Source organism: Rhizobiales bacterium NRL2 (assembly GCA_001664005.1).
Lineage (GTDB): Bacteria > Pseudomonadota > Alphaproteobacteria > Minwuiales > Minwuiaceae > Minwuia.
Map to the genome: position 1 here is coordinate 2,286,413 of CP016093.1, position 55,888 is coordinate 2,342,300.

The 55,888-nt window shown below is 67.0% G+C and carries 57 protein-coding genes, 1 tRNA gene and 1 pseudogene (2 of these 59 cut by a window edge); 26 read left to right on the forward strand and 33 right to left on the reverse strand.

Annotated features, from left to right (window positions below; all coding sequences use genetic code 11):
* Together TEF_10655 and TEF_10660 are read left to right on the forward strand one after the other, a co-directional pair.
* Positions 1-71: the 3' end of a hypothetical protein gene (locus TEF_10655; protein ID ANK81203.1), read on the forward strand. 580 nt of this gene lie to the left of the window's left edge; the window shows 71 of its 651 coding nt (coding positions 581-651); the start codon falls outside the window, past its left edge; the stop codon is at positions 69-71.
* Positions 72-78: 7 nt separating this feature from the next.
* Positions 79-1,623 carry an amidophosphoribosyltransferase gene (locus tag TEF_10660; GenBank protein ID ANK81204.1) on the forward strand — a complete coding sequence of 515 codons (1,545 nt, stop codon included), beginning with the start codon at positions 79-81 and terminating at the stop codon, positions 1,621-1,623.
* On the opposite strand, the gene TEF_10665 is transcribed toward TEF_10660, so the two are convergent.
* The 7 genes from TEF_10665 to TEF_10695 form a co-directional block, all read right to left on the reverse strand.
* Positions 1,617-2,453 (reverse strand): hypothetical protein, encoded by an 837-nt coding sequence (locus tag TEF_10665; protein ANK81205.1) that lies wholly within the window; start codon positions 2,451-2,453, stop codon positions 1,617-1,619. The genes TEF_10660 and TEF_10665 overlap by 7 nt on opposite strands.
* Before the next feature lie 88 nt (positions 2,454-2,541).
* A complete protein-coding gene (locus TEF_10670; GenBank protein ID ANK81206.1) occupies positions 2,542-4,053 on the reverse strand; it encodes a replicative DNA helicase in 1,512 nt (503 codons plus the stop codon).
* A gap of 108 nt (positions 4,054-4,161) precedes the next feature.
* A complete protein-coding gene (locus TEF_10675) occupies positions 4,162-4,680 on the reverse strand; it encodes a hypothetical protein (protein ID ANK81207.1) in 519 nt (172 codons plus the stop codon).
* 99 nt (positions 4,681-4,779) lie between these two features.
* Positions 4,780-5,535: an oxidoreductase gene (locus TEF_10680; GenBank protein ANK83418.1), complete on the reverse strand. Its 756-nt coding sequence runs from the start codon at positions 5,533-5,535 to the stop codon at positions 4,780-4,782.
* 73 nt (positions 5,536-5,608) lie between these two features.
* Positions 5,609-6,058: a hypothetical protein gene (locus TEF_10685; protein ID ANK81208.1), complete on the reverse strand. Its 450-nt coding sequence runs from the start codon at positions 6,056-6,058 to the stop codon at positions 5,609-5,611.
* A 292-nt stretch (positions 6,059-6,350) separates the two neighbouring features.
* The gene (locus TEF_10690; GenBank protein ANK81209.1) at positions 6,351-7,241 is read right to left on the reverse strand and encodes a LysR family transcriptional regulator; all 891 of its coding nucleotides are present in this window, start codon (positions 7,239-7,241) and stop codon (positions 6,351-6,353) included.
* Between the two features lie 73 nt (positions 7,242-7,314).
* Positions 7,315-8,277, reverse strand: a complete 963-nt coding sequence (locus tag TEF_10695; protein ANK81210.1) for a thioredoxin-disulfide reductase — start codon at positions 8,275-8,277, stop codon at positions 7,315-7,317.
* A 106-nt stretch (positions 8,278-8,383) separates the two neighbouring features.
* Here TEF_10695 and TEF_10700 point away from each other — a divergent pair, with 106 nt between their 5' ends.
* The gene (locus TEF_10700) at positions 8,384-9,796 is read left to right on the forward strand and encodes an amino acid decarboxylase (protein ANK81211.1); all 1,413 of its coding nucleotides are present in this window, start codon (positions 8,384-8,386) and stop codon (positions 9,794-9,796) included.
* A 7-nt stretch (positions 9,797-9,803) separates the two neighbouring features.
* Here the strand turns inward: TEF_10700 and TEF_10705 are convergent, their stop codons facing one another.
* From TEF_10705 to TEF_10720, 4 genes are all read right to left on the reverse strand, one after another.
* Complete coding sequence (locus TEF_10705) at positions 9,804-11,603, reverse strand: elongation factor 4 (protein ID ANK81212.1); 1,800 nt, start codon at positions 11,601-11,603, stop codon at positions 9,804-9,806.
* A 60-nt stretch (positions 11,604-11,663) separates the two neighbouring features.
* Entirely contained in the window at positions 11,664-13,400 is a 1,737-nt protein-coding gene (locus TEF_10710) for an amidohydrolase (protein ID ANK81213.1), read from the reverse strand.
* A 106-nt stretch (positions 13,401-13,506) separates the two neighbouring features.
* On the reverse strand, positions 13,507-14,130 hold the full coding sequence (locus TEF_10715) for a hypothetical protein (GenBank protein ID ANK83419.1): 624 nt from the start codon (positions 14,128-14,130) through the stop codon (positions 13,507-13,509).
* A gap of 66 nt (positions 14,131-14,196) precedes the next feature.
* A complete protein-coding gene (locus TEF_10720) occupies positions 14,197-15,255 on the reverse strand; it encodes a phospholipase (protein ID ANK83420.1) in 1,059 nt (352 codons plus the stop codon).
* A gap of 141 nt (positions 15,256-15,396) precedes the next feature.
* Between TEF_10720 and TEF_10725 the strand changes: the two genes are divergently transcribed.
* From TEF_10725 to TEF_10745, 5 genes are all read left to right on the forward strand, one after another.
* Positions 15,397-16,902 carry a hypothetical protein gene (locus TEF_10725; protein ANK83421.1) on the forward strand — a complete coding sequence of 502 codons (1,506 nt, stop codon included), beginning with the start codon at positions 15,397-15,399 and terminating at the stop codon, positions 16,900-16,902.
* 150 nt (positions 16,903-17,052) lie between these two features.
* On the forward strand, positions 17,053-17,445 hold the full coding sequence (locus tag TEF_10730; GenBank protein ID ANK81214.1) for a preprotein translocase subunit YajC: 393 nt from the start codon (positions 17,053-17,055) through the stop codon (positions 17,443-17,445).
* 24 nt (positions 17,446-17,469) lie between these two features.
* On the forward strand, positions 17,470-19,095 hold the full coding sequence (locus tag TEF_10735) for a protein-export membrane protein SecD (GenBank protein ANK81215.1): 1,626 nt from the start codon (positions 17,470-17,472) through the stop codon (positions 19,093-19,095).
* A 12-nt stretch (positions 19,096-19,107) separates the two neighbouring features.
* Positions 19,108-20,052 carry a protein-export membrane protein SecF gene (locus tag TEF_10740; GenBank protein ANK81216.1) on the forward strand — a complete coding sequence of 315 codons (945 nt, stop codon included), beginning with the start codon at positions 19,108-19,110 and terminating at the stop codon, positions 20,050-20,052.
* Positions 20,052-20,429 carry a hypothetical protein gene (locus TEF_10745; GenBank protein ID ANK81217.1) on the forward strand — a complete coding sequence of 126 codons (378 nt, stop codon included), beginning with the start codon at positions 20,052-20,054 and terminating at the stop codon, positions 20,427-20,429. The genes TEF_10740 and TEF_10745 overlap by 1 nt, the downstream gene beginning before the upstream one ends.
* 25 nt (positions 20,430-20,454) lie before the next feature.
* Here the strand turns inward: TEF_10745 and TEF_10750 are convergent, their stop codons facing one another.
* Complete coding sequence (locus TEF_10750; GenBank protein ID ANK81218.1) at positions 20,455-20,895, reverse strand: hypothetical protein; 441 nt, start codon at positions 20,893-20,895, stop codon at positions 20,455-20,457.
* A 115-nt stretch (positions 20,896-21,010) separates the two neighbouring features.
* Between TEF_10750 and TEF_10755 the strand changes: the two genes are divergently transcribed.
* The 8 genes and pseudogenes from TEF_10755 (at position 21,011) to TEF_10790 (ending at position 25,302) form a co-directional block, all read left to right on the forward strand.
* Positions 21,011-21,565, forward strand: a complete 555-nt coding sequence (locus TEF_10755) for a hypothetical protein (protein ANK81219.1) — start codon at positions 21,011-21,013, stop codon at positions 21,563-21,565.
* Positions 21,558-22,112 carry a hypothetical protein gene (locus tag TEF_10760; protein ID ANK81220.1) on the forward strand — a complete coding sequence of 185 codons (555 nt, stop codon included), beginning with the start codon at positions 21,558-21,560 and terminating at the stop codon, positions 22,110-22,112. The genes TEF_10755 and TEF_10760 overlap by 8 nt, the downstream gene beginning before the upstream one ends.
* A 24-nt stretch (positions 22,113-22,136) precedes the next feature.
* Entirely contained in the window at positions 22,137-22,322 is a 186-nt protein-coding gene (locus TEF_10765) for a 50S ribosomal protein L32 (GenBank protein ANK81221.1), read from the forward strand.
* 59 nt (positions 22,323-22,381) lie between these two features.
* A complete protein-coding gene (locus TEF_10770) occupies positions 22,382-23,398 on the forward strand; it encodes a phosphate acyltransferase (protein ANK81222.1) in 1,017 nt (338 codons plus the stop codon).
* Positions 23,395-24,366, forward strand: a complete 972-nt coding sequence (locus TEF_10775) for a 3-oxoacyl-ACP synthase (GenBank protein ANK81223.1) — start codon at positions 23,395-23,397, stop codon at positions 24,364-24,366. The genes TEF_10770 and TEF_10775 overlap by 4 nt, the downstream gene beginning before the upstream one ends.
* 112 nt (positions 24,367-24,478) lie before the next feature.
* Positions 24,479-24,796: an integration host factor subunit alpha gene (locus TEF_10780; GenBank protein ID ANK81224.1), complete on the forward strand. Its 318-nt coding sequence runs from the start codon at positions 24,479-24,481 to the stop codon at positions 24,794-24,796.
* A 20-nt stretch (positions 24,797-24,816) separates the two neighbouring features.
* A pseudogene (locus TEF_10785) lies at positions 24,817-25,059 on the forward strand (MerR family transcriptional regulator).
* Between the two features lie 166 nt (positions 25,060-25,225).
* Positions 25,226-25,302: transfer RNA gene (locus TEF_10790), tRNA-Pro, on the forward strand.
* A 22-nt stretch (positions 25,303-25,324) separates the two neighbouring features.
* Here TEF_10790 and TEF_10795 read toward each other — a convergent pair.
* The 9 genes from TEF_10795 to TEF_10835 all read right to left on the reverse strand — a co-directional run bounded on the left by TEF_10795 (position 25,325) and on the right by TEF_10835 (position 33,579).
* Positions 25,325-26,314 (reverse strand): hypothetical protein, encoded by a 990-nt coding sequence (locus TEF_10795; protein ID ANK81225.1) that lies wholly within the window; start codon positions 26,312-26,314, stop codon positions 25,325-25,327.
* Between the two features lie 72 nt (positions 26,315-26,386).
* Positions 26,387-27,235 carry a hypothetical protein gene (locus TEF_10800; GenBank protein ID ANK81226.1) on the reverse strand — a complete coding sequence of 283 codons (849 nt, stop codon included), beginning with the start codon at positions 27,233-27,235 and terminating at the stop codon, positions 26,387-26,389.
* 36 nt (positions 27,236-27,271) lie between these two features.
* Entirely contained in the window at positions 27,272-29,194 is a 1,923-nt protein-coding gene (locus TEF_10805; GenBank protein ANK81227.1) for a hypothetical protein, read from the reverse strand.
* A gap of 50 nt (positions 29,195-29,244) precedes the next feature.
* Entirely contained in the window at positions 29,245-30,138 is an 894-nt protein-coding gene (locus TEF_10810; GenBank protein ANK81228.1) for a bifunctional methylenetetrahydrofolate dehydrogenase/methenyltetrahydrofolate cyclohydrolase, read from the reverse strand.
* Positions 30,135-30,422 carry a hypothetical protein gene (locus TEF_10815; GenBank protein ID ANK81229.1) on the reverse strand — a complete coding sequence of 96 codons (288 nt, stop codon included), beginning with the start codon at positions 30,420-30,422 and terminating at the stop codon, positions 30,135-30,137. Before TEF_10815 ends, TEF_10810 begins: the two co-directional genes overlap by 4 nt.
* Before the next feature lie 8 nt (positions 30,423-30,430).
* Positions 30,431-30,730 carry a hypothetical protein gene (locus TEF_10820; GenBank protein ANK81230.1) on the reverse strand — a complete coding sequence of 100 codons (300 nt, stop codon included), beginning with the start codon at positions 30,728-30,730 and terminating at the stop codon, positions 30,431-30,433.
* 67 nt (positions 30,731-30,797) lie between these two features.
* On the reverse strand, positions 30,798-31,211 hold the full coding sequence (locus tag TEF_10825) for a hypothetical protein (GenBank protein ANK81231.1): 414 nt from the start codon (positions 31,209-31,211) through the stop codon (positions 30,798-30,800).
* Positions 31,208-32,356, reverse strand: a complete 1,149-nt coding sequence (locus tag TEF_10830) for a hypothetical protein (GenBank protein ANK81232.1) — start codon at positions 32,354-32,356, stop codon at positions 31,208-31,210. Before TEF_10830 ends, TEF_10825 begins: the two co-directional genes overlap by 4 nt.
* Positions 32,353-33,579 carry a hypothetical protein gene (locus TEF_10835; protein ID ANK81233.1) on the reverse strand — a complete coding sequence of 409 codons (1,227 nt, stop codon included), beginning with the start codon at positions 33,577-33,579 and terminating at the stop codon, positions 32,353-32,355. Before TEF_10835 ends, TEF_10830 begins: the two co-directional genes overlap by 4 nt.
* A 68-nt stretch (positions 33,580-33,647) precedes the next feature.
* Between TEF_10835 and TEF_10840 the strand changes: the two genes are divergently transcribed.
* Entirely contained in the window at positions 33,648-34,892 is a 1,245-nt protein-coding gene (locus tag TEF_10840) for a thiolase (protein ANK81234.1), read from the forward strand.
* 131 nt (positions 34,893-35,023) lie between these two features.
* Here the strand turns inward: TEF_10840 and TEF_10845 are convergent, their stop codons facing one another.
* From TEF_10845 to TEF_10875, 7 genes are all read right to left on the reverse strand, one after another.
* A complete protein-coding gene (locus TEF_10845; protein ID ANK81235.1) occupies positions 35,024-36,517 on the reverse strand; it encodes a glycerol kinase in 1,494 nt (497 codons plus the stop codon).
* Between the two features lie 11 nt (positions 36,518-36,528).
* Complete coding sequence (locus TEF_10850) at positions 36,529-37,701, reverse strand: isovaleryl-CoA dehydrogenase (GenBank protein ID ANK81236.1); 1,173 nt, start codon at positions 37,699-37,701, stop codon at positions 36,529-36,531.
* 70 nt (positions 37,702-37,771) lie between these two features.
* Positions 37,772-38,710, reverse strand: coding sequence for a hypothetical protein (locus TEF_10855; protein ID ANK81237.1), 939 nt, complete (start codon positions 38,708-38,710; stop codon positions 37,772-37,774).
* Positions 38,704-39,642, reverse strand: coding sequence for a 2-phospho-L-lactate transferase (locus TEF_10860; GenBank protein ANK81238.1), 939 nt, complete (start codon positions 39,640-39,642; stop codon positions 38,704-38,706). Before TEF_10860 ends, TEF_10855 begins: the two co-directional genes overlap by 7 nt.
* Positions 39,639-40,391 carry a coenzyme F420-0:L-glutamate ligase gene (locus tag TEF_10865; protein ANK81239.1) on the reverse strand — a complete coding sequence of 251 codons (753 nt, stop codon included), beginning with the start codon at positions 40,389-40,391 and terminating at the stop codon, positions 39,639-39,641. Before TEF_10865 ends, TEF_10860 begins: the two co-directional genes overlap by 4 nt.
* Positions 40,392-40,397: 6 nt before the next feature.
* Positions 40,398-41,072 carry an NADPH-dependent F420 reductase gene (locus TEF_10870; GenBank protein ID ANK81240.1) on the reverse strand — a complete coding sequence of 225 codons (675 nt, stop codon included), beginning with the start codon at positions 41,070-41,072 and terminating at the stop codon, positions 40,398-40,400.
* 2 nt (positions 41,073-41,074) lie between these two features.
* Entirely contained in the window at positions 41,075-42,130 is a 1,056-nt protein-coding gene (locus TEF_10875; GenBank protein ANK83422.1) for a TIGR03032 family protein, read from the reverse strand.
* A 571-nt stretch (positions 42,131-42,701) separates the two neighbouring features.
* Between TEF_10875 and TEF_10880 the strand changes: the two genes are divergently transcribed.
* Positions 42,702-43,418 carry a hypothetical protein gene (locus tag TEF_10880; protein ANK81241.1) on the forward strand — a complete coding sequence of 239 codons (717 nt, stop codon included), beginning with the start codon at positions 42,702-42,704 and terminating at the stop codon, positions 43,416-43,418.
* Positions 43,419-43,433: 15 nt separating this feature from the next.
* On the opposite strand, the gene TEF_10885 is transcribed toward TEF_10880, so the two are convergent.
* Positions 43,434-44,171, reverse strand: a complete 738-nt coding sequence (locus TEF_10885) for a molybdate ABC transporter substrate-binding protein (GenBank protein ANK81242.1) — start codon at positions 44,169-44,171, stop codon at positions 43,434-43,436.
* A gap of 30 nt (positions 44,172-44,201) precedes the next feature.
* Positions 44,202-45,374, reverse strand: coding sequence for a cystathionine beta-lyase (locus TEF_10890; GenBank protein ID ANK81243.1), 1,173 nt, complete (start codon positions 45,372-45,374; stop codon positions 44,202-44,204).
* Positions 45,375-45,596: 222 nt separating this feature from the next.
* Between TEF_10890 and TEF_10895 the strand changes: the two genes are divergently transcribed.
* The 5 genes from TEF_10895 (at position 45,597) to TEF_10915 (ending at position 50,620) form a co-directional block, all read left to right on the forward strand.
* Positions 45,597-46,613 (forward strand): amino acid ABC transporter substrate-binding protein, encoded by a 1,017-nt coding sequence (locus TEF_10895; protein ANK81244.1) that lies wholly within the window; start codon positions 45,597-45,599, stop codon positions 46,611-46,613.
* A gap of 101 nt (positions 46,614-46,714) precedes the next feature.
* Positions 46,715-47,929, forward strand: a complete 1,215-nt coding sequence (locus TEF_10900; GenBank protein ID ANK81245.1) for an amino acid ABC transporter permease — start codon at positions 46,715-46,717, stop codon at positions 47,927-47,929.
* A 1-nt stretch (position 47,930) separates the two neighbouring features.
* Positions 47,931-49,244, forward strand: a complete 1,314-nt coding sequence (locus TEF_10905) for an amino acid ABC transporter permease (protein ID ANK81246.1) — start codon at positions 47,931-47,933, stop codon at positions 49,242-49,244.
* Positions 49,245-49,256: 12 nt separating this feature from the next.
* Positions 49,257-50,048 (forward strand): ABC transporter ATP-binding protein, encoded by a 792-nt coding sequence (locus TEF_10910; protein ID ANK81247.1) that lies wholly within the window; start codon positions 49,257-49,259, stop codon positions 50,046-50,048.
* The gene (locus tag TEF_10915; GenBank protein ANK81248.1) at positions 50,048-50,620 is read left to right on the forward strand and encodes a hypothetical protein; all 573 of its coding nucleotides are present in this window, start codon (positions 50,048-50,050) and stop codon (positions 50,618-50,620) included. Before TEF_10910 ends, TEF_10915 begins: the two co-directional genes overlap by 1 nt.
* 4 nt (positions 50,621-50,624) lie before the next feature.
* Here the strand turns inward: TEF_10915 and TEF_10920 are convergent, their stop codons facing one another.
* Together TEF_10920 and TEF_10925 are read right to left on the reverse strand one after the other, a co-directional pair.
* Positions 50,625-51,050 (reverse strand): hypothetical protein, encoded by a 426-nt coding sequence (locus TEF_10920; GenBank protein ANK81249.1) that lies wholly within the window; start codon positions 51,048-51,050, stop codon positions 50,625-50,627.
* A 114-nt stretch (positions 51,051-51,164) separates the two neighbouring features.
* The gene (locus TEF_10925; GenBank protein ID ANK81250.1) at positions 51,165-51,473 is read right to left on the reverse strand and encodes a hypothetical protein; all 309 of its coding nucleotides are present in this window, start codon (positions 51,471-51,473) and stop codon (positions 51,165-51,167) included.
* Between the two features lie 160 nt (positions 51,474-51,633).
* On the opposite strand from TEF_10925, the gene TEF_10930 reads away from it, so the two are divergent.
* A complete protein-coding gene (locus TEF_10930) occupies positions 51,634-52,959 on the forward strand; it encodes a phosphoribosylamine--glycine ligase (GenBank protein ID ANK81251.1) in 1,326 nt (441 codons plus the stop codon).
* Entirely contained in the window at positions 52,956-54,032 is a 1,077-nt protein-coding gene (locus TEF_10935) for an aminoglycoside phosphotransferase (protein ANK81252.1), read from the forward strand. The genes TEF_10930 and TEF_10935 overlap by 4 nt, the downstream gene beginning before the upstream one ends.
* A 10-nt stretch (positions 54,033-54,042) precedes the next feature.
* On the opposite strand, the gene TEF_10940 is transcribed toward TEF_10935, so the two are convergent.
* Entirely contained in the window at positions 54,043-54,513 is a 471-nt protein-coding gene (locus tag TEF_10940; protein ANK81253.1) for a hypothetical protein, read from the reverse strand.
* Between the two features lie 116 nt (positions 54,514-54,629).
* Here TEF_10940 and TEF_10945 point away from each other — a divergent pair, with 116 nt between their 5' ends.
* Positions 54,630-55,888, forward strand: the 5' portion of a protein-coding gene (locus tag TEF_10945; protein ANK81254.1) for a proline--tRNA ligase. Its footprint extends 58 nt past the window's final position; the window shows 1,259 of its 1,317 coding nt (coding positions 1-1,259); its start codon is at positions 54,630-54,632; the stop codon falls past the right edge of the window.

A 55,888-nucleotide genomic window follows, 5' to 3' on the forward strand; every position in this document is an offset into this window, starting at 1 on the left:
GCAAGGGCTACAGCGAAGAAGACAGCCGCCAGCTCGAGCGGATGATCGACGGTAACACCAACGACCGGTGACCCCTGAATGAATGACATGCTGACGACGCGTCCCTTCGATGCCGACGACGATCATTTCCACGAGGAATGCGCCGTCTTCGGCATCTGGGGCGCGGGATCCGACGAGGACAACCCCAGCCGCGCCGCCGCCATCACCGCGACCGGACTGCACGCGCTGCAGCATCGCGGCCAGGAGGCCTGCGGTATCGTCGCCTTCGACAAGAGCCAGTTCCTGGTCCACCGGGCCGTCGGGCTGGTCGGCGACGTCTTCGGCAAGGGCAAGGCCGATCGCGGCGGCGCCGGCCCATTGACCCGGCTGGTCGGCTCGTCGGCCATCGGCCATACGCGCTACGCCACGTCCGGCAAGGGCGCGGGGCCGGCGTCGATCCGCAATATCCAGCCGCTCTGGACCGATCTGGACGAGACCGGCGGCTTCGCGCTCGCCCACAACGGGAATCTGACCAACGCGATGGCCCTGAAGGCGGAACTGCGCGCCGAGGGACGCCGGTTCCAGTCGACCAGCGACACCGAGGTGATCCTGGACCTGATGGCCCGCAGCCGGGAGCGCCGGCTCGCCAACCGCCTGATCGACGCCCTGAGCCGCGTCGTGGGCGCCTACTCGATCGTCGGCCTTTCGGCCAAGAAGCTGATCGGCGTACGCGACCCCTCGGGCGTGCGTCCGCTGGTGCTCGGCCGGCTCGACAACGCCTGGATCATCTGCTCGGAGACCTGCGCGCTGGATATCGTCGGCGCCACTTTCGTGCGCGATATCGAGCCCGGTGAGATGATCGTCATCGACGAGGACGGCATGCAGACGCGCCGCATCGGCGCCGCGCCGCGCCGCTTCTGCATTTTCGAATACATCTATTTTTCCCGTCCTGATTCCTTCGTCGAAGGCCGCAATGTCTACAGCATCCGCCAGGCCATCGGCCGGGAGCTGGCGAAGGAGGAGACGCACAGCGCCGACATGGTCATCCCGGTGCCCGATTCAGGCACGCCGGCCGCAGTGGGCTACGCCAAGGAAAGCGGTATCCCGTTCGAACTGGCGGTGACGCGCAGCCAGCTCGCCGGCCGCAGCTTCATCGAGCCGGATCAGGAAAGCCGCGAGCAGGTCGTGCGCCGCAAGCTGAACGTCAACCGCGACATGGTCAGGGGCAAGAGCGTGGTGCTGGTCGACGATTCCATCGTCCGCGGCACCACGTCGAAGATCCTGGTGAAGATGTTCCGCGATGCCGGGGTGCGCGAGGTTCACATGCGCATCGCCAGTCCGCCGACGCGCAGCCCCTGCTATTACGGTGTCGACACGCCCTCCAAGGGTGAACTGATCTTCAATCAGTACGCCAATCTGGAGCAGATGGAGCGTCATCTGGGCGTCGACAGCCTGCGCTATCTCTCGGTTCCGGGCATGTACCGGGCGGTCGGTGAGACCGACATCCCCGAGGATGAGACCGAATGCGGCGCGAAGGCCGGCTATTGCGACGCCTGTTTCACGGGGAAATATCCGATCCGGCTGGTCGACAATTCCGAAGGCAGCGTCACCCAGAAGGATCTGTTCCGCGAACTCGGCTACTGACCCGGGGGCCGCGCTTCCGCCAGTTCGGATTCGATGAAGGTGGCGATCATGTGCCGTGTCGCCGCTTCCTGGCAGTCGCGCAGATGCGTCAGGTGTCCGGGGCCATTGCAGTCATAGCCCACGAGCTGCACTGAATCGGGCCAGGTCTCGGTCAGGAAGCGGAGCTCCTGCGGCCGGTTGAACTGGTCGCCCTCATAGGCGAAGACCAGCGCGTCCATCCTCTCCGCCGTCTTCATGTGCGCGATCTGCCTTGGCCGCGCCTCCTGCCGCCAGCGCGGGTAGACGTTGATCTCGTCGCGGGGGCCGGCAAAGGACGGGGCGAAGGCGATTGCACCGTTGAAGCTGTCGCCATGCTCGATGGCGGCCATGAGCGAGGACCAGCCGCCGGCCGAGTGGCCGGCCACGAAGATGCGCTCCGCTGTGACGCCCAGGGCGTTCAGCTGCGCAATCGCTTCGGCGATCTCGTCGACGCGCTGATAGATGTAATTGCCCGTCGGCCGGTCGCGGTCTTCGAGCGTTTCCGAACAGAGCCGGTAGACATGGAGGCGCTGCATCCTGAGTCCGCGGAGACTGGGCGGCACGCTGTTGTGGAAGGCGTCGCAGTCCTCACGGCGCTGGGGCCGCTCCGTGCCGTGGTTGTAGATCACGACGATTGCGCTTCCGGGCCGGTCGATGGCATCGGGGCTGTCGACGATCCGGGCCTCGGGCGGCAGCGTCGATGCCGCCTGCGGGACGCTGTTGATCGAGGGCGGGCCGGTGTTGTCGCGCGCGCCGCCTTCCTCGCCGCAGGCGGCAGCCAGAAACAGCGTCAGCAGGGAGAGGGCCGCCATCGTCGGTCTCATCTGTCTGCGGCCCTTTGCGGTCGGTGACGCTCCCGTCGTTAACTGTCGATCCGAACCCGCCCGTTCAACCCTTGGCTCAGTGAATCTCGCTCGGGTCGTGATGGGTGTCCAGATTGCGGAAGATGGTGAACTCGGGTTCGAAGAAGACCTCCATCGTGCCCGTGGGGCCGTGGCGCTGCTTGCCGATGATGACTTCCGCGCGGTTGTAGATCTGCGCCATCTTCTGCTGCCACTGCTCCATCTCGGCGAAGTTTTCCTCGTCGGGCTTGTCCTTCTGGGCGTAGTAGGCCTCGCGGTAGACGAACATGACGACATCCGCGTCCTGTTCGATGGAGCCGGATTCGCGCAGGTCCGAGAGCTGCGGCCGCTTGTCCTCGCGCTGCTCCACCTGGCGCGAGAGCTGGGACAGGGCGAGGACAGGCACGTTCAGTTCCTTGGCGACCGCCTTCAGTCCCTGGGTAATCTCGGTCAGTTCCTGGACCCGGTTCTCGACGCGCTTCTGCCCGGACGGCCGCATGAGCTGAATGTAGTCGATAATGATCAGGCCGAGGCCGTGCTGGCGCTTCAGCCGTCTGGCGCGGGAGCGGAGCTGGGCGATGGAGAGCGCCGGCGTATCGTCGATGAACAGCGGCAGGTCCATCAGTTCCTGCGTCGCGGGCACCACTGTGTTGAGATAGGCGTTCTTGTCGATGCGCCCGGTGCGGAGGTCGCTGGAACTGATCCGGGTCTGTTCGGAGACGATACGGGTGGCGAGCTGTTCGCGGCTCATTTCCAGGCTGAAGACGCCGACCACGGCGCCTTCGGCGTCCACGATATCGCCGGCGTCGTTGTAGATCGGCCGGTAGGCGCGCGTGGCGTTCAGCGCAATGGTCATGGCCAGCGCAGACTTGCCCATGCCCGGTCGGCCGGCGAGAATCAGCAGGTCCGTGCGATGCAGGCCGCCCAGGCGCTGGTCCATCTCGCGCAGTCCCGTGGTCACGCCGACGAGTTGGCCTTCGCGTTTGTAGGCCGCCTCGATGCGGTCGAGACTCTCGGCCACGGCGATCTTGAAGGATCGGAAGTCGTTCTTGACCTCGCCGGCCTCGGCCAGGGTGTAGAGGCGCGATTCCGCGTCTTCGATCTGCTGGCTCGCCGCGTCGGTGAGGTCCGCCGTGCGCCCGCGCTCGGCCATTTCCTCGCTGAGCAGGATGATTTCCCGGCGGAGGAAGAGATCGTAGAGGATGCGGGCGTATTCCTCGGCCCGGATGACGTTGACCGCGCGCGCCGTCAGGTCGACGAGGTAGCCGGGGCCGCCCAGTTCCCTGATCGCCGCATCCTGTTCGAAGCGGGTCTTCAGCGTGACCGGATTGGCCAGTTCGCCGCGCTCGATCAGGGTCAGGATGGATTCGTAGATGCGGCCGTGCAACGGCTGGAAGAAGTGCTCAGGCTTCAGGAAGTCGAGCACCCGCGCCGCCGCGTCGTTGTTGTAGAGCAGGGCGCCGAGAAGCTGCTGCTCGGCCTCGAGATTGTGAGGCAGAACCTTCGGTGCGGCGTCGCCGCCTTCGTGGTCCGGCGCATCGCCGGGGAACGCTGTGATGTTGTCGGACATGGTCCCGATCCTATCACGGCGCGCCACGCGGATCAGGATCGAACGATCCCCGCCCGGAAATCAGGCGGGGATCGTTTTGTCCACAGTGTGGATCGATTCGTGGATCAATCAGTCGCCGCCGGTGGCGGTCGCGTCTTCGTAGGGCGCGTCGCCATCCTCGTAGGCGGTATCGTCGAACAGGGCTTGGAATTCGTCCACAGCCGCGCCCATGGATTCCTTGAAATCCGACCAGGCGTTGGCGCTCCAGCCGTCGTTGTGTTCGACCTTGGCCTCATCGAGGCGGTCGGCGATGTCCGCGCGGATGGAGCGCATCTCGGCGACACGCTGTTCCTTCATGGGCTCGTCGGATTCCGACCAGAGATCGATCCGGCGGTCCATCGCCCTCAGCAGATCCTCGCCTGCGCTGACGGCCGGCTCCAGCTTCTCGCCGGTATAGGCTTCGAATTCCTTCCAGGCGCTCAGCACGTCCGAGCGGGCATCCGCGAGGCCGTCTTCCGTCTTCGTCATGTCGCTCTGTTCGGCCGTCGCCTGATCGGCGGCCTTGTCATCGCCGGCCTGGACGGCCAGGGGCATCGCCAGCATGGCGGCGATACAGGTCGTGGTGAGGAGATTGCGATTCCTGTTCATCTTGTTTCCCCTTCGTCTTGTTGATCGCTTGCGGGGGAAGATGGGGAAGGGTGTCGGGCGACACCACCCCCCGTGCGTCCAAACGTACCGGTGGCGGGGTCAGCGGATGCGCTGGGCCCGGTAGATGCGGTTGTCGGTGGGGCTGACCACCAGTTCGTTGATGCAGACATGGGGCGGGAGCGCAGCCAGCCAGGCGATGACTTCGCCCATGTCGGCCATCTGCACCATCTTTTCCAGTTCCTCCGGCGGCGGCGGCACGGGGCGAGCATCCATGATGGGCGTATAGACCTCGCCCGGACAGAGTGCCGTGGCGCGGATGCCGTTGCCGCCTTCCTCCATGTTGATCAGCTCGTTCATGGCGCTGACCGCGTGCTTGGCGGCGTTGTAGGCGGCCCCGGCCAGATAGGCGGGCCAGCGGCCGGCCCAGGAGGAGACGTTCACGATCAGGCCGCCGCCCCGGGCGCGCATCATCGGCAGCACGGGATGAATGCACTGGAAGACGCCGTTGACGTCGACGTCGATGACCTGCCGCCAGTCGGCGACGCTGAGGCTGTCCAGATGACGGTCCTTCACGTTGAGACCGGCGTTGGCGACCAGCACATCGATGCCCCCGAAGCGCTGCCGGGTGCGGTCGGCAACAGCGGCGCAGGCGTCCGCGTCGGCCACGTCGAGAGGTTCGACGACGCAGGTGCCGCCGGCGTCCGCGATGATCGCGGCGGTTTCGTTCAGTGGCTCAGTGCGGCGTCCGCTGGCGACGACGGCGAATCCGTCACGCGCGAGCGCGACGGCCGCAGCCTGACCAATTCCGCTGCCCGCGCCCGTGATCCATGCAGTCCGTGCATCTGCTGTCGCCATGTCCGCCTCCTGTCGTTCCACCATCCACCCGGGGAACGAGAATAGGCCGTGCGCGGAGGAGCGGCCAGCGCAGCTACAGGTCCAGTCGAAGGCGGGGCAGTGTGCGGCCCGGAATCGAGGCCGAGGGGGACTCGCTGACCAGTCTTGCGCCCATGCGTTCATAGAACGGCCGGGCGTTGGGATCGGAATCGATGTAGAGGCAGTGGGCGCCGGCACGCCGCGCCTCGACGGCGATGGCGCGGAAAAGCACACCGCCCAGACCGGTGCCGATGCGTTCGGGTGTGACGAACATGTTCCACAGCCCCAGGGCGTCCGTGTCCGGTTCCAGCCCCGCCATGGCGACCAGCCGGCCGCCGTCCTCGACCACCAGCATCGTCCGTTCGGCGATCTGACCGGGGGTCACCGTCAGTTCGTCGCGGCAGGCATCCATGAAGGTGGCATCATAGCCCCAGTGGACCTTGGAGCGCAGGGCGAGCTCCGTCAGTGCGGCGGAGTCTGCGGCTACGGCACGGCGAATCTGCACCGTTCTGTCCCCGAAAAGAAAAAAGGCGGGTCCAACGAATGGACCCGCCGAGTCTAACAGGGAGGCTTCACGTCTCAAGAGACGTCGGACAATCCGACAGGGAGGCGCCGGATCGCCCGTCGATGCTGCGATGCAACATCCATGCGCGAGATGTAGGTCGTCGGTGTGGTGAAATAAAGTGGTACAGTCGAAATTCAGCTATGCAAATGTCGCAGAGCTATAACGTACTGAAAAAGCACAACTTCCGTTTACGTAAACTGGTTTGTTGAAAAATGTTGCGGTTCTGCCACGCTCAGAACTGGGTGTCCGAGACCTGCTGGATGAGGAAATCCCGGAACACCGCGATTCGCTTCGAGTTCCGGAGTTCCTCCGGATAGACGAAGTAGGTGTCGAAGCTCGGGCCCGCGATGTCGTCGAGCACGCGTACCGCCTTGCTGTGGCCCTGGACGATGTAGTCGGGCAGGGCGGCGATGCCGAGGCCGCTTTCGACGGCCAGCAGCAGGCCGTAGACATTGTTGACCGTCAGCACCGGCCGGCGCGGCCGGTTGGGGTTGGCGCCCAGTTCCATCACCCAGTTGCTGGTCGGCACCGGAGTGACCGTTTCCGCGCCGTAGATGATCAGGGCATGCTTGTCGAGGTCTTCCGGCGTCTTCGGTGTGCCGCGCCGCTTGATGTAGTCGGGCGAGGCGTAAAGGTGGAAGTTCATCGAGTTCATCTTGCGCTGGATCAGGTCCGGCTGGGTCGGCGGCCGGAGCTTGATGGCGATATCGGCCTCGCGCATCGTCAGGTCGACTTCCCCGTCGGTCAGCACGAGATGGACCGAGATGTCTGGGTAGGCCTCGATGAACGCGCGGATGCGCGGCGTCAGCCAGGTCGAGCCAAGGCCGACGGTGGTCGAGACCGTCAGGTCGCCGCGCGGCTTCTCCTTGGCGTCCGTCAGCATGGCCTCGGCCATGGCCAGCTTGGAGAATACTTCGCGGGCGGTCTTGTAGAGCAGTTCGCCCTGTTCGGTGAGGATGAGGCCGCGGGCGTGTCGGCGGAACAGCGTCGTCCGAAGGCTCTCCTCCAGGGCGCTTACCTGCCGGCTGACCGCCGACTGGCTGAGGTTCAATAGTTCACCCGCATGGGTGAAGCTTCCGGCGTCCGCGACCGTGTGAAAAATGCGCAACTTGTCCCAATCCATGGGGCCGAAAATATCCAGTGCGCACGAGTCGACAAGCAAAAACGACGGGCAGGCCCGCCGTCGGGCGCGAATTCTACTCCGCGGCCTGGGGCAATTCGGCGGCGGCGGCGAACTTTTCGGCCTCCAGCGCCGCCATGCAGCCGGTGCCCGCGGCCGTGACGGCCTGGCGGTAGATCTTGTCCTGGACGTCGCCCGAGGCGAAGACGCCGGGCACGTTGGTGGCCGTCGAATCGGGCGCGGTGAGGAGGTAGCCTTCGTGGTCCATGTCGACCTGGCCACTGAACAGCTCGGTGTTCGGGTTGTGCCCGATAGCGACGAAGACGCCGTGCACCGGAATCTCCCGGGTCTCGCCGCTGGTCGCGTGACGGATGCGCACCCCGGTGACGCCCAGCGGATCCTCGTCGCCGAGAACCTCGTCCAGCACGTGATCCCAGACCACCTCGATCTTTTCATGCTTGAGCACACGCTGCTGCAGGATGTGCTCGGCACGCAGCGAATCCCGGCGATGGATGAGCCAGACCTTCGAGGCGAAGTGGGTCAGGAACAGCGCTTCCTCGGCCGCGGTGTTGCCGCCGCCGATGACGCAGACTTCCTTGCCGCGGTAGAAGAAGCCGTCGCAGGTGGCGCAGGCCGAGACTCCGAAGCCCTGGAACTTCTGCTCGCTGGGCAGGCCGAGCCACTTGGCCGAGGCGCCGGTGGAGATGATCACGGTCTCGCCGACATAGGTGTTGCCGCCATCGCCCTTCGCCACGAAGGGCCGCTTCGAAAGATCGATTTCCGCGACGATGTCGTGGACGATGCGGGTGCCGACATTGGCCGCCTGCTTTTCCATCTGCTCCATGAGCCACGGGCCCTGGATGACGTCGGCGAATCCCGGGTAGTTCTCGACGTCGGTGGTGATGGTGAGCTGACCGCCCGGCTGGATGCCGTGCACCATGACCGGCTGGAGGCCCGCGCGCGCGGCGTAGATCGCCGCCGTGCACCCGGCCGGACCCGACCCGATGATCAGAACCTTGGTCTCAATCGTTTCGGCCATGGGAGTCTCCGCTGGTCAGGGTCGGGCGCAGGATGAAGGGATCACCTATTTCGTCAAGGGCGGGGCCGTGTCAAGTTCGCCGCCGTCACACGCCGGAGAGAGCCCCATGGACATCGACGAGTTCCGCAGTCACGCCCATCAGATGGTCGACTGGATGGCCGACTACATGGCGCGCGTCGAGGATTTTCCGGTGCGGGCGCAGACGAAGCCGGGAGAGGTCGCGGCGAAACTGGCGGCGAGCGCCCCGGTCGCGGGAGAATCGATGAACGCGATCATGGGCGACTTCGTCCGCGACGTGCTGCCGGGCATGACCCACTGGCAGCATCCTTCCTTCTTCGCCTATTTTCCCGCCAATTCCAGCCCGCCCTCGGTGCTGGCGGAGATGCTGACGGCGACGCTCGGCGCCCAGTGCATGATGTGGCAGACCTCGCCGGCGGCCGCCGAGATGGAGGGCCGGGTGCTGGACTGGCTGCGGCAGATGATCGGCCTGGATGCGGGTTTCGCCGGCGTGATCCAGGATTCCGCCTCGGGCGCGACCCTCTGCGCCCTGTTGACGGCGCGGGAGCGGGCGACGGATGACGCGGCCAACGAGACGGGCCTCGCCGGCGGCCCGGAACTTGTCGTCTACTGCTCCGACCATACCCACACCTCGATCGAGAAGGGGGCGAAGATCGCCGGCTACGGGCGGCGGAACGTGCGCAAGGTCGCGACCGGCGACGATTTCGGCATCGTGCCCGGCGAACTGGCGCGGGCGATCGACGACGACATTGCCGCGGGACGCAAGCCCGCCTGCGTCGTCGCCTCGCTCGGCGCGACCGGCGTCGGCGCCATCGACGACCTGAAGGCGGTGGGGGAGATCTGCGCGGCCCGCGGCGTCTTCCTGCACGTCGACGCCGCCTGGGCGGGCGCGGCGCTGATCCTGCCCGAATGCCGCTGGATGCTGGAGGGGCAGGGCCATGTCGACAGCCTGGTCTTCAACCCGCACAAGTGGCTGCTGACCAATTTCGACTGCGCCGCCCATTTCGTGCGCGACCCGGAGGCGCTGGTCCGCACCTTCGCCATCGACGCCACGTACTACCAGGGACCCGAAACCGGACAGGTGGCCGACTACCGCGACTGGGGCGTGCCGCTGGGACGCCGTTTCCGCGCGCTGAAGCTCTGGTTCGTGCTCCGGAGCTATGGCGTGGAGGGGCTTCAGGCCTTCCTGCGCCGCCATATCGCGCTGGCCGAGGACCTGGAGCGGCGCATCGCCGCCGAGCCGGACTTCGAGCTGGTCGCGCCGCGGGTGCTCTCGCTGATCAATTTCCGCTACCGCCCGGAAGGCGCCGACGACGCCCGCTGCGACGAACTGAACGAGCGGCTGCTGTTGGCGCTGAACGACTCGGGCGAGGCCTATTTCACGCCCAACCGGGTGCACGGGCGCTCCGCCATCCGCATCTCCATCGGACAGGCCCGCACCGAGGCCCGCCATGTCGACGCGGCCTGGGATCTGATCGGACGGACGGCGCGGACGCTCTGAGGCCGGGCTACTCGTCGCCCATGCGCAGCGCGGCCATGAAGGCCTCCTGCGGGATATCGACCTTGCCGTAGGTGCGCATGCGCCGCTTGCCGGCCTTCTGCTTCTCCAGCAGCTTCTTCTTGCGGGTGACGTCGCCGCCATAGCACTTGGCGGTGACGTCCTTGCGCATCGCCGAGATGGTCTCTCGCGCGATCACCGAGCCGCCGATGGCCGCCTGGATCGGGATCTTGAACATCTGCCGCGGGATCAGGTCCTTCAACCGCTCACAGAGCATCCGACCGCGCTCGTAGGCCCGGTCCCTGTGGACGATGAGCGCCAGCGCGTCGACCGGCTCCGCGTTCACCAGGATCGACATCTTGACCAGGTCGCCCCGGCGGTAGCCGATCAATTCATAGTCGAAGCTGGCATAGCCGCGGCTGACCGACTTCAGCCGGTCGTAGAAGTCGAAGACGATCTCCGACAGCGGCAGTTCGTATTCGATCATCGCCCGGGCGCCGGCATAGGTCAGGTTGGTCTGGACGCCGCGTTTCTCCTCGCAGAGCTTCAGCACCGCGCCCAGATGCTCGTCGGGGCAGAGGATCGTCGCCTTGATCCACGGCTCCTCGATGTAGTCGACCTTGACCGGATCGGGCATGTCGGCGGGGTTGTGCAGTTCCACCAGCGTGCCGTCGGTCATGTGTAGCTTGAAGATCACCGAGGGCGCGGTGGTGATCAGGTCCAGGTCGAATTCGCGCTCCAGTCGCTCCTGCACGATCTCCATGTGCAGCAGGCCCAGGAACCCGCAGCGGAAGCCGAAGCCCAGCGCCGCCGAGCTCTCGGGTTCGAAGTGGAAGCTGGAATCGTTGAGGCGGAGCTTGGCCAGGCTGTCGCGCAGGTCCTGGTAATCCGAGGTATCGACCGGGAACAGGCCGCAGAACACCACCGGGATGGAGGGCTTGAAGCCGGGCAGGGGCTTCGCCGTCGGCTTGCCGTCATCGGTGATGGTGTCGCCGACATCGGTCTCGGCCACCGTCTTGATGGAGGCGGTGAAGAAGCCGATCTCGCCCGGGCCCAGTTCGTCCAGCACGGTCATCTTCGGGGTAAAGATGCCGACGCGGTCGATCTGGTGCGTGGCGCCGGTCGACATCAGCTTGATCTTCATGCCCTTCTTCAGCTTGCCGTCGTAAAGCCTTGTGAGCACGACGACGCCCAGATATGGGTCATACCAGCTGTCGACCAGCAGGGCCTTCAGCGGCGCCGTCGAATCGCCGGTCGGCGCCGGGATGCGCCGGATCAGCGCCTCGATCACGTCGGGTACGCCCTGACCGGTCTTGGCGGAGATCTCGATGGCGTCGGAGGCGTCGATGCCGATGACGTCCTCGATCTGCTCCTTGACCCGTTCCGGCTCGGCCGCCGGCAGGTCGACCTTGTTCAGCACGGGTACGATCTCGAGGTCGTTCTCGATGGCGAGATAGACATTGGCCAGCGTCTGGGCCTCGACGCCCTGGCTGGCGTCGACCACCAGCAGCGCGCCCTCGCAGGCCGACAGGCTGCGGCTGACCTCGTAGGAGAAGTCGACATGGCCGGGCGTGTCGATCAGGTTCAACTGATAGATCTCGCCGTCCGCGGCCTTGTGCAGCAGCCGGACGGTCTGCGCCTTGATGGTGATGCCGCGCTCGCGCTCCAGGTCCATGGAGTCGAGCACTTGCTGCTGCATCTCCCGGCTTTCGAGGCCGCCGGTCATCTCGATCAGGCGATCGGCGAGCGTCGACTTGCCATGATCGATGTGAGCGATGATGGCGAAATTTCGGATATGCGTGCGGTCCATGCGGCGGCTATGTAAGGCCTATGCGAAGGTCCGTCTACGTCGATTTGGGCCCCGGGCGGGTCAGGACGGTCCCGACCCCCGTGGCCCCTGCGGTCCCCGCAGCAGCGCGCCCGGCAACGCACCGGTCGGCTCGCCGTCGGCCAGTATGGGCTGACCCGACTTGATCGTCATGCGGTAGCCGCTGGCCCGCTGGATCAGCCGCCGGGCGCCGGTCGGCAGATCCCATGCCATGCGCGGCGCGTCGATGCCCAGGCTGTCGAAATCGATCAGGTTGATGTCGGCCAGATAGCCCGGCGCCAGCACGCCGCGGTCGTTGAGACCGTGCAGCGACGCCGTGCCCTGCGTCTGCTTGTGGACCAGCCATTCCAGCGGCAGCAACCCGCCCTTCTTCCGGTCGCGGCCCCAGTAGGCCATGTTGAAGGTCGGCAGGCTGACATCGCAGATGACGCCGCAATGGGCGCCGCCGTCGGAGCCGCTGAAATGCGTGTAGGGCGCTTCCAGCATCTCGCGGACCGCCTCGAAGCCGTAGTCCGAATAGTTCAGCAGCGGGAAATAGATGAGGCCGCGCCCGCCGAACTCCAGCAGCGCGTCATAGGCGATGTCCTCGGGACGGCGGCCTTCGGCCTTCGCGCGCTCGGCGAAGCATTCCGAGCGGTCGGGCTCGTAGTTCGGCGGATCGCCGAGACGGAACATCTTGTGCCAGCCGCGCAGGAAGAAGTCCGACATCTCGCCGCCCCTGCCGCCGGATTCCTCGGTGATGATCGCCTCGCGCACCGCCGGATCCTTCATCCGCGCGATCTTCTCCTCGTGCGGCAGGTCGCGCAGCGCGCGGTAGCTCGGCTTGCCCTGGAAGGGATGCAGCGAGCCGTCGAGGCAGAGCAGCAGGCCCGCCGTGCGGCCCGAGACCTGGGCGTAGATCCGTCCGCCCTTCGCGTTGGCCTCGGCGATGCCCTGCAGCAGCTGGCGGTACTTGCGCGGCGCTTCGTCGTTCTGGAACAGCAGCAGGCTGACCGGGACGCCATAGCGCGTCGACAGTTCGCGGATCCATTCCAGGTCGCCGCCGCCTTCCTTCAGGGTCAAATCGGTGGCCATTTCCAGCACGCCGTGGCCGGCTCGGCGCATGCCGTCCGCGATGCCGAACATCTCCGGCGCGCCGGCCCAGGTGCCGGGGACGTACTCGCCCGCCTTGGTCTTGTGGAAGATCGTCCGCGAAGTGGAGAAGCCTAGCGCGCCGGCTTCCAGTCCCTCCTGGACGATCGCGGCCATACGGGCGATGTCGTCCTCGTTCGCGGTCTCCTCCTCGATGCAGCGTTCGCCCATGACATAGGCGCGCACCGCGCAGTGCGGCACCTGCGCGCCGACGTCGATGGCGCGCCGCTTGCCGTCGAGCGCATCGAGATAGCCGGGGAAGTCCTCCCAGCCCCACTCGATCCCGTCGGCCAGGGCCGCGCCGGGAATGTCCTCGACCGATTCCATGAGCTCGATCAGCCAGTTCTCCTCGCCGGAGTGGACCGGTGCGAAGCCGACGCCGCAATTGCCCATCACCACAGTGGTGCAGCCATGCCAGGAGGAGGGCGTCAGGTAGGGATCCCAGAGGGCCTGACCGTCATAATGGGTGTGGATGTCGACCCAGCCGGGCGCGACCATCAATCCGTCGGCGTCGATCTCCCGCCGCGCCGGACCGTCGACCTTGCCCACGGCGACGATGCGGTCGCCGTCGATGGCGATATCGCCGCTGAACGCGTCCTTGCCGGTGCCGTCATGAATGCGGCCGCCCCGTATCACCAGATCATGCATGGCCCCTGTCCCCCCGCTGTGGCGCGCTGTGCGCGTCTCCCCGCGCGCAAGGAGGGCAGTATCTCAGGCCCGTGGCGCGGCGTACAGACGGGGCGGCGGGGAGGGGCTATGCAGCCTTGCGGGCCGCGATCACCCAGCCGTCGACGCCGGCGCCGGGCATGTGGTCGCCCTTCTCCTCCCTGACGACCTCGAGTTTCCCCTGGGCTTCCAGGCTCTCCAGCTTGGCCGATACGTTGCCTTCGTCGTGGTACTTCTCGTTGATGCCGATGATCAGCGGCCCGCCGGGCTTCAGCACGCGGATCATCTCCTCCAGCGCATCCGGGTCCACATGGGCGAAGCTGAAGGCGCCGACGGCGGTGACGGCGTCATAGCTCTCGTCGACGGCGTCGATCGGCGGCTCGTTCAGATCGGTCTCGAACAGGGCATCATAGGCCTTCGAGAGCTTCGCTTTCTCCAGCATTTCGGGGGAATAGTCGCAGCCCTCGACATGGGCGTAGCCGTGGGCCCTGAGCGCGCGCCCGGAAAGCCCGGTGCCGCAGGCGACGTCCAGGATGCGCGCCTCGCCGTCGGGCAGCATCTCGCGCAGTACCTCGGCGCAGCGCCCGGGCTGGGCGTACTGCTTTTCCTCAAGTTCCTGATCGTAGACTTCGGCCCAGTCCTCGTAGAGGGCGCGGGTCTCGCGCTTGTTCTGCACCTCGTAGGCGCGGTCGAAATATCGTTTGGCGGCCATGATACGCTTGGCTCCGTTCTTGTTGCTTCCGCAGACCTCCAATATCGGGTGTGCGGGCGTTCGGGCTCAACCCCCTGCGGCAGTAGCGTTCATCCAGTCCAGAACCTCGCCGTTCAGATCCGGGGCGTAGGTGTGGCTCAGGTCGGCGATCTCCCGATAGGTGACGGTCGCGCCGGCGCTCAGCAGCCACTCATGCGCCATGCGCGCCATGTCGGCCGGGAACATCCAGTCCAGCGCGCCGTGGATCAGGTGAACGGGCAGGCCGTGGACGCGCCCGGCGTCCGCGAACGCGCCCAGCATCGGATGGAAGGCGGCGGAGAACGGGGCGAGGTGCGTGAAGGGCGATCGCGCCCGGAGCCCCGAGACATAGGTGAAGGTGCCGCCGTCGCTCATGCCGGTCAGCAGCATCCGCCCCGCATCGATCCGCCACTTGTCCCGCGCCAGCGCCACGATGCGGTCGAGATGCGGCGAATCGATGTCGTCGCCCTGCAGCGCCCAGGTGCCGCCCAGAGAGGTGGGCGCGATCAGGATGGCGCCACGGCTGCGGGCGTCGCTGAGCCAGCTCCACAGGAAGCCGCGTCCCCGTCCTCTGCCGCCGTGCAGCGCCACCACCAAGGGCCACTCGCGGCCGGGATCGTAGTATTCGGGGACGTAGACCCAGAAGGTCTGCCGGCTGTCGAGATCCGGTCCGAAGGCGAGGATGCCGGTTCCTTCGGGCGCTGCGCCCGCAAGCGATTGCACCAGGGTCTCATCGTCCCGGACCGCGGGATCCAGAAAGAAGCGGCTGACGGGTGGCAGGAAGCCCGCGATCGGATAGAGCGCCTCCAGGGCCTTCGGCAGATGCCGCAGCGCCCCGTAGGCGAGACGGATGCCTTCGGGTGCGGCAGCGGCGTCGCGCAGGCCGGAGAGGGCGGCCGCGGCGTGGCCGGCCGCAAGATCGAGTTGCGCGCCGAGCGGTGACAGGCGCTCGGGCCAATCGGGTGTGTCGGTCCGGGCCGCGCGCAGGGCTTCCTCGGCTTCCGCCGCCTCCACGGCCAGCCCGGCGATCGCCGCCGGGTGCAGCCGCCGCGCCACGGACTGCAGCGCGGTCAGAGCATCCAGAAGGGGCGTCAGCAGCCGCTCGATCCGGGCGGTCTCCGCCTGGTCGAGGTCGATGCGGGTCTGTTCGGGCGCGCCATCGTCGGACATCAGGTCTCACCCCCACTTGCCGAAACCGCATAGTTTGCGGGATTGTCGCGCTGCGGCGTCCAGATTGACAGGAACAACATGGCCGATCAGTCCCTTCGCGAATTCATGACGCGCCTGGAGCAGGCGGGCGAACTGGTCCGCGTGAAGGAGCCGGTTTCGACCGAACTGGAGATGACCGAGATCCAGACCCGGTTGCTGGCCGAAGGCGGGCCGGCGGTGCTGTTCGAGCACCCGGTCAATCCCGACGGCACGCGCGCCGAGATGCCGGTCCTGGTCAACCTGTTCGGCACGGTCGAACGCGTGGCGAATGGCATGGGCCGCAAGCCGTCGGAACTCCGCGAGGTCGGCGAGATGCTCGCCTTCCTGCGCCAGCCGGAGCCGCCGGGCGGGTTCCGCGACGCCATCGACAAGCTCCCACTGCTGAAGACCGTGCTCGCCATGCGGCCCAGAACGAAGGGCTACGGCCCGGTCCATGACGTCATCCTGACCGGGGAGCAGATCGACCTGAACCGTCTGCCGGTGCAGACCTGCTGGCCGGGCGAGCCGGCGCCGCTGATCACCTGGCCGCTGGTGGTCACGAAAGGCCCGTCGGAGGCGAAGGAGGACGACTTCAACCTCGGCATCTACCGCATGCAGGTGATCGGCCGCGACCGCACCATCATGCGCTGGCTGAAACACCGGGGCGGGGCCCAGCACCATCGGCGCTGGAAGGGGGCACGGCCGGAGCCGTTACCCGCCGCGGCCGTGATCGGGGCCGATCCGGGCACCATCCTGGCGGCGGTGACGCCGGTGCCGGACACGCTCTCCGAATACCAGTTCGCCGGCCTGCTGCGCGGCCGGAAGGTGGAACTGGTCGACTGCCAGACCGTGCCGCTGAAGGTGCCGGCGGAAGCCGAGATCGTTCTGGAAGGCCATGTCAGCCTGGACGAGACGGCCGAGGAGGGACCCTATGGCGACCACACGGGCTACTACAACGCCGTCGAGCGCTTCCCCGTCTTCCACGTTTCCGCGATCACGATGCGGAAGGATCCGATCTACCTCTCCACCTTCACCGGCCGTCCGCCCGACGAGCCGAGCGTGCTGGGCGAGGCGCTGAACGAGGTCTTCGTGCCGCTGTTCCGCCAGCAGTTTCCGGAGATCGTCGACTTCTGGCTGCCGCCCGAGGGCTGCTCCTACCGCATCGCGGTGGTGTCGATGAAGAAGGCCTATCCGGGCCACGCCAAGCGGGTGATGCTGGGCGTCTGGTCCTATCTCCGCCAGTTCATGTACACGAAGTGGGTCATCGTGGTGGACGACGACATCGACGCGCGCGACTGGAAGGACGTGATGTGGGCGATCTCCACCCGCATGGACCCGGCCCGCGACGTCACCATGATCGAGAACACGCCGATCGACTATCTCGACTTCGCCAGCCCCGAGGATGGACTGGGTTCCAAGATCGGTCTGGACGCCACCAACAAGTGGCCGCCCGAGACGAAGCGCGACTGGGGCACGAAGATCCGCATGTCCGACGACGTCATCGAAACGGTGAGCGAGAAGTGGCCGCGCCTCGGTCTGCCGGGCTCGGGAAAGCCGATCTGGTAGCAGCCGGAGAGCGGCTTGCCGGCCCGTTCGGGGCGCCATTGCGGGTTCGGTTGAAATCGGTGCGAGGCCGTATATATTCCCGGCACCTTTGCGGAGGCCGCGCTGGGCGGAGGCCTCCTGACACCTCTCCTGCTTGATGGAGCCTATCTCATGTGGATTTCCCCGGCATATGCGCAGGCCGCCGGCGGCGATGGCGGCGGTCTGATGACCTTCCTGCCGCTGATCCTGATCTTCGTGGTGTTCTACTTCCTGCTGATCCGTCCGCAGCAGAAGAAGGCCAAGGAGCACCGCCAGATGGTGCAGAACGTGCGCCGCGGCGACACCGTGGTCACCGGCGGCGGCATCGTCGGCAAGGTGACCAAGGTCAAGGACGACCAGACCATTCAGCTCGAGATTGCCGAGGGCGTCCGCATCGACGTGGTCAAGGGCACCCTGGCCGACGTGCGCTCCAAGACGGCGCCGGCGAACGATCCCGCGCCCGCCAACAAGGACGGCGGCGAAGGCGGCGGCGGCCTGATGGGCAAGCTCGGCCTCAAGAAATAACCCGGTCCGGGGACCTCAGCCGGCATGCTGCATTTCGAGAAGTGGAAGATCGCGGTCATCGCGCTGGTCTGCCTGCTGGGGCTCGTCTTCACGATTCCCAACTTCCTGTCCGAGGACACCCGGTCGGAGATACCCGACTGGCTGCCCAACCAGTCGATCAACCTCGGGCTGGATCTGCGCGGCGGCTCCCACCTGTTGCTGGAGGTCGACCGCGAGGCGGTGATCGACGACCGGATGACCGACATCGTCGAGACGATTCGCACCGATCTGGGCGACGTCTCTCCGCGCATCCGCCGTTCCGGCTTCCAGCGCGACGGCCGGTCAGTCGCCTTCGAGATCCGAGATCCCGCGCGGCTGGATGAGGCCGTCGACGTCGTCCGCGACACGGTGCAGACCAGCACCGGCGTCGGCGGCGGCTTTGCGGCCGGCTTCGGCGGCGGGGGACCCGGTACAGAGGTCGAGACGGAAGGCAACCGGATCATCGTCCGGCTGACCGACGACGGCGTGGCCCAGCGCATGGTCCAAGTGGTGCAGCAATCCATCGAGATCGTGCGCAAGCGCGTCGACGAACTGGGCGTCGCGGAGCCGACGATCCAGCAGGAAGGCCTGGACCGCATCATCGTGCAGGCGCCGGGGCTGGACGATCCCGAGCGGCTGAAGGAGATCCTCGGCAAGACCGCGAAGATGACCTTCCACCTGGTGGATCAGTCGGCCGATCCGTTCGGCGATCGCGTGCCGCCGGGGTCGATGCGGCTCTACGAGCAGCCCGACGTCGAGGGCGGCCAGGCGCGCCCCTGGATCATCCGCAAGAAGGTGGAGGTTTCCGGCGAGCATCTGGTCGACGCCCAGCCGACCTTCGATCAGGGACAGCCGGTGGTGTCGTTCCGCTTCGACAGCGTCGGCGCCAAGCGTTTCGGCAAGATAACCAGCGAGAATGTCGGCCGGCCCTTCGCCATCGTCCTGGACGACGAGATCATCTCCGCGCCGCGCATCAACAGCCCAATCCTGCAGGGCAGCGGCATCATCACCGGCGGCTTCACGGCCCAGACGGCCAACGACCTGGCGGTCCTGCTGCGCGCCGGCGCGCTGCCTGCGCCGCTGACCATCCTGGAGGAACGGACGGTCGGCCCCGATCTCGGCGCCGACTCGATCGCGGCGGGCGAGTTGGCCGCCGGACTGGGGTTCCTTTTCGTCGTCATCTTCATGGTGGTGTCCTACGGGCCGGTCTTCGGCATGGCGGCCAACGTGGCGCTGGTGACCAACCTGGTGCTGATCATGGGTACGCTTTCCAGCCTGCAGGCCACGCTGACCCTGCCCGGGATCGCCGGCATCGTGCTCACCATCGGCATGGCGGTCGACGCCAACGTGCTGATATTCGAGCGCATCCGGGAGGAACTGGCGAACGGCCGCTCTCCGATCAACGCGGTCGAGGCCGGCTACAAGCGCGCTTTCGTCACCATCGTGGACTCCAACGTGACCACGCTGATTGCCGCGGCCATCCTGTTCGGCATGGGCTCCGGCCCGGTGCGGGGCTTTGCGGTGACGCTCGGCATCGGCATCGTCAGCTCCATGTTCACGGCCATCCTGCTCAGCCGCATGATCATCGCGACGTGGCTGCGCCGGCGGCGTCCGGCCTTGCTCAACATCTAGGGGGATTGCCGTATGTTCCGTCTGAGAATGGTCCCCGAGAAGACCGCCATCTCCTTCATGAAGTTCCGCATGGCCGCGTTCGCGCTGTCGGCGATTCTGGCGCTGGCCTCCGCCGGCCTGTTCTTCGGCGTCGGGCTCAACCGGGGCATCGATTTCGAGGGCGGCATCCTGATCGAGGTGGCCACCCAGGGCCCGGCCGACCTGGCCGAGATGCGCGACACGCTGGGCGGGTTGGGTCTCGGCGAAGTGGCGCTGCAGGAGTTCGGCGCCGCCAATGACGTCCTGATCCGCGTCGAACGTCAGCCCGGGGAGGCCGAGGCGCAGGAGACGGCCATCGACAAGGTGAAGGCAGCGCTGGAGCCGACCAATCCCGGCATCAGCTATCGCCGCGTCGAGTTCGTCGGACCGAAGGTTTCCGGCGAACTGGTGGAGGCCGCCGTACTTGCCGTGCTGACGGCGGTCGTCGCCATGCTGTTCTACATCTGGCTGCGTTTCGAGTGGCAGTTCTCCCTCGGCGCCGTGGCGGCGCTGGTCCATGACGTGATCCTGACCATCGGGTTCTTCGCGATCACCCGGACGGAGTTCAATCTGGCTTCCGTCGCGGCGATCCTCACCATTGTCGGCTACTCCATCAACGACACGGTCGTGGTCTACGACCGTGTCCGGGAGAATCTGCGCAAGTTCAAGCAGATGCCGCTCGGGGATCTGCTCGACCGTTCGATCAACGACACCCTGTCCCGCACGGTGGTGACCGGCGTGACGACGCTGCTGGCGCTTGGCGCGCTGTTCTTCTTCGGCGGCGAGGTGATCCGCGGGTTCTCCGCGGCTCTGATCTGGGGCATCGTGATCGGCACCTATTCCTCCATCTTCATCGCCGCGCCGATGCTGCCGGCGCTGGGCTTGCAGCGCAATCAGCGTGAGGATGAAGCCGAAGAAGAGGCCACGGAGACCACCTGATGGACCTGACGCCAAAGGTGCCGGCCGACAGGCAGGTTCTGGAGGCCTATGGGGACCGGGGGTTCCGCGTGTCGGGGCGGCGCTTCGAGGGATCGCTGCTGGTCTTTCCCAGGGAAGTGCTGCCCTGGCCGGTCAGCACCATGGACGAGTTGTCGCCGGAAAGTCTCGGTCCGATGATCGAGCGCGCCGGCGAGGTGGAGATCATGCTGCTCGGCGCCGGTGCCGCCATGGCCTTTGTGCCTGCGGCGCTGCGCCAGCATCTGAAGGACCACGGCATCGCCGTGGACGTCATGGACACAGGCGCGGCGTGCCGCACCTACAACGTGCTGATGGCGGAAGACCGCCGGGTCGCCGCGGCGCTGATCGCGGTCGACTGAGGCGCCGCCTGGCGCCGCGCGGCGGCTATTGCTGGCCGGGAATCAGGTTGCCGAGAAGTTGTTCGAAAAAGCCGAGCTTGGCGCCCTGGGTCGGCGTCTCGCGCTTCACGTAGGCGACCTGCTGCGCGTCGCCCATGTCGTACTGGCGCAGGTTGGCGACTCGGCCGGTCTCGTCGAAATCGATGGCGACGACCTGCTGGGCGACGGTTTCCTCGTCCAGTTCCGTATAGCGCTCGGACTGTTTGGAGATGTAGTACCAGGTGTCCGAATGCTGCTGGAAGGTCGCCACGCTGGAGGGGCTGCCCAGAATGTCGGTGACCTGCTGCTGCGTCGTGACGCCGACCTGGACCCTGTCGATGTCCTGTTGGTCGAGGTGGTGGCCCCGGGTGATGCGGTCCGGCGTGCAGGCGGTAATTGCCAGGACCAGGGCCGTGGCGGCGCAGACGGTGAGGATAGCGCGGTTCATCTGTCTCCGTTCCAGAATACGCGGAATGGCGACCATTGACTGGGCGGGCCGCGACGCCTAGCTGTGAGCCTTCGATTGCCCTTCGGGGCAGGCATTGTCAACAGGTACGGCATCGATGGCGCTCTTCGGCCTGTTCCGGTCCGATCCGCTCAAGGAGTCAGGCTACGCCATGTATGGCGTGGCCGGCGAACATGCGCGTCTGCCGGCCTTCTACGAGGCGCTGGAGGTCGATGACAGCTTCGACGGACGCTTCGATCTGCTGGTCCTGCATCTTCACCTGATCATGCGGCGGCTGCGGACGCTCTCCCGCGACGGCCGGCGCGCGCAGCAGCATCTTTTCGACGTCTTCATCAAGGACATCGACCAGGGCCTGCGCCTTGCCGGCGTCGGCGACATCGGGATCGGCCACCGGGTCAAGAAGATGTCCAACGCCTATTATGGTCGCGTCATCGCCTATGACACTGCCATGGATGAAGGCGAGGGGCGTGCGCTGGAAGATGCCCTGCACCGCAATCTCTACCGTGCGCGGAACGTGCGGCCGGAAACGCTGCCGGCGATGGCGGCCTATGTCCGCGGCGCGGAGGCGCGGCTTGCGGCCGCCGCCGACGCGGACATCGTTTCCGGGCGCTTCGTCTTCGGCGAACCGGAACGGGAGAAGGAAGATGTCTGATGCGCCCGGCCCGCCGCCGGTCTCCCGCCTGCTGAAGGTGGACAGCCTGGGACCGGAGGGCGAGGACTTCCATATCGAGTTCGACGCGGCCGAACGCGAACGTGTCGCCGAGGCGTTCGATGTCATTTCCGTGGAGGATGTGGTGGCGGACGGACATGTCTGGCCGGCCGACGGCGGCGCCTTCGTCGATTTCCGCCTGCAGGGCCGAGTGACCCAGGCCTGCGTCGTGACCCTGGAGCCGGTAAGCTGCGTTGTTGACGAGCGTGTCAGCTTGCATTACACGCCCTCTACCGCCGCGTCCGCTGACCCGATTGTCATCGACATCACCGATGAGGACGATCCGCCAGAACACATGGTGGATGGCAAGATCGATGTCGGCGCGGCCATGACGGAACATCTCGCGCTGGGTCTGGATCCTTATCCTCGCCGGCCGGATGCAGAGCTGCCCGAAGGCGTCGGCGACGATGTGCCCGAGGGGCGTCAGCGGCCCTTCGAGGTCCTGGCGAAACTGAAGAATGACAAGGACGACAACGGCTCCGGCAACTGACGGACTGGTTGGGGAACGAGAAACATGGCTGTACCCAAGAGCAAGATTTCACCCTCCCGCAGGGGGATGCGCCGGTCGCACGACAAGCTGTCGGCGGCAAAGACGCACGAATGCCCGAACTGCGGCGAGATCAAGCGTCCGCATCACCTGTGCCCCTCTTGCGGCCACTACCGTGAACGCGAAGTCACCGAAGGCGGCGACATCGCCTGATAGCGGCGTTGCCGCGGGGACAGTGGATGGATCGCTCAATCGTCATATCGCTCGATGCGATGGGCGGCGACCACGCGCCGAGGGTGGTGGTTGAGGCGCTCCGCTCCGCCCGACTGCAGATTCCCGATATCAGGTTCATCCTCTTCGGCGACCGGAACGCCATCGCCCGCTACATGGACGATGGCATGAAGGACTATGTCGAGGTCCGCCATACCGATCAGGTGATCGCGTCCGACGACAAGCCGAGCCAGGCTCTGCGCCGGGGCAAGAAATCGTCCATGCGGCTGGCCATCGACGCGGTGCGCGACGGCGAGGCGCAGGGCGTCGTCTCCGGCGGCAACACCGGCGCGCTGATGGCCATGTCGCTGTTCTCGCTCAGGCCGATCGCCGGCATCGACCGGCCCGCCATCGCCGGCTTCATGCCGACGATGCGGGGCGAAAGCGTGATGCTGGATCTGGGCGCGAACGCCGTCTGCGACGAGACGAATCTGGTTCAGTTCGCCCTGCTGGGCGCCGACTTCTGCCGTGCCGTACTGGGCCGGGAGACACCGTCGGTCGGCCTGCTGAACATGGGCGAGGAGGAACTGAAGGGCGACGAGGTGGTGCGCGGCGCCGCCGAACGCCTCCGGGCGATGGACAATCCCGGCTTCCGCTATCACGGCTTCGTCGAAGGCACCGACATCACCCGCGGCGTGGTCGATGTGGTTGTCACCGACGGCTTCAGTGGCAATGTAGCCCTGAAGAGCCATGAAGGCGCGGCGCGCATGGTGGCCTACACGCTCCGCCAGGCGATGACAGCCTCCTGGGCCGGCCGCCTGGGCGCCTTTGTCGCCCGCGGCGCCTTCAGGCGCCTGCGCGAGCGTCTCGACCCCAATGGCTACAATGGCGGGGTCTTCCTGGGGCTCAATGGCGTCGTCGTGAAAAGCCATGGCGGCGCCAACGCCACCGGCTTCACCTCGGCGGTCCGGCTGGCGGCCGACATGGTTCGGGATGGCATGGTCGGCCGAATCACCCGAGACTTCGAGCAGGCGGGGTTCAAGGCTGAAGATCCGCAACCGAACGCGGGGAATGCATGATTCGAACTGTCGTCACCGGCTGCGCCGGCCATCTGCCGGAGCGCGTCGTGACCAACGCGGAACTGGCCGAACGGGTCGACACCTCCGACGAGTGGATCGTCGCCCGGACGGGCATCCGGACCCGGCATATCGCCGCCGACGGAGAAACGACCGGCGATCTGGCCGTGGCGGCCGGGGTCAAGGCGATGACCGCCGCCGGCGTGGGGCCCGAGGATATCGACCTCATCATCGTCGCCACGGCGACGCCGGATAACACCTTCCCTGCGACAGCGGCACAGGTGCAGGCGCGGCTCGGCGTCCGCCAGGGTGCGGCCTTCGACATACAGGCCGTGTGCTCGGGATTCATCTACGGCCTCGCCACGGCCGACAATTTCCTCAAGGCGGGCCAGTTCCGGCGCTGTCTGCTGATCGGTTCCGAGACCTTCTCGCGCATACTCGACTGGGAGGACCGCACGACCTGCGTGCTGTTCGGCGACGGCGCCGGCGCGGTGGTGCTGGAGGCGCAGGAGAGCGAGGGCGGGAACGACAGCCCCGGCGTTCTGACCACGCACATCCATTCCGACGGCCGTCATCACGACCTGCTCTATGTCGACGGGGGGCCGTCCTCGACCCAGACCGTGGGCCATCTGCGCATGTCCGGGCGCGAGGTCTTCAAGCATGCCGTCACCAACCTCTCGGCCGTGATCCAGGAGGCGCTGGACGCCACCGGGCTGCAGGCGGGCGACATCGACTGGATCATCCCGCATCAGGCCAACAAGCGCATTCTCGACGGCACCGCCCGCAAGTTCGGGCTCGATCCCGCCAAGGTGGTCGTGACCGTCGACCAGCACGGCAATACCTCAGCCGCCTCCGTGCCCCTGGCGCTGGCGGCGGCCATTGCCGACGGGCGGGTCAAGCCCGGCGACCTGCTATTGCTGGAGGCGATGGGCGGTGGCTTCACCTGGGGCTCGGCGCTGGTACGCTGGTAGCTGCTTCGCCCCGCGGCGGCGAATTACACGCAACGCTTTGACATCCCCGTTGTTTTCCCGCGTAATGCGTCCAAAGGCATCCACGCGGCAAAGCGTGTCAGGGGGGTTTCAGATGAGTGGCTCGACGGTCACGCGGGCTCAGCTCGCGGAAGCAGTCTACCAGCAGGTCGGCCTGTCGCGGAACGAATCCGCGGAACTGGTCGAGTCCATCCTGCAGGAGGTCTCCGACTCCCTCTCGGACGGCGATACCGTCAAGATCTCCTCTTTCGGCAGCTTCCAGGTGCGTCAGAAGGGCGGGCGCGTGGGGCGCAATCCGAAGACGGGCGAGGAGGTGCCGATCGATCCGCGGCGCGTCCTGGTGTTCCGCGCCAGCCACGTGCTCAAGGACGCGATCAACGAAGGGCTGCTCGGCCGGCCCGCCCGCGGCTGACGGCCGTCCGCGCAGATCGCATGGCCAAGTCGCCCGAAGCCTTCCGCACCATCAGCGAAGTCGCCGAGGAACTGGGCGTGCAGCAGCACGTGCTGCGCTTCTGGGAGACGAAATTCCCCCAGATCAGGCCGCTCAAGCGCGGCGGCGGGCGGCGCTATTACCGCCCCGAGGATGTCGAGGTGCTGCAGCATATCCGCCAGCTGCTCTACGACGACAAGTACACCATCAAGGGCGTGCAGCAGCTGTTCCGGGAGCAGGGCTCGGGCCGCCCGGCGGGGAACATGGCGTCCGCAGCGGAAGAACTTTCGGTGATCCGCCGCCGGGCGCTGGACGAACTGCGCGGCGAACTGATGACGCTCAAATCCGATCTCCAGCGCCTTGCAGCAGGCGATTGAAAGCCTGGCGAACCTCCTCTATGTTCGCCCGCGTCGGAGCGTAGCGCAGCCTGGTAGCGCACCATACTGGGGGTGTGGGGGTCGTGGGTTCAAATCCCGCCGCTCCGACCATTTTCTCGATCCTGTTTGCCTTTTACCGGTCGGCTGACGCGGTGCCGCTGAGGCTGCGCGCCATCCAACGATGCACGAAGCGGAGCTTCTCCGCGATCGCCGGCGTGTGGACGAAAGGATAGATGTCGGAGACGCCCATGGCCCGGTTGACGTGGTTCAGCGCCACGCCGAGGCGGGCTCCGTAGGCCAGCAGCGTCGCCGCATCCTGCTCCGTATAGGCGTCGTAGTCGGGGCCGGGGAGGCGATCGCCGGTCAGCCCGGCGGCGGCGAAACTGTCGACGATGTCTGTCAGATGCAGAAGATGCGCGAAGCTCTCGGCCCAGTCCTCGTGCGGATGGCTGGCGGCATAGGGGGTGATGTGCCAGCCCTCCCAGCCGGCGTAGGGGCCCTGCCGGTAATATTCGGCCAGGGCGGCGCCATAGTCGATCCTCTCATCGGCGAACAGCGCCCGGAACGCCTCCAGGAACCCGGGCTCGGCGGCCAGGCGCTGGAAAAAGAAATGCCCGAGCTCGTGGCGGAAGTGCCCGATCATGGTGCGCAGCGGCTCGTCGAAGTCCGTGCGCCGGCGCACGCGCATTACGTCGTCGGCCTCGGTGACGTTGATGGTGACGATGCCGTTGTGGTGACCCATCGAGATGTTCAGTCCGCCGCTGCTGGTCGCCTCCGCCAGCATGTGGAAGACGGGCCGCCGCCCCGGATCGGTGTCGGTCAGCCAGCCCCAGCGCCCCAGGTTGGCCAGCACCCAGCGTTTGGCCAGTTCCGCATCCTGCCAGTGCCCGCGGTTCTCGCCGTGGAATGTTTCCGGCACCACCTCCGTCATGGCGCAGCTGCGGCAGAGGCCGCCATCGCGGGCGAGCCAGTTGCAGGCGATCTCCGCCCGGTTGGCGCATTCCGCGCCGTCTGTGGCGAAGGCCCCGGCTTCGGGGTCGAAGACGACAGAGGCGCCGCAGGCGCAGGCCAGGTTGCGGAAGAACAGTCGGCCGCCACAGGCCGGGCAGGTGAACAGCTGCAAAGAAGTCTCCTTGGTTCGAAGCCACGGCGGGCATTTGCCATCCGTCGGCGCAGGCGGCAAGCGTCGTCAGGTTCAGGCCAGGAAGCGGGCGCGCCAGAGCGCGGCGATCCGCGCCGCGTTGCCGGGGTCGATGCGCGGCTCGGACAGGTCGAAACGGGCGCGCCGGAGGCGCTTCAGGTAGAGCCGTGCGAGGGGGAGTACCAGCAGCGGCGCCCGCGACGCTTTCGGGAGACTGCGGAGGGCCCGAGCCGACGCCAGGTCCCGCTCCGCGATCTCGGCCAGTTCCGTCAGCACCGATTTCAGCTTCCCGGGATCGCGGCGGCCGATGGACTGGCGCGCATCGGCGATGCCATGGCGGGCGAGAAGTTCGACCGGCAGCATGACGCGGCCCTGCGCGCCGTGGAACGGCACCGCGCGGACAAGGCCGGCCAGGGCATAGGCGCGGCCCGCGGCCAGCGCGGCATCGTGCGCTGCGGTCTCCGTCACGCCGGCGGCGAGCAGGCCCAGCCGCACCAGGTTCGACGAGGTCGCCTCGGCATAAGCGCTAAGGTCGTTCACCGTGGCGAAAGGCGCGTCCTCCAGATCGCGTTCGCGCGCGTTGACGAGTTCCATGGCGAGATCGAAAGCCGTGTCGCCGGCCGCCGGCATCCAAGCTGTCAGCGATTGGACCACCGGGTGGCGGCGCGGCTCGTCGCCCCGGCGGATCTCGCCAAGCGCGTCGCGCCACCATTGCAACCGGATCTGACCCAGCATGGGCTCGGACACGCGCTCCCGCGTCGCCGCGACTTCCAGGTTGAAGGCATGGAGCCCGATCAGCCGCTCGCGCAGCGCTGGCGGGGCGAACAGGGCGATGTAAAGCCGGTCCGGGTCCTGGCGGCGCAGGTCGGCGATCAGTTCGTCGAGATTGGCGGCGTCGGTGATGGCGGCCTCCGGTCCGGGGGTTTCCCGCCCGGCGGTTCAGAGATGCTCCGGGCCGGGAGTCAGGATGTCGAACTGCATGTCGAAGCCGTCAAGCATGTCGAACAGGCCCGTCACGACCGAGCCGTCGCCGCTGACGGTCAGCGCGCCGCCTTCGAGAGCCTCGGCGACGGTCGCCTTGCCGACGATCAGGGCGACCAGCACATCGCGCCGCGTCGTCACCGTGGCCAGCGCGTCGTCGGCCACCTTGCCCATGATCTGGGTCAGGGTCTCGTTGGCCAGCGTCTGGCAGACCCGCTCTTCGCGGTCGGTGAGATGCCAGTTGATGCGCCAGCTCATGCCGGCGCCTTTCGCCGGGTCCAGCCTCACGGCGATGAAGTCGAACAGCGTCTCCGTCGCCACCGCGCCCAGCAGGTCGGGGCTCAGGATCGGCCGCGGCGGCAGCTTGACCACGCCGTGGCGCAGTTCCTGTGCGGCGTAGAGATAGGCGTTGCGCCACGTCGCGCTCTCGGCCTGATAGCCGAGTTGCTCGAAGGCGTCGGCGGCCAGGTGCCGCGCGTCCCCGTTCTCCGGGTCGGCGAACAGCACGTGGTAGAGCACCTGAGCGACCCAGCGGTACTCGCCGGCGTCGAAGTCGGCGCGCGCCTTCGCCAGCACGCCGGCCGCCCCGCCCATGTAGTCGACATATTTCCGTGCCGCGGGGACGGGCGGCAGCGGGTTCAGGTTCGCCGGATTGCCGTCGTACCAGCTCAGATAGCGCTGGAAGACGGCCTTGGAATTGTGGCTGACGGTGCCGTAGTAGCCGCGCATGCGCCAGTCGTCGGCCAGGGATGGCGGCAGGTCCAGCGCTTCGGCGATTTCCGCCGGCCGCCAGCCATGGTTCATCAGCCGGACCGTCTGGTCGTGGATGTGCTTGTACAGATCGCGCTGGCGCTGCAGGAAGCCGGTGACGTTCTCCCGGCCCCAGGTCGGCCAGTGGTGCTGGCAGATCAGAACCTCCGTCTTCGCGCCGAAGCGTTCGACAGCGTCCGCCAGAAAGTGCGACCAGATGCGCGGGTCGCGCACCTCCGAGCCCCGGAGCGGGCAGAAATTGTGCAGCAGCGGCGTGGCGTTCTCAGCCATGTTCAGCACGCCCAGATCGGGGAAGAACATGTGCATCTCTGCCGGCGCCTCCGTGCCGGGGGCGAGGTGGAAGTCGATGGCGAGGCCGTCGACCATGTGCCGCTCCACGGGCTGGACGATGACGTCGGTCGGCGCGATCAGGCTGATCGTGCCGCGCGCCGTCACCTTGCCCAGGCCGGCGTCGACCTGGCCGCGCGGGCCGGGCTTCAGCAGACCGCCGAACTGGAACTGCGCGCGCCGGGTCATGGCGTTGCCGGCCAGCACGTTCTCGCCGCCCACGGCCTCCAGGAAGCCGTCGGGGGCGAAGACCTGCGCCGCGCCCGACGCGGCCTCCTCGGGCGTCAGCACGCCGCGCGCGCAGCCATAATGGTCGACATGGCTGTGAGTGTAGATCAGGGCCTTCACGGGTCGCCGGGGGCGGTGCTCGAAATAAAGCTCCAGTCCGGCGCGGGCGACCTCGGCGGTGGTCATGCAGTCAATCAGGATCAGGCCCTGATCGCCCTCGATGATCGTCATGTTGGCGAGGTCGAGGCCGCGGACCTGCCAGACCCGTTCCGTCACCTTGAACAGGCCGTTGTGCATGTTGAGCCGCGCCATGCGCAGCAGGCTGGGGTTGATCGTGTCGATGCCGGCGTCGCCGTTCAGGAAATCGTAGACGTTGAGATCCCAGACCTTCGTGCCGCGCTCGGTGGCGATGACGCCGCCGTCCAGGCTCGCCACATGGCCGCGGGCGGCGTTCTCGAAATCGTCGCGGTCGGCGAAATTGAGCTTCCCGGCCAACCGGCGGTTCGCCGCCAGCGTGGCTTCGCTGGCTTGTTTCGGCGTCTTCGGATCGGTCATCTGATCGCCCCCCCGCGTCAATCCCCGGAAGGCAGTCTACGCCCGGCCTTTCAGGCCGTCACCTGCGGCTCGGGAATGCCGGCGGCCATGCAGGCGGCGGTCACCGTGTTGGCCAGCAGGCAGGCGATGGTCATGGGGCCGACGCCGCCGGGCACCGGCGTGATGAGGCCGGCATGGCCGACCGCGGCCTCGAAGTCGACGTCGCCCACCAGCCGCGTCTTGCCGTCGTCCTTGGGGATCCGGTTGATGCCGACGTCGATCACCGCTGCGCCTTCCCTGATCCAGTCGCCCTGGACGAACTTCGGCCGGCCCACGGCGGCGATGACGATGTCCGCCTGGCGGCAGAGGCCGGGCAGGTCCTTCGTGCGGCTGTGGGCGATGGTGACGGTGCAGTTGGCGTGCAGCAGCAGCATCGCCATGGGCTTGCCGACGATGTTGGAGCGGCCCACGACCACGGCATGCTTGCCGGACAGGTCGCCCAGCCGGTCGTGCAGCAGCATCATGCAGCCGCGCGGGGTGCAGGGCGTCAGCGCCGGCAGGCCGATCTGCAGCCGTCCGGTGTTGACGACGTGAAAGCCGTCGACGTCCTTGTCCGGATCGATCCTGTCCAGCACCGCGGCCTCGTCGATCTGATCGGGCAGCGGAAGCTGCACCAGGATGCCGTGGATGCCGGGGTCGGCGTTGAGCCGGTCGACCACCGCCAGCACCTCGTCCTGGGTGGCCGTGGCTTCCAGGCGGATCTCGTCGGAGCGCATGCCGCACTCGACGGTCTGCTTCGCCTTGTTGCGCACATAGACCTGGCTGGCCGGATCCTCGCCCACCAGCACCACCGCCAGACCAGGCTTCAGGTCGTGGTCGGCGACGAGCCGGTCGACCTGCGCCTTGACGCGGGCGCGGACGTCCGCGGCGAACGCCTTGCCGTCGATGATGTTGTCTCCGCTCATGCCGTGCCCCCTCCGATGGTCTCGATACGCCGGCGCAACTCGTCGTCCGGGCCGGCAATCTGAAGCGTCTTGTCGCGGCCGGTTTCCCCGTGGACGACCTCGATATCGCTCGGCGCGACGCCGAGGCGCTTCGCCAGCAGTTTCACCACCGCCCGGTTGGCCTTGCCCTTCTCCGGTGCGGCGGTGACCTTGACCTTCAGCCGCCGGCGTCCGTCCGCGTCCGTGAACCAGCCGTCGAAGCCCTCGTGCCGCGCACCGGGCGTGACCTTCAGGTCGAGGCGCATGGGGCCGGTCAGGTGTAGCCGGAGCACAGACCCATGATGTCGCAGATGATCAGGGTGCGGAGCACGCTGAGCAGCACGATCAGGACGATCGGCGAGATGTCGATGCCGCCCAGGTCGGGCAGCAGCCGCCGGATCGGCGCCAGCGCGGGCTCCGTGATGCGGAACAGGAAATAGCCGATCTGCCGCGCGATCGGGTTCTGCGGATTCAGCACGTTGAAGGCCACCAGCCAGCTCATGATCGCGTTCGCGATCAGGCAGATGATGTAGAACGTGATCGCGTAGTCGATCAGGGTCGCAATCGCCAGCATGGGCTATCCTCGGGTCCGGGGCGTGGTTACCGCGCGAGAGATAGCCGCGCCTGCTCCGCGTGGCAAGTCAGGCAGGCGTCGCCTGGGGCAGCTTCATCTCGCCACGGTCCTCGAAGACGATCCGGACCTTCATGCCGATCGAGACGTCCGCCGGCGCACAGCCGATCACGTTCATCATCATGCGCGGCCCCTCGTCCAGATCGACGAGCGCGATGACATAGGGCGCTTCCGCAGCAAATGCCTCGGTCGGGGCGCGGTGATTGACGGTGAAGGTGAACACCGTGCCGGTCCCGGCCGCGTCGATGAGGCTCAGGTCGGCGGAGCCGCAGGCCGTGCAGCGGTTGCGGGGATAGAACTGCGCCGCGCCGCAGGCGCCGCAGCGCTGGACTGTCAGCCGTTCCTCGTTGCAGGCGGCCCAGAAGCCTTCCGAATCGACGGTGGGAACCGGGGCGGGCTTGGTCGTGGCCTTTGAGTCGCTCATGCCGCGCGCTCCAGGATCAGGGAGACATGGGCCGACAGCGTGCCGCCGTCGCCGTGGACGTAGCAGGTGGCGGCGTCCTTCACCTGCCGCTCGTCCGCCTCGCCGCGTAGCTGGCGAACGCCCTCGACGACATGGAAGGCGCCGCCGGCCGCGCCGGAATGGCCGAAGCTGAGCAGTCCGCCATGGGTGTTGCAGGGCAGGACGCCACCCAGATCCAGCGCGCCCTCGGCCGCCGCAGGGCCCACCGTGCCCTTCTCGAAGAAGCCGATGGATTCCAGTTCGATCGCCAGCGTGATGGTGAAGCTGTCGTAGATCTCGGCCACGTCGATGTTCTTCACCGTCATGCCGGCCTCCCGGAAGGCGTCGGCCGCCGAGTGCTTGCAGCCGAAACTCTGCAGGTCGCGGGGCGCGGCCATCAGGTGCTCGTGGGTGCCCTTCTGGCCGGCGCCCAGGATGCGGATGGCCGGCTTGCCGCCTGCGGGCTCGGCGGAAACCAGGATGCCGGCCGCGCCGTCGGAAATCAGCGCGCAGTCGAACAGACGGAGCGGCTCGGCGATGGGGCGGCTGGCCATGACGTCCTCGACCGAGAGAGGCTTCCGCATCTGGGCATCCGGATGGCGGCGGGCGTGATTGCGTGTGGTGACCGCGATATGGGCCATGTGCTCCAGCGTCAGGCCGGTGTCGTGCATGTAGCGCTGCGCCACCAGGCCGTAGGCGGCCGGAATGGTGATGCCGTAGGGCACCTCGAACTCGCTGTGGCCGAAGTCGGCGAGCGCCGCGACCGCCGCGCCGGGCGCCATGCCGGTCAGCCGGTTGTCGCCGGTGAGACACAGCACGTTGCGGCACATGCCGGATTCGATCAGCGCCTTGGCGGTCATGACGTGCAGTGCGCCCGTGGCGCCGCCGGCCGATACGCAGGCGGCAAAGGCCGGCTGAATGCCCAGATACTCGGCGACCACGTGGGCCAGCATCGGATGCGGCTCGGTGAAGGAATAGGCGCAGAGCAGACCGTCCACGTCCTTCAGGTCGATCCCGGCGTCGGCTGCAGCATCGCGCGCGACGGTGGCGTGCAGCGACAGGGCGCTTTCCTCGGGCAGCTTGCCGCAGCGGGTGTTGGCGATGCCTGTGATGAACGCCTTCGTCATGTGCGGGGGGTCCAGCCGATGTGCACCGCTTCGGCGGTGCGGGTGATCAGTTCGTCGCGCCAGACCGGTTCCTCGGCAATTCGGAAATCGCCGAAGCGCCGCAGCAGGCCCTCGAACGCCGCGCGGCCCTCCAGCCGGGCGAGCGGGGCGCCGAGGCAGAGGTGGATGCCGTGGCCGAAGCTGAGATGGCGGTTGCGCTGCCGCGCCGGGTCGAATTCGCCCGGGTGTCCGAAGCGGGCGGGGTCATGGTTCGCGGCGAACAGCGAGACGAAGACGCGGTCGCCGGCCTTGATGGCCGCTCCGCCCACCGTCTCGTCCTGCTTGGCCATGCGCACCAGCGCCTGGACCGGACCTTCATAGCGCAGGAATTCCTCGATCGCGTCGGGGATCAGCGACGGGTCGGCGGCGAGCCGCTCGGCCTGCGCCGGATTGCGGGCCAGGGCCATGGTGCCGTTGGCGATCAGATTCGCAGTCGTCTCGTAGCCCGCCCAGACGCAGAGCAGGATGGAATGCACGATCTCCTCGTTGGTGAGGCGGTCGCCGTCCTCCTCGTAGCGGATCAGGTGGGTCGTCAGGTCGGGGCGGGGGTCGGCGCGGCGCTCTGCCACCAGATTGTCGAGATAGGTGACGAAGTCGAGCACCGCCTGCTGGGCGAGGCGGTGGCGGTCCGGCGTCTGCCGGCCGCCGAGCACGAACTTGCCCAGCGCATCGGCCCAGCGGCGCAGTTCCGGGATGTCCGCTTCCGGCACGCCGAACAGGTCGCCGATCACCATGGCCGGCAGCGGATTGGCGAAGGCCGCCTTCAATTCCGCGCCCCTGGACCCTTCCAGCGGTGTCAGCAACTGGTCGACCCGCTCGTGCACCTTCGGCTCCAGGGCGTCCATGTCACGGGGCATGAAGCCGGTGCGCATCGCCCGGCGCAGCCGGGTGTGGCCCGGTGGGTCCATGAAGACGATCCAGTCGCTCAGCACCTTGGCCAGCGTCTCCAGCCGCGCCCGGGCCTCGCCGTCGGCACGCTCGATGACGGGCCCGAACTTCTCGACCGAGAAGTGCGGGCTCGACAGGATCTGCCGGACGTCCTCGAAGCGGGTGGCGAACCAGCCCTTGAGCGAGGGATTCCAGTGCAGGGGCTGTTCCTCGCGCAGGCGGTCGAGCACCGGCTGCGGCGCGGCAATGATTTCCGGATCGGCGAAGTCCACCGGCTCTGGCGCTGTGATTGTCATGGTCGCGCTTCCTCCCCGCATCCATCATGCGATATGGTACGCAGGCGTACAAGTTTGGGGAGGCCGCAATGACCGAGGTCTATGTCGTCGGGATCGGAATGACGCCGTTCGGGCGTTTTCTCGAGATATCTGTGAAACAGCTCACGCGGGAGGCGGTGGACGAGGCGCTCGCCGACGGCGGTCTGGGTGTGGACGACGTGGAGGCGGCCTGGTTCTCCAACACCACCCAGGGCGTGCTCGAGGGCCAGTATCTCGTCCCCGGCGAGATCGCGCTGCGTGAGATGGGCTTCCAGGGCATTCCGATGGCGAATGTCGAGAACGCCTGCGCCAGCGCGTCGACGGCCTTCAACGCCGCCTATACCGCGATCAGGGCCGGCACGTGCGGCATCGCCCTCGCGGTCGGCGCGGACAAGATGTACCACGAGGACAAGGCGCGCAGCTTCGAGATCTTCGACGGTGCCATCGACGTGCACGACCGCGCCGCGACCTTCGAACGGCTGAATGCGCTGGGAGCGGGCGTCGAGACGCCGCCCGACGCGGTGCTGCCGAACTCGCAGCGCAGTCCGTTCATGGACGTCTACGCCAGCTGGGCGAAGTTCCACATGAAGACCTTCGGGACGACGCAGTCGCAGCTCGCTCATGTCGCGGCGAAGAACCATTTCCATTCGACGCTGAACCCGAAATCGCAGTACCGCAACGACATCTCGGTCGAGGAGGTGATGGCCGCGCGAATCGTCTCCTGGCCGCTGACCCTGCCCATGTGTTCGCCGATCTCCGACGGCGCGGCGGCGGCGATCCTGGTTTCCGGCGACCTGCTCGACCGTTTCGAGAAGTCCCGTGCGGTGCGGGTCGCTGCCTCGGTGATGGGTACCGGCGTCGACCGGGAGCCCGACGACTACCGCCGCCATATCACCCATCTCGCCGCGAAGAGGGCCTATGACATGGCGGGCTTCGGCCCGGATGCCATCGACGTCGCGGAAGTACACGACGCCACGGCAATGGGCGAACTGCAGCAGGTTGAAAACCTCGGGCTCTGCGAGTTCGGCGACGGCGGCCGCGCGGCGGAAGCCGGGGAGACCCGCCTGGGCGGGCGGGTGCCGGTCAACCCCTCGGGCGGCCTCGAATCCAAGGGCCATCCCATCGGCGCCACGGGCCTGGGTCAGATCTATGAACTCGTCGGTCAGCTCCGCGGCGAGGCCGAGGGCCGCCAGGTCGAGGGCGCACGCCATGCCATTGCCGAGAACGGCGGGGGCGTCTACCGCTTCGAGGAAGCGACCTGTGCCATCACCGTGCTGGCAGGGCCGGGCGCGTAGCGCGTTCAGCCGTTCACTTCAACGCCTTGGCGTCCTGGGGCTTGACCCCAGGACCCAGTCCTTCTGTCTGACTGGGCCCCTGGATCAAGTCCAGGGGCGGCAAATGACAGCGAATGATATCACCGGCGAAACTACGCCGTCAGCGTGCGCCTGACGGCGTCCTGCCAGCCGGCGTATTTCCGCGCGCGCTCCGCTTCGGCCATCTGCGGGTCGAAGCGGTGCTGCAGCCGCCAGCCTTCGGCGAAGCGGTCGGGCTCCGGATAGATGCCGGCGTGAAGGCCGGCGAGATAGGCCGCGCCCAGCGCCGTCGTCTCCAGCACCTCGGGCCGGTCGACGGGGGCGCCGAGCATGTCGGCCAGGCACTGCATGGTCCAGTCGCTGGCGACCATGCCGCCGTCGACGCGCAGCACCGTTTCCTTTGACGCCGCTTCCGGCCAGTCGCCGCGCATGGCTTCCAGCAGGTCGCGGGTCTGGTAGCAGACGGATTCCAGCGCCGCCCGCGCCAGCTCCGCCGGTCCCGTGCCGCGTGTCAGGCCGAACAGCGCGCCACGGGCGTCGGCGTCCCAATAAGGTGCGCCAAGCCCGGTGAAGGCCGGCACCAGATAGACCTCCTGCGCCGGGTCCGCCTGGCGGGCCAGGGCCCCGCTCTCCGGCGCCGAGCCGATGATGCCGAGACCGTCGCGCAGCCACTGGACCGCCGCGCCGGCGACGAAGATCGAGCCTTCGAGGGCATAGGTCCGCTTGCCGCCGAGCTGGTAGGCCACCGTGGTCAGCAGGCGGTTCTTCGACGGCACCGGGGTCTCGCCGGTGTTGAGCAGGGCGAAGCAGCCCGTGCCGTAGGTCGACTTCATCATGCCCGGCCGGAAGCAGGCCTGACCCACCGTCGCGGCCTGCTGGTCGCCGGCGATCCCGGCCACGGGAATCGGGCTGCCGAACAGATCGGCTTCCGTCTCCCCGAACAGACCCGACGAGTCCCGGACTTCGGGCAGCATGGCGCGCGGCACGCCGATCAGGTCGCAGAGTTCGTCGTCCCACTCACCGGAACGGATGTCATAGAGCAGCGTCCGGCTGGCGTTGGTCGCGTCGCTGGCGTGGACCCGGCCGCCGGTGAGCCGCCAGAGCAGCCATGTGTCGACGGTGCCGAAAAGCAGTTCGCCGCGCTCGGCCCGTCCGCGCGCGCCCTCCACGTTGTCCAGCATCCAGGCGATCTTGGTGCCGGAGAAATAGGGGTCCAGCAGCAGGCCGGTCCTTGCCGCCACCATGTTCTCGTGCCCGTCCGCCTTCAGTTTCTGGCAGAAGCCGGCCGTGCGGCGGTCCTGCCAGACGATGGCGTTGTGTATGGCGCGTCCCGTCTCGCGTTCCCAGACCACGGTCGTCTCGCGCTGGTTGGTGATGCCGATGGCGGCGATGCCGCCGGCGTCCACGCCAGAGCTCTTCATCGCCTCGCGGCAGGTCTCCACGGTCGACCGCCAGAGATCCTCCGGGTCGTGCTCCACCCAGCCCGAACGCGGGAAGTGCTGCCGGAATTCCTGCTGCGCCACGGCGACGACCGCGGTGCCGGCATCGAACAGGATGGCGCGGCTGGAGGTGGTGCCCTGGTCGATGGCGAGGATCAGTCCGGTCATCGCAGGCGGCCTCAGGCGCTCTTCTCGAACAGCTCGCGGCCGATGAGCATGCGCCGGATCTCCGACGTGCCGGCGCCGATCTCGTAGAGCTTGGCGTCGCGAAGGTAGCGGCCGGTCGGATAGTCGTTGATATAGCCATTGCCGCCCAGCGCCTGGATCGCCTCCAGCGCCATCCAGGTCGCCTTTTCGGCGGCGTAGAGGATGCAGCCGGCGGCGTCGTAGCGGGTCACCTCGCCGCGGTCGCAGGCTTGGGCCACCGCATAGACGTAGGCGCGGGAGGCGTTCATCGTCGTGTACATGTCGGCGATCTTGCCCTGCATGAGCTGGAATTCGCCGATCGCCTGGCCGAACTGCTTGCGTTCGTGAACATAGGGGATCACGGCGTCCATGCAGGCCTGCATGATGCCCAGCGGCCCGGCGGCGAGCACCGCGCGCTCGTAGTCCAGGCCCGACATCAGGACGCGCGCGCCCTGGTTCAGCCCGCCCAGGATGTTGTCCTCCGGCACCTCGCAGTCCTCGAAGACCAGTTCGCCCGTGTCGGAGCCGCGCATGCCGAGCTTGTCCAGCTTCTGCGCCGTGGAGAAACCCTTGAAGCCCTTCTCGATGATGAAGGCGGTGATGCCGCGCGGGCCCTTGTCCGGTTCGGTCTTGCCGTAGACCACCAGCGTGTCGGCGTCGGGGCCGTTGGTGATCCAGAACTTGTTGCCATTGAGGACGAAGCGGTCGCCCTTCTTCTCGGCGCGGAGCTTCATGCCGACGACGTCGGACCCGGCGCCGGGCTCCGACATGGCCAGCGCCCCCAGATGCTCGCCGGAGACGAGTTTCGGCAGGTATTTCCGGCGCTGTTCTTCGGTGCCGTTCAGGCGGATCTGGTTGACGCAGAGATTGGAGTGCGCGCCATAACTGAGGCCGACGGAGCCGGAGGCGCGGCTGATTTCCTCCATCGCGACGACGTGCTCCAGATAGCCGAGGCCGGAGCCGCCATATTCCTCCTCGACCGTCATGCCGAGCAGGCCGAGTTCGCCCATCTCCGGCCAGAGGTCCCGCGGGAACTGGTTGGTGCGGTCGATCTCCTCGGCGCGCGGGGCCACGCGGTCGCCGGCGAAGCTGGCGACGGTGTCGCGGATCATGTCCGCGGTCTCGCCGAGATAGAAATTGAGAGTCGGGTACTGGTTCGGGATCATGGTTCTGCTTCCTGCCCGTACAATTGGATTTCGCTCACCAATAGCGAAGCGGGCCGGGCCGCGCCAGCGGCTACATCCAGCGCGCGATCATGCGGTGCTGGACCGTGGCCTGCGCGGCGACGCGGTAGTAGTTCAGAAGCTCCCTGAGCGGATTGCCCATGCGCTCGAAGCCGGTGATGAAGGCGACGATGACGCCGACGCTGGTCTCGTCGCGGATCACCATGATGCCGCCGAAGATCAGCACGCCGAGCGGGGCGAGGCCGTTCATCAGGTTGATCAGGCCTTTCATGGCGAACTTCACCAGGAAGGTCTTCATGCGGTTGTCGTAGAGCCGGTCGATCTTCGCCTCGGCGCCGGCGTCGCGCGCGTCCTCGCCGATGACGTCGCTGAGGTCGCGCATGGTCTCGAGACGGCGCTCGATCAGGCGGTTGATGCGGCGCTGGGCGACAGGCACCAGCAGCGCCTGCGGCACCAGCAGGACCGCGCCGAGCAGGGCGACCAGCGGCTCGACCACTAGCATGTAGCCGAGGATCGCGACCAGCATGCCCAGATTGGCGACCGGCTGCGACAGGCCCTCGCCGACGAAGCTGCCGAGCTTGTCCATCTCGGCGCTGATGATGGAGACGGCGCGGCCGGACTCGTGATTGTCCTCGTCGGGTTTCTCACGATAGAGCCGCAGCAGATGGCCGCGGCCATAGCGGATGGCGCTCTCGCTGATCCAGCCCTGGTACATGCGGAGCGCGAACTTCAGCAATCCCGACAGCACGACCACGGCGAGGAAGAGACCGCCAAGAAACAGCAGGTGCTCCAGGTCCGCCTTGTCCAGCGCCTGGTTGACGATGCGCCGCTGCAGTTCCAGCGGCGCCATGCTCAGGGCCGCGACGGTCAGAGCCAGAAGGCAGAGCCAGATCTGGTGGTGACCGCTCATCCGCCAGACGAACTGCAGCAGGTTGTCGACGGGGCGGTCGTCGCCGGTCTGGGGAATGTCCCTGGGGCGCGGCTTCACCATGGCTGCTGGCCAAGGACATGGCGCGCCAGCGCGACCCGGTCCTCCAGCGTGCGCATGACCGTGTTGGTGACCGAGACGTGGGGAACGAGTTCCGCCAGTCCGGCAGCCTGATCCGCGTCGGCCGCGTCGATCACGAGAACGGACGCCAGAGCGCTGTAATGCGCCGCGACGCCGGCCACCGAGGATTCCCGACCGAGTTCGGCCATCATCTTCGCCGTCGGCCCCTTGATCGCCTTGCCGCCGACGATGGGGGAGATCACCGCGACCGGGACCGAAGCTTCGCGCAACGCCGCGTCCATGCCGGCGAGCTTCAGGATCGGGTCGATCGAGATATAGGGGTTGGATGGCCCGATCACGATCTGGTCGGCGTCCCGGATGGCATCGAGAACAGCCTGCGAAGGCGCAACCATATGCCCGCCGTGCAGCGTGAAGCCTGTGACGGCGGGTTCCGCGCGCAACCGAACGAAATAGTCCTGGAAGGCGAGGGGGCCGTCGGCGGTCTCGACGATTGTCGGCGCCGGCTCGTCGGTCATGGGCAGGATCGGATGTTCGACACCCAGAGCCTGCGCCAGAGCTGCGGTGATTTCGGTCAGACTATGCCCCTCGGCCGCACGCCGGCGGCGTTCGGCATGCATGGCAAGGTCTCGGTCGCCCAGAAAGAACCAGTCGGGCCCGCCAAGCTGGCGCAGGGTTTCCATGAAGGCGGAGGTCTCGTCGCGCCGTCCCCAGCCGAGAGCGGGATTGGCGAGACCGGAAAGCGTGTAGACCAGCGTGTCGATGTCCGGACAGACGGGGAAGCCCAGATGCTCGAAATCGTCGCCGGTGTTGGCGACGATGGTCAGCCGTTCGGGCGGCAGCAGGTGCGAGAGGCCCAGGGCGAGCTTGGCCCCGCCGACGCCACCCGACAGATAGACCATTCTCGGCCCGCTCATCGGAACAGGTCCATATCCCGGTCGCGGACCAGGTCGGCGGCGCGGCCCTCGCCCAGCATGTCGCCCGCGCCACGGACGATCGCGGCCGGCACACCCTCGGCGGCCTGGCCCATGACGATGGAGGCCGCGGCGGCGAGTTCGTCGGCGATGGCGAGTTCGCTCGCCTGCATCGTCCGGCCGTCGCGGTCGGTCTGTCCGCGCAGGTCGGCGACCGTCTTCACGCCGGCGCAGCCGATGGCGATGCCGACCGAGCCGGCGCGCCAGGCGCGGCCCGGACTGTCGTTGATGACGACGCCGATCCGGGCGCCGGCGCGTCGGCGGATTGCCTCGGCGCTCGCGTCCGGGTCGCGGGGCAGCAGCAGGACGAACTCGGAACCGTCCCGCTGGGGGACGTTGGATGCGTCGATACCGGCATTGGCGAGCACATGGCCCAGCCTGTGGCGCACGATCAGGACGCCGGGCCGGTGGCGCAGGATCTCCGTGCTTTCGGACAGGATGACCTCGACCTGCCTCGGATCCTTGTCGCAGTGGCGTGCGATGCGGATCGCCCGTTCGCCCGGCGAGACAGCGCGCAGGTCGACGAAGCGGTTCTCGGCCTTCGAGACGATCTTCTGCGCGATGACGAGGACATCGCCGTCGGCGAACCCGCCAGCCGCGCCGGCGGCCTCACGCAGCAGTGCAGGCAGGTCGTCGCCCGCCCGGACCTCCGGCAGCCCGGACAGACCGATGACCTCGAGGCGCTGCGGCATGGCCGGTCAGTCGGCCTCGGGAATATTGGTGATGCGGATGCCGGCGCCCGTGCTCTTGTAGCGCTTGTTCATGAAGATGAGCACCGACGTCAGGGCTTCGGCGACCGCGGCGTTGTCGATGGGGCCGACGTGCCAGCCCTTCATCCCGCAGGCCTCGACCAGTTCGACCACCTGCTCGCGCGCCGCAACCGCGTTGCCGGCCACCAGGACGTCGCAATCGGGGTCGTGTTCGAAATCGGCGAGGTGGTCGGCGGCCACGTTCTGGAAGGCGGAAACCACCTGCACTTCGGGGCCAAGGATTTCCTGCGCCAGCTTGCCGGCGGAACCCTCGGGCGGCATCTGCACGCGGCTCACCTTCGGCGGCACCAGCGGTACGGTCACGTCGACGAAGATCTTGCCCTGCACGGCGTCGCGCACGGCTTCGAGCGTCGGGCGATGATTGCTGAAGGGGACCGTCATCACGACGATCTCGCCGGCGGCGGCCGCCGCGCTGTTCTCCATCCCGGAAGCCTCCGCGCCGGGAATGCGCTCGCGGATCCCGTCGGCCGCGGCCACGGCCTTTTCCGCCGTGCGCGAGCCGATGATCACCGGATAGCCCGCGCGCGCCCAGCGCAGCGCCAGTCCCGATCCCAGGTCGCCGGAGCCGCCGATGACCGCAATGCCTGGTTTCCTGTCCGCCATGTTCAGTCCTTCTCCCCCTTGTTCTCGATCCGGTCCGGCCAGTCACTGTCGTCGACCGTGAGTACCCGCCGGATCTCGTCGGTCATGAATCCGATCGCCATGGGCCGCCGCACGCCGGGCAGTGCCGCCACGTCGTAGAGTTCCTGGACCACGCCCTCGATGCGCAGCCAGTGCACCACGTCGCCACTCTTCAGGTCGATGACATAGAGCGCGCAGCGGGCTTCGGCATCCGCGCCCTTCAGTTTCTCGTCCAGGGCGAGGCCGGTGAAGGCCTGGTTCTCGCGCGGAAGGCTCAGGCCGACCACGGCGAAGTCGCCGACGATCGTCGCGCCGCGCAGGAAGCCGGGACAGAACGTCACCGGTTCGAAGCGGCCGGACTTCGGGTCGATATACCCGAACTCGCCGGTTCCCGCATTGGACAGCCAGAGCCGGTCATCATGCCAGCGCGGGCTGTGCGGCATCGACAGGCCGTCCGCGACGATCTCGCCGCTGTCGACGTCGACGACCACGCCGCCATCCGTGCGGCGGTCGCGCCAGCCGTCGGCGACATCGGAGCGGCTGACCGCCGTGACATAGCGGGGCCGGCCATCGCGCATCGCCAGGCCGTTGAGATGGCAACGGTCCTCCGCCGCCAGCTTGCTGAGAAAGGGGGGCTTCCAGAGGGGCTTGAAGGAATGGCTTTCGCTGAGTGTCGCCAGACAGCCGAAAAGCGTTGCGGCGAAGACCAGGCGCCCGTCGCGGTCGACCGCCATGTCATGGACGTCGATATCGCCGGTAGTGTAGCCGACCTGGGGCACGAACAGCCGGTCATGGCCGCGATAGGTCTCGCCGGCGGGGAGCACGTTCTCCATCCGCCAGATCTGGTAGAGCGAACTCATCCAGATCGTCTGGCTGTCCGTCCAGAGCCCCATACAGCGGTTGAAGGTGCGTTCGAAGATCGACAGCCGCCCGTCCGCGTTGAGGCCGATCAGAAACAGCTTTCCCGCCTGATAGGTCGTGAACGCCAGACTGACGCCCTGTTCGGCGAGCCAGTTGGGGAACTGTCTGGACGGCGTCAGGCGGAGCTTCTCCGCCTCGCTTCCGGCCGGGGCGTCGGCCGCCGGCTCCGTCTCCTGCTTTTCCGTCATGGGGGTTCCGCATCCGCCGAAGGACGCGACGCTGTAGCATGGGCCGGGCAGGCTCGACAATCGGGACCGCCGAGCGGGCTTCCGGGCGGGCCCGCGAAAAAAGCCCCGGGCCGGAGAACCGGACCGGGGCTTTCGAGTTGGCGTTTTGGGTTTCCCGGATTGCTCCGGGAAGGCGCAAGACAATAGTCGGACAACGCGGCCATGTCAGACTGTGACCCAAGTCACAGCGGAGAACGGCGCGCGCCCGAATTCTCGTTCATCACGCTCATGTGACAGACACGCCGGACGAAAACGGCGCGGTTCCGGCAACAATTGTCGGCAAGATGTTTCGTCTGGCCCGGACTGATACGGTCTGGTACGGAATCGACGCAGCCGCGTACCGCATCCACCATCACCGACAAGGGAGCGGACACGGACGCGCAACCGGCTATAATGATCACGGCTGTTGGGGCCGCGAATCGTCCGGGCGTGACAGACGGCAATGCGGGGTGGATCAGTCGGCATGTCTCAGCAACAGACCATAGGCTCCCTGGCCGGGTGCGAGCTCCTGAAGGGACTGCCCGAGGCGGAAGTGGCCACGCTGGAACGACGCTGTACCTGGCGGCGCTTCAAGAACGGCGAACAGGTCCTCGACCGCAACAGCGATTCCCGGGACGTGATGTTCGTCGTCGAAGGCCAGGTTCAGATCGTCAACTATTCGACGTCGGGCCGTGAAATCGCCTACGCGACGGTCCGTCAGGGCGGCTATTTCGGCGAGCTGGCGGCCATCGACGGCCTGCCGCGGTCGGCCTCGGCGGTCGCCCAGGGCACGTGCGTGCTGGCGCAGATCGCCCCGCAGGTGTTCATGGATTTCGTGATATCCCGTCCCGAGGCGTCGATGGCGCTGCTGCACCGGCTGGCGAAGATCATCCGCACCTGCGACGAGCGCATCATGGACCTCTCCACTCTCGGCGCGGTGCAGCGCGTCTATCTGGAGCTGTTGCGCCTGGCCGAGGCGGATCCGGTGACCCCCGAGACCTGGGTGATCTATCCCCTGCCGACCCAGAGCAATATCGCGGCGCGCGCCAGCACCACGCGCGAGACGGTGGCCCGCGTGATCAGCCAGCTTTCCCAGGAAGGTCTGGTGAAGAAGAAGGGCAAGAGTCTCTATATCTGGGACCGCGACGCCCTCGCGATCCGCGCCGACAAGCTGACCACCCCGGAACTGACGCCGCGCTGAACGCCGCCGGCCGCCTCAGCAGCCATCCGGGCAGGGAATGAAGCCCGCCGCGGCGAGGATTTCGAAGCCGGCCGGACTCAGCACATGTTCCACGAAGCGCGATGACAGCTCACGGTTCAGCGCCTGACCCTGGAAGGTCAGCGCGAGTTCATAGCGGATCGGGTCGTGCAGATCCTCTGCGAAGACCGCGACTTCCTTGATGTCCTCGAAGGCCAGCGCATCGGTGTGATAGGCAATGCCGTAACGGGCCACACGGCGCTGCACGAAGCGGATGACCTCGCGGGTGTCGCCGGCCTGAGCCGTGCGCGCTTTCAGCGTGTCCCAGAGCCCGAGTTCCCGCAGCGCCTCGCGGGCGCGTTGTCCGCCCGGCGCGTTGGACGGGTCGGCAATGGCAATCATGCCGCGGCCTCCCTCGCTCAACGCGGCCTCGATGGTTGCCGCCGCGTCGGCGTCGTCGGAGCGCGCCACCAGCACCAGGCGGTTTCCCGCGATCACCCGGCGGCTCGGGGCCATGATGGCCTTGCCGTCCTCCAGTCGGTCCAGCCACTGGATGTCGGCGGAGATGATGATGTCGGTGGACGGTCCGCGCCGGGACTGGCGGGTCAGCGCCGAACGCCCGGCCAGGGTGATGCCCACCTTCTCGCCGGTGCGGTCTTCGAAGGATTCGGCCAGCATCTCGACGACTTCCTCCAGACTGGCCGAAGCGAAGACGGTGACGTCCGCCGCCGCCGCCGGGGCGGCGTGGCAGATCATCAGAAGCGCCAGTGCCAATTTACGCATGTTCTAGCTCCCGAGCCGCGCAAACCCTTTCGACAGGTCTTCCCTGAGGTCGTCCGGATCCTCAAGACCTATATGGTAGCGCACCAGCGGGCCGGGGCCACGCCAGGGGGTGGCGGTGCGGTATTGCTCCGGTTTCTGGCTGATCACCAGGCTCTCGTAGCCGCCCCAGCTCGCGCCCAGTCCGAACAGCTCGTAGCCGTCGATCATCCGGGCCAGGGCGTCATCGTCATGGCCTTCCTTCAGCACGATGGAGAACAGCCCCGAGGCGCCGAGGAAATCGCGCTTCCAGATGTCATGGCCGGGATGGCCGGGCAGGCCGGGGTGCAGCACCCGGTCCACTTCAGGTCGTTCCTCCAGCCAGCGGGCGATCTCGAGGCCGTTCTTCATGTGGCGCTCCAGCCGGACCGACAGCGTGCGCAGCCCCCGCAGGCCCAGATAGACGTCGTCGGGGCCGACGCACTGACCCAGCATCTGCGCCGTCGCACGCAGCGGATCCCAGGCCGCCTCTGTCGTGGTGACCAGTCCCAGCATCGCGTCCGAATGGCCGACGATGTACTTGGTGCCGGCATGGATCGAGACGTCGACGCCCTTCTCGAAGGGCCGGAAATAGAGCGGTGTCGCCCAGGTGTTGTCCATCATCACGATGGCGCCGGCGGCGTGGGCGGCCTTCGCGATGGAGGGAATGTCCTGCATCTCGAAGGTCTGGGAGCCCGGCGCCTCGACATAGACGATCTTCGTGTTTTCCTGGATCAGGTCCGCGATGCCGCCGCCGATCAGCGGATCGTAGTAGGTCGTCTCCACGCCCATCCGCTTCAGCAGCCCGTCGCAATAGCTGCGTGTCGGACGGTAGACGCTGTCGGTCACCAGCACGTGATCGCCGGACCCGACATAGGCCGTCAGCGCCGTCGCGATCGCGGCGAGGCCGGAGGGAAAGGCGAAGCAGCGGTGACCGCCTTCGATCTCGGCCATCGCATCCTCGAGGGCCAGGGAGGTGGGGTGACCGATGCGTCCGTACATCGTGACTGACTCGCCGCGGGCCCGTGCTTCCCCCTTCCGGCGCATCTCTCCAAGACTTGGCTGCAGGATCGTGGAGGTGTGATAGACGGGCGGATTAACGATGCCCAGATTTGCCTCCGGATCGCGTCCGGCGCTGACGATCTTCGTGTCCTGCTTCATTTCTACGCTTGTCTGCCTCCCGGATTGAACTTCGCGCGGATATTGGCAGAGCGCGTCTGCCGTTGAAATGACTGTTGTGTTGCGGGGGGAGCGGACATAGGCTTTTGGTCGGTTGCCGCACCCGCGAAACGATGTGGTTCGGTCAAACTCCCGGAAGGGTAGGGGTCCGAGCGCATTTGATCTGGGCGGGAGTCAAACTTTCACAGGGAGCAATCAGGTAACATGAAACTCAAAGGCGCTATCCTGGCCGCGACCGCCGCACTGGCGGTGTCCGCGGCCGCACAGGCGGCGACGCTGGACGACGTGAAGAACAAGGGCTTCGTTCAGTGCGGCGTTTCCACCGGCCTCGCCGGCTTCGCATTCACCGACGCCAATGGCAACTGGGACGGCTTCGACGTGGCGTTCTGCCGCGCGACCGCCGCAGCGATCTTCGGCGACAGCGAAGCGATCAAGTTCACGCCGACGACCGGCAAGACGCGCTTCACGGCGCTGGCCTCGGGCGAGGTGGATATCCTCTACCGCAACACGACCTGGACGCTGAGCCGCGACGTCGACCTGAAGTTCACCTTCCTGGGCGTGAACTATTATGACGGTCAGGGCTTCATGACCCGCAAGGGTCTGGGCGTGAAGTCGGCGAAGGAACTGGACGGCGCGACCGTCTGCATCCAGACCGGCACCACCACCGAGCTCAACCTGGCCGACTTCTTCCGCGCCAACAACATGAGCTACGAGCCGGTCCCGATCGAGACCAACGCCGAGGCGCAACAGAAGTATCTGGCCAACGCCTGCGACGTCTATACCACCGACGCCTCCGGCCTTGCCGCGACCCGCGCCACCTTCGAGAATCCGGGCGAGCACATCATCCTGCCCGAGATCATCTCCAAGGAGCCGCTGGGCCCGCTGGTCCGTCACGGCGACTCGGCATGGGCCGACGTCGGCCGCTGGGTGCTGAACGCGCTGATCATCGCCGAGGAGAAGGGCATCACCAAGGCGAACGTCATGGAGAAGGCCGGGGGCACCGAAGACCCCGAGGTCAATCGCCTGCTCGGTACCGAAGGCAGCTATGGCGCAATGCTCGGCCTGCCGAATGACTGGGCCGTGAAGGCCATCGCCGCCAATGGCAACTATGGCGAGATCTTCGAGAAGTATGTCGGCGAAAGCACGCCGATCGGGCTGTCCCGCGGCCTGAACCAGTTGTGGACGAAGGGCGGTATTCTCTACGCTCCGCCGTTCCGCTAAGCGGTCCGGAAAAAGGCGCGCTCCTGAAAAGGGCGCGCCTTTTTTCTTATCCTATTGTTTAGTTTTTTTCAGGCTTGCCAAAGTTTTCGAGAGGGTGAGGCATGTCCGTGAGCGCCGATCGGCCGGAAGAGGGGTTCCGGTTCAGCCAGCTCATCTACGACACGCGCTACAGATCCTACACGATCCAGATCTTTGCGCTCATCGTGATCATGCTGGCGTTCGCCTGGCTGTTGAACAACGCAGTGGTCAATCTCGAACGGCTGGGAAAGACGTTCGAGTTCGGCTTTCTGTGGGAGACAGCGTCCTATGACATCAACCAGCGCCTGATCGACTACGACTCGACCTCGACCCACGGCCGCGCTGCGCTGGTCGGCATTCTCAACACCCTGCTGGTCGCCGTCCTCGGCTGCATCACCGCGACCGTCGTCGGCGTGATCGCGGGCGTGCTCAGACTGTCGAAGAACTGGCTCATCGCGCGTCTGATGACCGTCTACATCGAGAGCTTCCGCAATGTGCCGGTGCTGATCTGGATCCTGATCGTCGTCGCCGCGATCAACGAGACCCTGCCGCCGCCCGCCGCCTATCGGGGCGAGGACGGGATGTCGGGTTATCTGTGGGAATCCGTGTTCCTGACCAACCGGGGCTTCTACATTCCCATCCCGGTCTTCGGGGAGGGGTCCACGGTCGTCGTCGTCGGTTTCCTGATTTCATGCGCCGCGATCTGGTTCTTCACCCGCTGGGCGCGCAAGAGACAGGACGCCACCGGCCAGATCCCGCCGGTGTTCCGCATCAACCTGGCGCTGTTCTTCCTGCCCGCGCTGCTGCTCTATTTCATCGCCGGCATGCCGATCACGCTGGAAGACCCGGTGCTGCGGGGCTTCAATTTCCAGGGCGGCATCTTCATGCGCGACAGCCTGATCGGGCTGTGGCTGGCGCTGTCGATCTATACCGGCGCCTTCGTCGCCGAGATCGTCAGGGCCGGCATCCTCTCCGTCAGCAAGGGCCAGACGGAGGCGGCGTTCGCCCTCGGCCTCAGGCCCAACCGGACCATGAACCTGGTCATCCTGCCCCAGGCGCTGAGGGTCATCGTCCCGCCGCTGATCAGCCAGTATCTGAACCTGACCAAGAACTCGTCGCTGGCCATCGCCGTGGGCTACATGGACGCGACCGGCACGCTGGGCGGCATCACGCTGAACCAGACCGGCCGCGAAATGGAGACCATGCTGTTGCTGATGTCCTTCTACCTGGTCGTTTCGCTCAGCATCTCTGCGGTGATGAACGCCTACAACGAGCGCGTGAAGCTGAGGGAGCGGTAGGATGGTCCAGGAACACACCGCCCGCTTCGTCGCCGACAAGCAGATTCCGGCCGCCCCGCCGCCCAGGAACGAGTCGGGCGCCATCGCCTGGCTGCGGACCAACCTGTTCTCCGGCGTCTTCAACACCATCCTCACCCTGCTCGGGCTCTACATCATCTACCTTGTGGTGGTCGGGATAACCCCATGGCTGTTCCTCGATTCCGTATGGGATGCGAGTTCGCTCTCGAACTGCCGGGAGATCGACGACGGCGCCTGTCTCGCGGTCATCAACGAACGCTGGCTGCAGTTCTTCTTCGGCTTCTATCCCGACCATCTGCGCTGGCGGCCCTCGCTCACCTTCGCGCTGCTGTTCGCATCGCTCTATCCGGTGCTGTTCAGCTCGGCCCCGCGGAAGCTGCTTGTCCTCTCGGCGGCCTATCCGCTGATCGCCTACTGGCTGATCTGGGGCGGCAGCATCTGGGGCCCCGTCCTGGTCGCCGCGGCTCTCGGAATCGGGTTCCTGATCGTCCAGTACGGCTCGCGCGCCCTGGCGAACGTGATGGACGAAGGCGTGGCCTTCCTGACCTCCGTCGGGCTGGCCATCCTCGCCGCGGTGCTTTGGTGGTTGTTCCTTGTCGTGCCGCTCGACGACCTCCTGACCTCCATCGTGAACATCGGTCTGGAGCCGGTGGAATCGGCCCGGATCGGCGGTTTCCTGCTGTCGCTCATCCTCGGCTTCACCGGCATCGCGGGCTCCCTGCCCATCGGCATCTGCCTGGCGCTGGGACGGCAGTCCAACCTGCTGATCATCAAGGCGTTCTGCACCGGGTTCATCGAGTTCATCCGCGGCGTCCCGCTGATCACCCTGCTGTTCGTCGCCTCGGTCCTGTTGTCGTACTTCCTGCCGCCGGATACCGAGTTCGACCTGATCCTGCGCGTCATCATCATGGTCACGGCCTTCGCCTCGGCCTACATGGCCGAAGTCATCCGCGGCGGCCTCGCGGCGCTGCCGCGCGGTCAGTACGAGGCGGCGGATGCGCTGGGCCTGGACTACTGGAAGTCCATGCGCCTGATCATTCTGCCCCAGGCGCTGAAGATCTCGATTCCGGGCATCGTCAACACCTTCATCGGCCTGTTCAAGGACACCACGCTGGTGTCGATCATCGGCCTGCTGGACCCGGTCGGCATTCTCAATCCGATCCGCGCCGACCAGAACTGGAACGGCATCGTCTGGGAGCTCTACGGCTTCGTGGCGCTGTTCTACTTCATCTTCTGCTTCTCCATGTCCCGCTACTCCATGTATCTCGAGCGCAAGCTCGAGACGGGTCACCGCTAGGGAGTCCGAACCATGTCCGACCTGTCCATCGATCGCGAAGTCGACCGTTCGCAGATGAAGATCTCCGACGAGGTGGCCATCCAGATCGTCGACATGAACAAGTGGTTCGGCGACTTCCATGTGCTGCGCGACATCAACCTGACGGTCTACCGCGGCGAGCGCATCGTCATCTGCGGGCCGTCGGGATCGGGCAAGTCGACACTCATCCGCTGCATCAACGCCCTGGAGGAGCACCAGAAGGGCTCCATCGAGGTGGACGGCACGACGCTGTCCTCGGACATCAAGAACATCGACAAGATCCGCTCCGAAGTCGGCATGTGCTTCCAGCACTTCAATCTGTTCCCGCATCTGTCGGTGGTCGAGAACTGCACCCTGGCGCCGATCTGGGTCCGCAAGACGCCGAAGAAGGAGGCCGAGGAGGAGGCGCTGAAATACCTCGAGCGCGTCAAGATCGCCGACCAGGCCTACAAGTATCCCGGCCAGCTCTCCGGCGGCCAGCAGCAGCGCGTCGCCATCGCGCGGTCGCTGTGCATGAATCCGCGCATCATGCTGTTCGACGAGCCGACCTCGGCGCTCGACCCGGAGATGATCAAGGAAGTGCTCGACGTCATGGTCGATCTCGCCGAAAGCGGCATGACCATGATCTGCGTCACCCACGAGATGGGCTTCGCGCGCAAGGTCGCGAACAGGGTGATCTTCATGGACCAGGGCCAGATCGTCGAGCAGAACGAACCCGAGGAGTTCTTCACCAATCCGCAGAGCGACCGCACCAAGCTGTTCCTCAGCCAGATCCTGAGCCACTGATGGCCGCCCGGGTCCTGGCCTTCGCCGGCAGCATCCGCGCCGGCTCGATCAACCGCGTGCTGGCGCAGGCTGCGGCGCAGGGCGCCGGGGCGGCCGGCGCGGCGGTGACCTGGCTGGAGCTCGCCGACTATCCGTTGCCGCTCTACAATGGCGACATCGAAGCCGGCGAAGGCCTGCCCGAGACCGCAATGCGGCTCAAGGACATCTTCGACGACCACGACGCCCTGCTGATCGGCTGCCCCGAATACAACAGTTCCGTCACGCCGCTGTTGAAGAACACCATCGACTGGGTTTCGCGCCCCGTGGACGGGCGCGACCGCCTGCATGCCTTCACCGGCAAGGTGGCCGGGCTGGTCGCCGGATCGGGCGGTGCGCTGGGCGGCCTGCGCGGGCTGGTCCACGTGCGGGCCATCCTCGGCAATATCGGGGTGATCGTGCTGCCGGAACAACGCGCAGTCCCCGGCGCGCCGAAGCTGATCGAGGACGGGCGGGTGACCGACGAAGCGACCCGCGAGTCGCTTGAGGCGATCGGCCGCCGGGTCGCCGAGGTGGCCGGCGCGCTGAGGGCCTGACACCTCACTCAGGCATCGGAAAGGCGCCCCCGTCGCCTGCCGGCCAGGACGGCAGGTCCGGCTCCAGTTCGTAGTACGCGCCCTTGGTTGCGGTGAAGATATGACCCTGCAGCTTCAGGCCCGTCGCATCGTCCAGCGTGCCGGCGGCGATGGAGATGTGGGCGGCGTCGTCGCCCAGCCAGTAAAGCGTGGAGCCGCATTCGCCGCAGAACCCGCGTCCCGCGAAATCGCTGGCGCGGTACCATTTCAGCCCGCGGTCCTCGGTCATGGAGAAATGACGCCGGTTGACCGAGGCGGCGGGCAGATAATGTCCCGTGGTCTTGCGGCATTGCCCGCAGTGACAGGCAACGATGTCGCGGACCGGGCCGTCGATCCGGTAGCTGACGGCGCCGCAGAGGCATCCGCCGGTTCGTGTCGGGTGTTCGGACATCTCGCCCTCCTGCTGAACATGTTCGCGACATGTTCCGGCGTTCTGGCGAGACTGTCGAACGAAATGATCTCAGGCGTCACGCTAGTTCCGCTCACGAGAGACGGCGCCGGCGGGCTAGCTGAACATCCGCCTTGAACGCCGCCGGCGGGCGAGCAGGACCAGGATGAGGCCGGGCAGGCCGAGCACCAGCCAGGCCGGGGCCAGCAGGATATTGAGCATGATGGGGTCCCACAGGAACGGATGGACGTAGCGCTCCAGCCCCACCTGGGTCGCCCGCAGGCTGTCCCGGTCGATCCGCGCCCAGATCTCGCCGGTGGTCAGGATGGCCCATTCGCCGGCTTCCAGCGAATTGAGGATCTCCACTCCCAGCGCGGTGATTCCCGCCAGAAGCAGCAGATATCCAAGAATGCGCAGCACGATCATGCGTTCGGGGCTCCCGGAGGGGACGGGCGAACCCGCCTTTGACAAAGCCTCGCAAGCGGGGTGCGCCGCTGTCAACGCGTCTCCGCCGGCGGGCTATCGCGCTTCGGGGAATCTGGGCTAAGACTGCCCCCGGTCGATTTCGAGGAAACGGGAGTCCGCAATGAACGTGCTGGTCATCGGCTCGGGCGGTCGCGAGCACGCGCTTTGCTGGAAGCTGGCGGCTTCGCCGGTGCTGACGCGTCTGATCTGCGCGCCGGGCAATGGCGGCATCGCCGATGACGCCGAGTGCGTGGCCCTGGACGTCGCCGACCACGCGGCGGTGGTCGCTTTCTGCCGGGGTGAGGGGGTCGACCTCGTGGTGGTTGGACCCGAGGCGCCGCTGGTGGCCGGACTGGTCGACGATCTGGAAGCCGCCGGCATCAGGGCGTTCGGACCGTCGCGCGCCGCCTCCGAACTGGAGGCGTCCAAGGGTTTCACCAAGGACCTCTGCCGCCGTCATGGCATTCCCACCGGCGACTACGAACGCTTCACCGACGCTGCCGCGGCGAAGGCCTATGTTGCGGCGAAGGGCGCGCCGATCGTGGTCAAGGCCGATGGCCTCGCCGCGGGCAAGGGCGTGACCGTGGCGCAGAGCGTCGAGGAGGCGAACGCGGCTATCGACGAGGCCTTTGGCGGCCGCTTCGGCGCGGCCGGCGCCGAGATCGTCGTTGAGGAATATCTCGTGGGCGAGGAAGCCAGCTTCTTCGTGCTCACCGACGGCCGCAACGTGCTGCCGCTGGCGACGGCGCAGGACCACAAGCCCGTCGGGGACGGCGACACGGGCCCCAACACTGGCGGCATGGGCGCTTACTCGCCGGCGCCGGTGATGACGCAAGCCATGTGCGAGCGGGCCATGCGGGAGATCATCGAGCCCACGGTGCGCGGCATGGCCGAGGAGGGCCGGCCGTTCCGGGGGGTGCTCTACGCCGGGCTGATGATCACCGCCCAGGGTCCGAAGCTGATCGAGTACAACATCCGCTTCGGCGATCCCGAGTGCCAGGTGCTGATGGCGCGGATGAAGTCGGACCTGCTGCTGGCGATCCTGGCCACCGTCGACGGCGTGCTCGACAAGTTCGACCTGCGCTGGATCGACGACCCGGCGCTGGTTGTGGTGATGGCCGCGAACGGCTATCCCGGCGACGTGAAGAAGGGCGGCGAGATCCGCGGCCTGGCCGACGCCTGGGCGGTCGACGGCGTCACCGTCTTTCACGCCGGCACGAAGCGCGACGGCGACCGCTTCCTGGCCAGTGGCGGCCGGGTGCTGGGGATCACCGCCACCGGCCCGACGGTGACCGAGGCGCAGGCCCGCGCCTACCGGGCGGTCGACCTGATCGACTGGCCGGACGGCTTCTGCCGGCGCGACATCGGCTGGCGCGCGGTGGAGCGGGAAGCTAGAACGGGCCGAGTATCCGAGCAGACGACGCGCGGGGGAGGCGCGGCGACATGAATCAGATGAGCGAACTTTTTTCCGGCACCAAGGAAGTCGACGAGCGTTTCAGCTTCGACGAGGGCGCGCTGGAAAGCTATCTGCGCGAGCACGTCGAGAGCTTCGGCGGCGGACTTCAGGTGCGGCAGTTCAAGGGCGGGCAGTCCAACCCGACCTATGCGCTGCGCGACGACAGCGGCAAGGAATACGTGCTGCGCCGCAAGCCGCCCGGAAAGCTGCTGCCATCGGCGCACGCGGTCGACCGCGAGTACAAGGTGATCACCGCGCTGCACGAACACACCGACGTGCCGGCGCCGAAGACCTACTGCCTCTGCGAGGACGAAAACGTCATCGGCACGATGTTCTACGTCATGGACCTGGTCGACGGCCGCATCATCTGGGATCAGACCCTGCCCGACATTCCGAAGTCGGAGCGGGCGAAGTATTTCGACGCCATGAACGACGTCATCGCCCGGCTGCACAACGCCGACTACAAGGCCATCGGCCTGGAGGATTTCGGCAAGCCCGGCAACTACGTCGCCCGCCAGGTCGGCCGCTGGTCCAAGCAGTACAAGCTCTCCGAGATCGAGAAGATCGAGGAGATGGACCGGCTGATGGAATGGCTGCCGGAGAACATCCCCGCGACCGACGAGACGACCGTGATCCACGGCGACTACCGCATGGACAACATGGTCTTTCACCCGACCGAGCCGCGCGTCGTCGCCGTGCTCGACTGGGAACTCTCGACGCTGGGCGACCCGCTGGCCGACTTCGCCTACCACGTCATGAGCTGGCGCCTGCCCAACAGCCTGTTCCGCGGCATCGGCGGCGAGGACCTGGACGCCCTCGGCATCCCGCACGAGGACGAATATGTCGCCGCCTATTGCCGCCGCACGGGCCGCGAGCGGATCGACAACTGGGACTACTATCTCGCCTACAACATGTTCCGCATCGCCGCGATCCTGCAGGGCATCGCGGGCCGCGTGCGCGACGGCACCGCCGCCTCTTCGCACGCCGACGAGCAGGTGGCGCGTATCCGGCCCATCGCCGAGTTCGCCTGGGCGCAGGCGGAGAAGGTGATCAAGGCGGGGTGAGAGACGGCCTCTAACGCGCCGCTCTGGACGCCTCTCGCATGATGTAGCGGTTGCCGCGCTCCCAGGTGACGGTCAGGCCGTAGCGCGTGATGCGCCAGCCCTCCGGCCGCCGGACGAGATCGATGTCGTAATAGCCGCCGATGATGTAGTCCGGATCGGCCTTGGCGGCGCGGTAGCGGTGCAGCGCCTGCAGATAGGCGGTCAGGTGTGCCCTGTCGCCGTCGATCCGGTGGACGTGATTGCCGGTCAGGTGCTGGGTGACGTCGAGCCCGCCGACGGTCTTGCGCACGGCGTCGATCCACTCGGCCCGGCTGTAGCGGCCCTCGGCGCCGCCGAAGCCGGAGAAGTCGGTCTCGACCGGATCGTCGAAGACCTGCTCCAGCAGCTTGAAATCCCTGGTGTCGATGGCGGTGGCGTAGCGGTGCATCACGTCGCTCACCGCCATTCGTTCGGCCGCCTCGCGCAGCATGTCGTCGGTCATGTCGGTCCTCCCCTGTTTCGACCGGGACAGTATGGAAGCGCCGATTGCGTCGGGCCAAGGCTTTCCCTACAACCTAGCGACCCTCGAGAGCGCCCAACCGACGGAGCGACGTCCCCATGCGGCTTTCCCAGTTCTTCCTGCCCGTCCTCAAGGAGAATCCGGCGGAGGCGCAGATCGCCTCCCACCGCTACATGCTCCGCGCCGGCATGATCCGCCAGTCCAGCGCCGGCATCTATTCCTGGCTGCCGCTGGGCTTCCGGGTGCTGAAGAAGATCGAGCAGATCGTGCGCGAGGAACAGGACGCCGCGGGCGCCCTGGAAGTGTTGATGCCGACGATCCAGCCGGCCGATCTGTGGCGTGAGTCCGGGCGCTATGACGACTATGGAAAGGAGATGCTGCGCATCACCGACCGCCATGGCCGCGACATGCTCTACGGCCCCACGAACGAGGAGCAGATCACGGAGATCTTCCGCGCCGCCGCACGCTCCTACCGCGACGTGCCGAAGCTGCTCTATCACATCCAGTGGAAGTTCCGCGACGAGGTGCGGCCCCGCTTCGGCATCATGCGCGGGCGCGAGTTCCTGATGAAGGACGCCTATTCCTTCGATCTGGATTACGAAAGCTCCAGAAGAGCTTACAACAAGATGTTCGTGTCCTATCTCAGGACCTTCGAGCGCATGGGGCTGCACGCCATCCCGCTGCGCGCCGCGACCGGACCGATCGGCGGCGACCTGAGCCACGAGTTCGTCGTTCTGGCGGACACCGGCGAGTCGGAGGTGTTCTGTCACCGCGACCTGCTGGAATTCCGCGCGCCGACGGAGATCGACTATGACGGCGACCTGCAACCCATCGTCGACCGCTGGACGTCCATCTACGCCGCCGCCGACGAGATGCACGATCCGGCTGCGTGCCCGGTGCCCGACGCGGATCTGGTCAAGCGCCGCGGCATCGAGGTGGGCCACATCTTCCATTTCGGTTCCAAGTATTCGAAGCCCATGGGCGCGACGGTAACCGGCCCGGACGGGCAGGAGACCGAGCTGCAGATGGGCTCCTACGGCATCGGCGTCTCCCGTCTGGTCGGTGGCATCATCGAGGCCAGCCATGACGGCGACGGCATCATCTGGCCCGATCCGGTGGCGCCGTTCCATGTCGGTATCGTCAACCTGAAGGCCGGCGACGCCGATTGCGACGCGGCCTGCGAGGGGCTGGAGACGCAGTTCGCCAATGCCGGGCTGGAAGTGCTGGTCGACGACACGGACGAGCGCGCCGGGGCGAAGTTCGCCACCATGGACCTGATCGGGCTGCCCTGGCAGATCGTCGTGGGTCCCCGCGGCCTGAAGAACGGCGTTGTCGAGGTCAAGCGCCGCCGTTCCGG

Bases quoted from the DNA above. Each gene is read 5' to 3' on its own strand.
- TEF_10925 (ANK81250.1), bottom strand. From the start codon at position 51,473: ATGATCGTGCTGCGCATTCTTGGATATCTGCTGCTTCTGGCGGGAATC.
- TEF_10845 (ANK81235.1), bottom strand. From the start codon at position 36,517: ATGACCGGACTGATCCTCGCCATCGACCAGGGCACCACCTCCAGCCGC.
- TEF_10775 (ANK81223.1), top strand. From the start codon at position 23,395: ATGATTCGAACTGTCGTCACCGGCTGCGCCGGCCATCTGCCGGAGCGC.
- TEF_10750 (ANK81218.1), bottom strand. From the start codon at position 20,895: ATGAACCGCGCTATCCTCACCGTCTGCGCCGCCACGGCCCTGGTCCTG.
- TEF_10780 (ANK81224.1), top strand. From the start codon at position 24,479: ATGAGTGGCTCGACGGTCACGCGGGCTCAGCTCGCGGAAGCAGTCTAC.
- TEF_10705 (ANK81212.1), bottom strand. From the start codon at position 11,603: ATGGACCGCACGCATATCCGAAATTTCGCCATCATCGCTCACATCGAT.
- TEF_10940 (ANK81253.1), bottom strand. From the start codon at position 54,513: ATGACCGACGACATGCTGCGCGAGGCGGCCGAACGAATGGCGGTGAGC.
- TEF_10880 (ANK81241.1), top strand. From the start codon at position 42,702: ATGTCTCAGCAACAGACCATAGGCTCCCTGGCCGGGTGCGAGCTCCTG.
- TEF_10675 (ANK81207.1), bottom strand. From the start codon at position 4,680: ATGAACAGGAATCGCAATCTCCTCACCACGACCTGTATCGCCGCCATG.
- TEF_10730 (ANK81214.1), top strand. From the start codon at position 17,053: ATGTGGATTTCCCCGGCATATGCGCAGGCCGCCGGCGGCGATGGCGGC.
- TEF_10715 (ANK83419.1), bottom strand. From the start codon at position 14,130: ATGGCCGCCAAACGATATTTCGACCGCGCCTACGAGGTGCAGAACAAG.
- TEF_10915 (ANK81248.1), top strand. From the start codon at position 50,048: ATGGCCGCCCGGGTCCTGGCCTTCGCCGGCAGCATCCGCGCCGGCTCG.
- TEF_10755 (ANK81219.1), top strand. From the start codon at position 21,011: ATGGCGCTCTTCGGCCTGTTCCGGTCCGATCCGCTCAAGGAGTCAGGC.
- TEF_10900 (ANK81245.1), top strand. From the start codon at position 46,715: ATGTCCGTGAGCGCCGATCGGCCGGAAGAGGGGTTCCGGTTCAGCCAG.
- TEF_10920 (ANK81249.1), bottom strand. From the start codon at position 51,050: ATGTCCGAACACCCGACACGAACCGGCGGATGCCTCTGCGGCGCCGTC.
- TEF_10825 (ANK81231.1), bottom strand. From the start codon at position 31,211: ATGAGCGACTCAAAGGCCACGACCAAGCCCGCCCCGGTTCCCACCGTC.
- TEF_10745 (ANK81217.1), top strand. From the start codon at position 20,052: ATGGACCTGACGCCAAAGGTGCCGGCCGACAGGCAGGTTCTGGAGGCC.
- TEF_10895 (ANK81244.1), top strand. From the start codon at position 45,597: ATGAAACTCAAAGGCGCTATCCTGGCCGCGACCGCCGCACTGGCGGTG.
- TEF_10700 (ANK81211.1), top strand. From the start codon at position 8,384: ATGGACATCGACGAGTTCCGCAGTCACGCCCATCAGATGGTCGACTGG.
- TEF_10725 (ANK83421.1), top strand. From the start codon at position 15,397: ATGGCCGATCAGTCCCTTCGCGAATTCATGACGCGCCTGGAGCAGGCG.
- TEF_10680 (ANK83418.1), bottom strand. From the start codon at position 5,535: ATGGCGACAGCAGATGCACGGACTGCATGGATCACGGGCGCGGGCAGC.
- TEF_10670 (ANK81206.1), bottom strand. From the start codon at position 4,053: ATGTCCGACAACATCACAGCGTTCCCCGGCGATGCGCCGGACCACGAA.
- TEF_10910 (ANK81247.1), top strand. From the start codon at position 49,257: ATGTCCGACCTGTCCATCGATCGCGAAGTCGACCGTTCGCAGATGAAG.
- TEF_10810 (ANK81228.1), bottom strand. From the start codon at position 30,138: ATGAGCGGAGACAACATCATCGACGGCAAGGCGTTCGCCGCGGACGTC.
- TEF_10805 (ANK81227.1), bottom strand. From the start codon at position 29,194: ATGACCGATCCGAAGACGCCGAAACAAGCCAGCGAAGCCACGCTGGCG.
- TEF_10770 (ANK81222.1), top strand. From the start codon at position 22,382: ATGGGCGGCGACCACGCGCCGAGGGTGGTGGTTGAGGCGCTCCGCTCC.
- TEF_10855 (ANK81237.1), bottom strand. From the start codon at position 38,710: ATGGTGAAGCCGCGCCCCAGGGACATTCCCCAGACCGGCGACGACCGC.
- TEF_10740 (ANK81216.1), top strand. From the start codon at position 19,108: ATGTTCCGTCTGAGAATGGTCCCCGAGAAGACCGCCATCTCCTTCATG.
- TEF_10760 (ANK81220.1), top strand. From the start codon at position 21,558: ATGTCTGATGCGCCCGGCCCGCCGCCGGTCTCCCGCCTGCTGAAGGTG.
- TEF_10665 (ANK81205.1), bottom strand. From the start codon at position 2,453: ATGGCGGCCCTCTCCCTGCTGACGCTGTTTCTGGCTGCCGCCTGCGGC.
- TEF_10830 (ANK81232.1), bottom strand. From the start codon at position 32,356: ATGACGAAGGCGTTCATCACAGGCATCGCCAACACCCGCTGCGGCAAG.
- TEF_10695 (ANK81210.1), bottom strand. From the start codon at position 8,277: ATGGCCGAAACGATTGAGACCAAGGTTCTGATCATCGGGTCGGGTCCG.
- TEF_10765 (ANK81221.1), top strand. From the start codon at position 22,137: ATGGCTGTACCCAAGAGCAAGATTTCACCCTCCCGCAGGGGGATGCGC.
- TEF_10835 (ANK81233.1), bottom strand. From the start codon at position 33,579: ATGACAATCACAGCGCCAGAGCCGGTGGACTTCGCCGATCCGGAAATC.
- TEF_10660 (ANK81204.1), top strand. From the start codon at position 79: ATGAATGACATGCTGACGACGCGTCCCTTCGATGCCGACGACGATCAT.
- TEF_10840 (ANK81234.1), top strand. From the start codon at position 33,648: ATGACCGAGGTCTATGTCGTCGGGATCGGAATGACGCCGTTCGGGCGT.
- TEF_10690 (ANK81209.1), bottom strand. From the start codon at position 7,241: ATGGATTGGGACAAGTTGCGCATTTTTCACACGGTCGCGGACGCCGGA.
- TEF_10710 (ANK81213.1), bottom strand. From the start codon at position 13,400: ATGCATGATCTGGTGATACGGGGCGGCCGCATTCATGACGGCACCGGC.
- TEF_10905 (ANK81246.1), top strand. From the start codon at position 47,931: ATGGTCCAGGAACACACCGCCCGCTTCGTCGCCGACAAGCAGATTCCG.
- TEF_10885 (ANK81242.1), bottom strand. From the start codon at position 44,171: ATGATCTGCCACGCCGCCCCGGCGGCGGCGGCGGACGTCACCGTCTTC.
- TEF_10870 (ANK81240.1), bottom strand. From the start codon at position 41,072: ATGGCGGACAGGAAACCAGGCATTGCGGTCATCGGCGGCTCCGGCGAC.
- TEF_10860 (ANK81238.1), bottom strand. From the start codon at position 39,642: ATGAGCGGGCCGAGAATGGTCTATCTGTCGGGTGGCGTCGGCGGGGCC.
- TEF_10930 (ANK81251.1), top strand. From the start codon at position 51,634: ATGAACGTGCTGGTCATCGGCTCGGGCGGTCGCGAGCACGCGCTTTGC.
- TEF_10820 (ANK81230.1), bottom strand. From the start codon at position 30,730: ATGCTGGCGATTGCGACCCTGATCGACTACGCGATCACGTTCTACATC.
- TEF_10865 (ANK81239.1), bottom strand. From the start codon at position 40,391: ATGCCGCAGCGCCTCGAGGTCATCGGTCTGTCCGGGCTGCCGGAGGTC.
- TEF_10935 (ANK81252.1), top strand. From the start codon at position 52,956: ATGAATCAGATGAGCGAACTTTTTTCCGGCACCAAGGAAGTCGACGAG.
- TEF_10890 (ANK81243.1), bottom strand. From the start codon at position 45,374: ATGAAGCAGGACACGAAGATCGTCAGCGCCGGACGCGATCCGGAGGCA.
- TEF_10815 (ANK81229.1), bottom strand. From the start codon at position 30,422: ATGCGCCTCGACCTGAAGGTCACGCCCGGTGCGCGGCACGAGGGCTTC.
- TEF_10850 (ANK81236.1), bottom strand. From the start codon at position 37,701: ATGATCCCGAACCAGTACCCGACTCTCAATTTCTATCTCGGCGAGACC.
- TEF_10735 (ANK81215.1), top strand. From the start codon at position 17,470: ATGCTGCATTTCGAGAAGTGGAAGATCGCGGTCATCGCGCTGGTCTGC.